Genomic DNA, 57,671 nt, shown 5'->3' with positions numbered 1-57,671 from the left:
TCGGCCATTCAAAGAAAAGAGATCCGGGTAGCAGTCATTACACCACCTGATGGGCGATTATATGCCATCCTGCCGGATGATGAGATAACAACAGGCGGAGAGAATAAAAGTCCGTTAGTGCGGTTATCTCCTGAAACTACAATTCAGGAAGCCCTTTTTAAATTTTCACGATCTTCTGCTCGGGTAGCAATACTTTCAGAACATAACGAGGGACCCGTTATCCTGCTTGAAGACCTCATCCGGTTTCTTTCGGGGGCAAAGCAGGCATGAACCTCACAGCACCTGCAATTGAGCAACTCTGGACGATTCACGATATCACTGATCAGACCATGGTTCACCTGACCCTGTTCTTTTCAGCCCTGATAATCGTACTTATTCTCGGACTTGCTCTTGGAATTGCGGCGGGTATGAATAAGCGATGGGGGGGTATTCTTATTCAGATTCTCAACGTTATTGAGATGATCCCAGACATTGCCCTCCTTCTTCTACTCATTCCGATAACCGGGATAGGGGCTGTCCCGACAATTGTTGCAGCGGTCCTGTATTCACTTCTTCCTATCGTGAGAAATACCAGTATCGGCATTATTTCAATTAGGCCGGAATTAATTGAGAACGGAATCGCACTCGGAATGACAGAGAAAGATATGCTTTTACGCATCAGACTTCCTCTTGCCCTGCCTCTTATTGCTGGTGGAATCAGGACTGCAGTGATTTATACCATGGGAATCGTCACCCTGGGAGGTATTATCGGGGCACGGGGTCTTGGGGCCGTCCTTCAGGCAGGAATCACCCGAAACAATATGACCGTAATTCTTATCGCCGGTTTATGGATAGGAATACTTGCTATCTGTATGGACCTTTTCGCTGCAGGAGGAGAGCGGATACTCATCTGGAAGTATGGGGATAAGACATGACCACCCTTTCTGTAGCCATCGGTCAGCATCTCCTCCTTGCCTACAGTGGATTTCTGATTTCAGCCGTGATTGGTATTACCGGAGGAGTGGCAGCAGTTCGGATCAGCCCATTAAAAACAATTCTTCTGGTGAGTTCCAGCCTTCTCCAGGCAATTCCCGCATTTACGCTTGTTGCACTTATCGTCCCGTTCCTGGGTATCGGGTTTATTCCGGCCCTGGTAGTTATCGTTGCAGCCACACTTCTTCCGGTAATCAGAAATACCATTATTGGTCTTTCTTCGATTGATCCGATACTCATTGAAGGAGCAACCGGTCTTGGTATGACCTGGAACCAGATACTAATCAAGGTACGATTTCCTCTTGGAACAAGGCCCATTTTTTCCGGACTCAGGTTATCATCCATTGTAGCAAATGCTGTTGCTATTATGACTGTTTTTATTGGCAGCGGCGGACTTGGAACAATTATTCTGGAGGGGCTGGTGAGGTTTCATACTCCGGGGATTCTTGCCGGAGTGCTTCCTGCAATTGGTATCGCCTTGTCCACTGACCTGGTTCTTTCATATCTTGAAAAAAAGGCATATCCCCTGTAATCGTCCTTGGGATATAGATACATAATAGGGATTCAGCACTCAAACCCGGCGATTGGAAGAGTGGGTGGATAACCGATTCCGGACAGAAAAAAGGAATAGAGAGGGAGAGAACATATAGTTTGAAAAGATGCCGGGGATACCAGATCCTGCCGGATCTTTAAATCCAACCATCCGGAATAAATACAGCAGGCCCGGAAGAAATGGTCTCACATCCTTCTCCTGGATCGAAACTCTTTTCATGTTATCTCATATGGTCCGGGCAATGTCAGAGTTAATCCGCCAAACCAATGGATTGAAGTCATACTGGTTCATATAGGTATTCATGGAGCCTGATATCCCCCGCACCACAGACCTGACAGGCGATACTCCCAGGCTCATCCCGGACCTGCCAGGTGACGATGAGGTACAGGATCTCTCTGAGGTTCCAGAAATCCCCGATGATCGGTCGAACGTCTGTGACGAGGATGAAGAACTTTCCTGCATTATCTATGAACCCGGCCCAAAAGATTCCTCCCTCGGCCCTTACCTGACGATTATCCGCCAACTTTTAAAGGATCACGAGTGGGAGAAAGCCCTGCCCTTCATCCACCAGGTACTCAGTCAGGACCCGGACAACCCATTCGGATCACTCTATCACGGGATTGTCCTGCTCTCAACCAACCAGATCTCCGCTGCCCTGTCACCTCTCAGTACCGCATCTCGCTCTGAAAAGACAGCAAAGACCGCAATCTTCTTTATTGCTCTCGGTTTGTACCGGACTGGTGATTATCCCCAGTCACGGGATCATCTGCAGAGACTGGTCACCCTCGATCCTGAAAATATCCGCACCCGGTTCCTGCTGGGTCTCTGCCTGGTCAGGCTGAATCAATACTCCCAGGCAGTTCATGAGTTTGAGGCAGTCCTCGCAAAGAGCCCGGATCATGATCGTGCCCTCCTGCTTGCCGGGTACTGTCATATCAGGATGGGAAACCCTCATACCGCGATCGGGTACCTGGATCATCTCCTCGAACTCGATGATACCAGGATCCAGTCCTGGGAATGGAAATCCCGTGCTTTGTTTGATGCTGGGCGGTATCCTGAATCCCTCTCATCCGCCCGCCGGCTTCTTCGGGTTGATCCCAGGAACCTCGAGGGTCTGATTATCGTTTGCTACTCGCTTCTGAAGATGGGGAAGGACGAGGAAGCCCTAACAGCAGCCACAAACCTGATTCGGAAGTACCCTCTCCAGAGTACCGGATGGACCCTGAAAGGGCTTTCCCTTATTCGATTGGAACGTTTTCAGGAAGCACTAACGCCTCTGGAGAAAGCCCTCAGGATATCCCCTTTCGATCCGGTGGCACGATCCTACCGGCTCTCTGCTCTCAGACGGCTGAAACGTTACGGAGATCTCCTGCAGTACTACGAGTATTTGACCGAAGAGGAACCACGGAACTCATCAGCATGGTACAATAAGGGGCTCCTGCTTCATCAGGCAGGAAAATTCAGGGAAGCGATAGAATGCTACCAGAAGGCCCTGTCATTCACCGCCGGTGATGTTCATGCCATGCTGAATAAAGGGAGGGCTCATCAGGCACTTCACGAGACAAGACAAGCGGTTGAGGCATTTAAAGAAGTCATCAGATATAACCCCGGAAATGCAGATGCCTGGTTCTCTTTGGGCCAGATATACACCAGCCTTGTAAGATTCCCTGATGCGTTGACCTGCCTGGATCAGGCATTACGGATCGCCCCTGACCATGCGAAGGCTCTCTTATGGAAAGCCCGGGTTCTTAATGAACTGGGAAAAAAACAAGAGGCGTACCGGGCAATGAACATGGCACGAAAGTTGGATCCTTCGATCCGGTCCCGGCTGCCTGGGGAACGGGTTCACGAATAACTTTCCGATTAATTGCGTTCTCCGGAGAAACAGGGAGACGGAAGATTTCTCTTGAGTATTAGCATTGATAACAGAAAGAACCGCACTTCTCAAGGGTTTTTTGATTAAGAATTTTATCAATGGGGTGCTGTCCTGAAATAAACCAATGGTTGATGAATTCCTTTCATTAACATCATTACTTTCATTATCAGTAACAATTAGGATAAAGCAATACATTGGCTCCTGAAAAAAAGGTATGTTAACCTGGCTGAATCTAACAGTAGACGAATCTACTTATTCACAGAAACCATTTGTATATACGAATAATTGTATGAAATCTGAAAATTCTGAATATCTGAAAGAGATCACCCCTGAAATTATCAGTTCGAATTCTGACCCTGCTTTGGTAAACCGGTTACTTGGTATTATCGAAGAGTTACAGGAAGAAGTGAAGAAGCTGAAAAGAACCCAGGGTTTTGATGTCGTCAAGGGCAAGAGACAAAAGCCGCTGAATTATATTGCCGGAAAAGATAAGATCTAAATATTATCGGGCACCATCTGCTCATCTGGTTCAAATCCTCCCGGATATTATCTCATCCGGGGAGAAGACTTCCTGTACCTGATCCCTTTTTTTACTTTGTATGATCTTTTCAGGATCAAAGATCCTGCATCATCAGCATTATTCCGGGGATCTTGATCCTAAAAATCGGTAATTACATCCCCATTTCACCGGTTTCTTCATACGTCGGGAGGTATTATTATTAGGATTTCTTATGTTGATTTCGATTAATAATAAGGAAAAATTAGGAATATTTTTTTACCTGCCACATACCAGTTTTCTAAAATTTTTTATAGGGTTCCATTTATTCACCTCATCAGGAATTTTGTTCCATATCAAACATGACAGATTATTCCATAACCATTTTTACCCAGCTCTGCTCAGGTTATCTTCATAGTACATACTCAGGAGATTACTGAAATCATGGTATCATGGGAATTTGTTTTTGCTATAATTCCGGGAATTATTCTTTTTTTGTACGGAATCGAGCAATTCTCCCGTGAAATTCAGATTGCATCGGGAGAGTTTCTCAGATCATTCATACAGCGCCTGACAAAGACTCCATTGCGGGGAACTGCTGCCGGTACACTCGTTACTGCATTTGTCCAGTCCAGCACTGCTACCACCGTCATCACGATTGGACTTGTTAATGCGGGAATTATTTCATTTTCTGCATCATTGGGGGTCATTTTCGGTGCGAATCTAGGGACAACCCTTACTTCCCAGCTTGTAGCATTTAACCTGACTGCTTTTGCTCCTATTTTCATCCTTCTCGGATTTGTCATGGGGATCATCCCCGGAAAATACCGTATCTTCGGCAGACCAGTATTTTATTTCGGACTCGTATTTTTCTCTCTCTCACTCATTTCAAGTGTCATGGTCCCGTACCGGACTGATCCACAATTGATTGCCTTTTTAGCCCTCATGGATACGGTCTTTCTTCAGATTGCATTTGGATTTATTATCACCAACATCTTTCAGTCCAGCTCAGTAACGACCGGCCTTGTTGTCCTGATGTCTCAAAGCGGCCTTATTACTCCATATATGGCCATCCCGATCATCCTTGGTGCAAATATTGGCACATCAACAACTGCCCTATTGGTCGCGGCACGGATGAATACCTCGGCTAAACGTGCGGCAGTTGCACACTTCATCTTCAACTTCGGTGGAGCCCTCATATTCCTTCCCATTCTTCCGCTTTTGACCGATTTCATCCTCTCACTCGGTGGTGATGCAGGACAACAGGTAGCTAACGCTCACCTGATATTCAATCTGACCTCCTGTTTTATCTTTCTCATCCTAATCAATCCCTTTGAACGAATCGTAACATGGATGGTCCCGGGAAGAAAAGATGATGTTGTATTCGTGGTTCATAACCTTGAGCACCCTCCAAATAAAAACAATCCAACGGTAATCATGCAGATTGAGGAAGAGATCATCAACATCTTCTCAATTTCGCAGTCACTTCTTACAGAACTGACGGACATTATTACTGATAGGAAAAATTATTCAACACATATTCGCCAACTCCGTGATTATGCAGTATTTCTCGACCAGCAGATTAGTGAAACAGCTCTGCAAATATCCGAGAGGAATCTGTCACCTGATGAATCAAAACGCCTGGCACGTCTTGTCAGAATCTCCAAACTAGCCGAGGTGCTTGCTGAACAGACAGGAGAACTGGTAGAGATTATATATCAGATCCAGGAACGAGGTATTCTCATTTCAGAAACTTCAAAAGCTGCTTTACAGGACCTTCTGCTTCCCTCCGGTAAGAATATGAAAACGCTATCAGAAATTTTTCCAACGATATCGGATGAAAAAAACCAGGAAATGAGAAAACAGGATGAATCATTACGGGAAATGGTGATGTTGCAGTACCAGGAATACCTTGACCGGTTCACTTCCCACTCGACGCCATCAGGAACCGAATTCTCCCGTGCCCTCTTCCAGGTTGAAGGGATGGCAGCAACCATCCGTGAGATTCGTAAGTCTGCCCGGATGCTTGGGAAGAAGTAACAGGAAATAATACGCGAGATCATATCTGAAAAATACTCATAGCAGAGAGATCAATGCTTGAATTCATATGCAACGATGAGGTTCACCACACCCAAGGTAACATGCCTGCCGGAAAAGATTAATAATTCTTGACCAATTGTAAATTGATGGCTCGGTCTAAAAATCAGGTGATATCGTGCACTCAATCCCACTCTCATATTCTGTGTTTTTTAATTCAGGCATTTACCTTTGAATAATCCAATGGGAAAGACCAGAAAAACCGAGTGATGCTGAAATGGTTTTTAATATATCACTTGAAAAACCGACAAAAACCTTATTTCCTGGATCATGTTAAGAAACTGTTCATAACTTGCTTTCATCTCCTGGAGTTTTTCACCACTAACTACAAGAAATTCCCAAGGTTTATGATTCATCGCGGATGGGGCTATGTTTGCTGCCAGTAGAATAGTTACCATATCTGAATGTGACACTGGATCCGGGCGATATTTTCAGCTAGATTTTCTTCTACAAAGAGTATCAAATAATCCCATTCTTATTAAATCGATAATGTCGGTGATAAATGATTAGTGAGAATGGCAAATTACCACTTTTTTAGTTCGTCTCATACAGATTTCCGATTGAACGATGTGTTACAACGTTTGAAATAACAGAAAAAACACAAAAAACGGCAGTTACTTGGATATTTTTCCCCATTATGAATAAATGATATCACTATTACGGTAATTTTTTTAGAACACTGTATTCGAGATAAGGTGTAAGAAATGAAGGGAAAAAATTTCACAAAGGTGTTCTCATTTACCAATAAATCGGAAACAATTGTTATCGAAATTGGACTCATGAAGACAAGGAATATCTATCCGGGTTTGATTCATAGTCCTGAACATCCACACATCTGTGCTGAGAAATCCTTTGTCTGAACCATGCAGGTCTCATTGAGAGAACCGGTAGGCCGTGCAACTCCATCAATTCCCACATAATAACATTGAGCTGAAATGATAGGAACTCCGGAACCTTCCTGAATAAATGAAACATACCAGCCACCGGGATCTTTCTCTACTCGGATCGTTTTTTCCGGGAACTGGTCTGATGGATAGTCATTCAGTTCAGGATTGAGTCTTTTCACAATTCGGATTGCGTCCTGCTCATCAGGTAGACCTGCCATCCCATAAGTATTCCACCAACTTCTCATTTCAGTCTTATTATATCCGTTATCATTTAATGAACAAAGGCTCGGTGGATATAACCCGGTTCGATACCCGTTCAGGAGGAATAATGCTTCATTACCCACGGTTGAGGTCTGATTAACCGGCCAGAATGAACTTAATAGAGATATAACCGGGGCAGCAGGTTCATCTGAGTCAATAATTTGAATCAACAAATTTGCATCTTCCAAAGAAATCCAGGAATCAGGAACATCAAGTACCATAACTGCCTGTTTCGGATGAATCCTTAGATCATTCAGAAAATCCATCGGAGAATGATTCTTGAAGTAACAGGAATCTCCAGTATTGAGATGTTCCTCTTTATTCCGGATGAGATGTTCGAATGTACAGGTATCATTTGTCTGACCTTTGGCATCTTCTGACAAAGTTCCATTCACAAACTCTTTTACAAATGTAGATGATGAGGATGCCTGTGATCCTGAAAAAAACAAACAAATCGCGAATATTAATAAAGATATTAATATTTTTGTTTGTATCCGGTACGGACATTGGTTTTTATCAGATTTCATAATTCTTCGGATAAATTTTGAGGGATATATAAAAATCATTTTTCGCATAACTCTTAACCTATTAGTAATTCCTTAAGGTGAGTATAGGATATGACAATCCGGCATTTTTTATAAAAACAACCGAATTGCAGTTTATTTGATAAAAGCCTTATTTATTTATCCAGAAAGCGGGTAACATCTTCAGAGATCAGATAGCGGACAATTCTTCCACTCCGTTGAACCTGAATGAGCTGATCCGCTTCAAGTAGTTTCATATGCCAGGTGATGGATGCACCAGTAAACCCGAGTAGTCGTGCTATTTCATCACGTCCAACTGATGGCTGGTTTTTTAGAAGACTCAGGATCTGATTACGGGTATTATTTCTGAGGTGTTTAAGAACCATTTTCTGGGTTTCTGAATACATGTCGTTGTTCTCGAAAAACCGGATTGTTGCAGTATCCTGACAGCAGGTGATTTTTCCAGTTATACTCAGCATATGGAGATGGTGTCGTAGAGTTCCAAGGTGAATTTTTGTCTCCCTGGAGAGACTCTGCATATGTATTCCGGGATTTTTTTGTATTGCTTTAAGAACTGATAGTCGGACATCATGTTCCAGAACATTGGTTCGCGTTACCCGGCGGTATCCTAACACCATCCAAATTTTTAAAAAAATGAGAATATCAATACAATATACTCCAAGAAGAAGAAGAAAGATATCAATCGGAAGTTCCCATGCAGGGATCTCATGAGGAATTACACATATGGAAGAGATTGGATGTTGAGGATCTTCATAACCAGATTGGACATAATAGTCAGCAAATACAATCTGTGGGATGATAAGGACCAGAATAATGATAAGCCAGATCTTCATGATTCCAATTCTAATGGAAGAATGCCTTCACACTCCCGATAGATTCGGAAGTATTCATTTTCACCAGTTGATGTTCCATCTGCCTGAATAGTGTAATACCAGGTACCTGGTGTAAGGTTCCTGGGAGATAGTATCTCAAGATAGATTCTCTGATCTATTCTCCCGTCATCGATATTATGAAACGGTCCGAGCGATGTATCAGGTGCATAAATAATAATTGAGTGCGGATTTTTCAGGTTGGTCCATGAAAGATCAATCCATTGACGTTCAATCCCATTTGGAAGAGAATTGCAGTACAAACGAGGGATGGAAGGCATATTCAGCAGATTTATAGAAAAAAAAGGGTTTGAATCCAGACTTACATCAAAATCGATATGACCTGTTTGTCCCTTCAGAATTGGATTTATGGCCTGGCTGTCATTCCCTATTGATCCTGGGAGAACAGACACTGTTATTACAAAGATTATTAGAGTCCATACTACCAGACGTTGCATGAAAAGCATTTTTTTAAGAGATTACATATAGTTGTTGGTTCACCTCATATCACCTTATTCTTGTTTTTTAATGGGAATAGAAAATAAAAAGGTACTATTCAGCAATGCACATTGACTCTAATGTTTCGAAAAATAAATTTTAATTCAAATCGTTATGATTCAGACTGGATAAAAAACCAAAAAAATTAAATCAAAAATTAAGATATTCCAGATTTTATCGAAAAAATTATTTATTCTGTTTTTTCCGGACCAGACGTGCCTGGAGACCATAGTACATGGAATATCCGATGGCATCGGTCTGATCAACCGTCGTTGAATCAAACGAAGCAATATCAATCGAATAGAACGAATCCTTCGAAGACCTTCCGATTACTGTCACTGAACCCTTAAACAGCCGGACATCCACATCTCCATTCACCCGGAGCTGGGTAGTATCAATAAATGCATTCAGGGCATCCCAGAGCGGTTCATAAATAAGCCCATAATATGCAAGTTGTGCCCATTTTGCATCCACACCCTGCTTGAAAGAATACTCTTCCCTTGTCAGAACTAGCCGTTCAAGGTCTGCATGGGCGGCAAGAAGAACGGTAGCTGCCGGATGCTCATAGATCTCACGTGCCTTGATTCCGAGGACACGGTTCTCCATCATATCATTCCGGCCGATTCCATGACTTCCGGCGATTTCATTCATCTTCCTGATGAGATCTGCCCCCTTCATCCGGACACCGTCAAGAGCTACCGGAATTCCCTTTTCAAACGTAATTGTCAGGATCTTTGGCTCATCAGGGGCTTTCAGCGGAGATGCAGTCCAGGCATAGATCTCTTCAGGCGGGTGAAACGCCGGATCCTCTAATTTTCCACCTTCAATTGACCTGCTCCAGAGATTTTCATCAACAGACCAGGGTTTCTCCTTATCGACCGGAACCGGAACACCGTGCTCTTTTGCATACTCAATCTCCCATTCACGGGTCATATTCCTCTCCCGGATGGGAGCGACTACCTCAAGATCTGCAGAACGGAAGACCACATCAAACCTGAGTTGATCATTACCCTTTCCGGTACACCCGTGAGCAACTGCAACAGCCCCTTCTTTTTTGGCAATCTCAACAACCGCTTCGGCAATGACCGGACGGGCAAGGGATGTTCCCATCGGATATCCTTCATACAGACCATTAGCCTTGATAGACGGCATCAGGCACCGGGAAACAAATGGCTCGATAAGATCTAGCGTGTAATGCTTATCTGCCAGTCTTTTCCCTTTCTCTTCTGCAACCGAAATTTCTTCCTTTCGCTGACCAACATCAGCAGCGACGGTCACAACCCGATCATACCCGTACTCCTCCTTGAGGAGCGGAATACAAATAGAAGTATCAAGACCGCCGGAATATGCAAGTACTACAGTTCCTTTTCCCATGGAAATTTCACCGGTTAATCCCGTACATATGAGAGTTTCCAGATGAAAAAAACCCCGGTAAGGAAAAGAAAAAAAAGTTCAGCCCAGGTAGTGCTGAAGTGACTCGATGGTAAGGTTTTCTTCCCGTACAGAGTTTATCGCTTCTGCTGCTGCAACCGCTGCCTGGAGCGTTGTGATATACGGAATGCCATAATCCACTGCAATCCGCATGATCTGCATATGATCGTGGCGGGACTGTTTATCTGCAAAGTTATTGATAATAAGACTTATCTCACCGGCCCGGAGCATATCAAGGACATTGGGTGAACCTTCAGCAATTTTTCTGACCAGATTTGCTGTAATACCATTTTCTGCAAAGAATTCAACCGTTCCCCCGGTAGCATAGATGGAAAGACCATTTTCGGTAAATGTCTTTGCTACCGGCAGAATCTGATCTTTCAGATCATCGGTAACTGATATGAATACATTTCCGGACTTTGGCAGACGGTTTTGAGCAGCTATACTTGCCTTATAGTATGCCCGTCCGAAATCCAGGTCAATACCCATAACTTCTCCGGTAGATTTCATTTCAGGTCCAAGAACGGTATCTACTCCGGGTAATTTATTAAATGGCAGCAGAACTTCCTTTACCGCCACGTGACTGATATCCTTCTCTTTGTAGGGCAGAACAGCAAGTTTTTTGCCCATCATCACGAGAGCGGCAATCTTTGCAAGGGGTATACCGGTTGCCTTTGCCACAAACGGAACCGTCCTGCTGGCCCGTGGATTTGCTTCAAGAACAAAAGTCGTTGTGCCCTGTACGGCAAACTGAATATTTACAAGACCCACAACCCCAAGACCCAGGGCGATTTTTTTGGTATACTCCCTGACATCAGCCATTACCTTTTCAGATAATGACTGGGGTGGGATGACACAGGCTGAATCTCCGGAATGCACACCCGCAGTCTCGATATGTTCCATGATCCCGCCGATGAGAACATCGGTCCCGTCACATACCGCATCAACATCAAGTTCGATGGCATTCTGCAGGAACCGGTCAATCAGTACAGGATGGTTCTTTGAGACACGAACGGCTTCACGCATGTATGTTGCAAGTTCTTCATCATCATGCACGATCTCCATTGCCCGGCCCCCAAGAACATAGGAAGGACGAACCAGAACCGGGTATCCTATCTTCTTTGCAGTAGCGTACGCTTCCTGCTCACTATATGCCGAACCGTTTGGAGGAGTTGGAATGGCCAGATAATCCAGCAGGATACTGAAACGGTCACGATCTTCAGCCATATCCATTGCATCAGGAGAGGTCCCGAGGATCTTCGTCGTAAGTGATAGGCGTTCTATCTCATTTTTTAGAGGCACTGCAAGGTTCACTGCATTCTGACCGCCGAACTGAACCATCACCCCAAAATAATTATCTTTTCGAAGGACGTGAGAGACATCCTCAAGAGTCATGGGTTCAAAAAAGAGCCGGTCAGAGGTATCAAAATCGGTTGAGACCGTCTCCGGATTATTATTTACCACATGAACCTCGAAACCTTCATCCCGAAGAGCACTGATGGCATGAACCGTGCAGTAATCAAATTCGATACCCTGCCCTATCCGGATAGGCCCGGACCCAAGAATCATAACCTTCTGTTTATCAGAACAGGTAATCTCACAGGACTCGTCCCCATAGGTTGAGTAGAAATAAGGAGTCTGTGCAGGGAATTCAGCCGCACAGGTATCCACCATCTTGTATACCGGAAGACCGGTTATCGATGCAACCGCAAATTCATCCTTTCCTGAAAACGTGGCAATTTCTGAGTCTGAGAACCCGAATTGCTTTGCTTTCCTGATGGTAATTTCATCCGGATTCTTTGCCAGTTCCTGCTCAAGATCGACAATATTTTTAATCTTTTCCAGGAAGAACGGAGTGATCCGGGTAATTTCTGCGATCTCCTCAAGACTCATGCCCTGCCTTAGTGCATCAAAAAGAGTGGAGAACCGTTCATCAGTCGGGCGGGAAAGAATCATCCGGATCTCTGACATTACCGAGTGATGATCAGCATCCGTGTCAAGTGACCGCATCGCTTTTAAAAAGGCCTCCTCAACACATCTTCCGATGGCCATGACCTCTCCGGTACTCTTCATGGCGGTTGTCAGGGTCCTGTCTGCGGTTCTGAACTTGTCAAATGGCCAGCGTGGAACCTTTACCACGACATAATCGATGGAAGGCTCAAATGAAGCGGGTGTTTTTCCGGTAACGGTATTCAGGATCTCTTCAAGCCTGAGTCCTATTGCAATCTTGGAGGCAACCCGGGCAATCGGGTATCCGGTTGCTTTTGATGCCAGGGCAGATGACCGTGATACACGAGGATTTACCTCAATAACCCGGTATTCATCATCTCCCCGGAATGCAAACTGGATATTGCACCCACCCTGGACATCAAGAGCCCGGATAATCTTTAACGCTGCGTTCCGGAGAACATGGTACTCATCATCGCGCAGGGTCAGAATAGGAGCAACGACAACACTCTCACCGGTATGAATGCCCATGGGGTCCACGTTTTCCATTCCGCATATGGTGATACAGGTATCGTTGGCGTCACGCATAACCTCAAATTCAATCTCCTTCCATCCGGCGACACTCTCTTCTATGAGAACCTGGTGAATACGGGATTTTCCAATTCCGAGCTCCACAATCCGTCGGAGTTCGTCAGGACTATGGGCGATACCTCCTCCAGCCCCGCCAAGGGTGTATGCCGGCCGGATAATTGCCGGGAACCCAACGGTTTCTGCAGCTTCAGCAAGCTGGTCAAGGGAGTTGACAATAACTGATCTCGGGACCGGCTCTCCAATCCGGACCATAAGATCCCTGAACTTCTCCCTGTCTTCTCCCTCATATATTGCTTTAAGGGGTGTTCCAAGGATTCTGACTCCCTCAAGGGCACCCATCTCCGCAAGTTCTGCGGTAAGGTTAAGGCCGGTCTGACCTCCCATTCCGGAGAGAATACCATCGGGTTTTTCTTTTCTGATAATTTTCGCGATTATTTCAGCCTGCAGGGGTTCCACATAGGTGACGTCAGCCATATCAGGATCAGTCTGAATAGTTGCCGGGTTTGAATTTACCAGGACGACTGACACCCCTTCTTCACGGAGTGCCCTGCATGCCTGCGAACCGGAGAAATCAAACTCAGCAGCCTGCCCTATCTGAATCGGGCCGGAACCGATGAGCAGAACCTTTTTAATTGTCGGATCCCGTGGCATCAGTTCATCCTCCGAAACATCCGGTCAAAATAGTGTTTTTCCGTATCATGCGGACCTGCATGCGCTTCAGGGTGGAACTGAACACAATGGACATCAAGAGAGGTATCCTGGAACCCTTCAAGAGTCCCGTCATTACAGTTCACAAAAGTAACCTCACACCCTTCCGGAAGTGTCTCTCCATCAACGACAAATCCGTGATTTTGCGAGGATATTGCAATGGTCCCGTCCATATGCCGAACCGGCTGATTTGCCCCCCGGTGACCAAACTTCATCTTTTCACATCTGGCGCCAAGTGAAAGTCCGCAAATCTGGTTCCCCATGCAAATTCCAAAAACGGGTAATTGTCCGATGAGTTCGCGAACCGTTTTCACTGTATCCACAGCCTGCTCCGGATCGCCCGGGCCGTTACTGATAAACAGACAGTCCGGCCTGCAGGCAAGAATCTCATCAGGCTTTACATTGTGAGGGAAGATATGAAGATCTCCTCCCCTGCAGGAGAGGGATTTGAGCATATTTGTCTTGATACCAAGGTCGATAACCGCAATCCGTGGACCAGTTCCGGGCATGTGCCAGTACTGTTTGCAACTGACGTCAGGAATGAGAGACCTTGCAGTAATATCCGGTGTCTTTTTCGCAAGTTCAACGGCTGCTTCATGATCGTCACTTCCGGTCAGAAGTGCTGCTCTGATTGTTCCCTGTTCACGAATGCCGATGGTTAGGTTCCGGGTATCTATACCGGAAATGCCTAAAAGACCTTGTTCTTCAAAAAAAGAGTGGAGGGGTTGATATTGCGCGGGTTTTCGGCAGAGTTCATGCACAACGCATCCCCCTGCCCAAACCCGCGGGTTTTGAAAATTCTCTTTATCAACGCCATAATTTCCGATCAAGGGGTACGTAAAAAGAAGTATCTGACCATGATAACTCGGATCAGTAAGAGCTTCCATGTATCCGGTCATCTGGGTCGTAAACACAAGTTCGCCTCCTGTCACGCCCTCTGCTCCAAAGCCCTCTCCGAAGAAATATCGTCCGTTCTCGAGTCCGAGCACTGCCTTCATGGTGAATATCCCATATAAGTAAGCATGATAAGATTATAAGGTACGACAGGGAGAAGCATCCGGTCACTCATATACCATACAGAAAATAATTCCCGGATAACGCCTCTCTTTTTTCCATACCATTGTAGAGAGGGTGAGATATCCGGGTATTTTTTAAGCAGGATAGCAACTAATAATTGGATACAATGATGGTTCCGCGGAAGGTCTTCTTCACCTGGGGAGTGGGAGTGCATAAAGACAGACTTGCTTCTTTTGAGGCTGCTCTTCGTTCAGCAGGGATAGAGATGCTCAACCTGGTAAATGTCTCAAGCATTTTCCCGCCAAATTGCATTGAAATCACCCGTGAAGAAGGATTGAAACTGGTAAAACCTGGTGAAATTATCTACACCGTTATGGCCAGGAATGATACGAATGAACCAAACAGACTGGTCAGTGCAGCCGTAGGTCTCGCAGTACCTGAAGAAAAAAACCATTATGGATATCTCTCCGAGCACCATTCATTTGGCGAGACAAGCCTTCAGGCAGGGGAGTACGCCGAAGATCTTGCGGCAACAATGCTTGCAACAACGCTTGGAATAGAATTTGATCCGGACACAGCCTGGCAGGAACGGGAACAGATATACAAAGCCAGCGGAAAGATAATCAAGACATCTCATGTCTGTACATCAGACAAGGGAGACCCGAATGGGAGATGGACAACGGTCATAGCAGCTGCAATATTCATTATGTGAATTGTAATTTTTTAAACGCATTGAGCAATGTATATAATCTATACACAGAATAGTTCTAGTATCAGCCTTATAGCCCGGTTTTCCGCCAGGTTATAATGACACCACAATGATTGACATGGATGCCGCATTACGTAAGGAAGTCAGGAATCTACTCCGGATGGGCGAGTCTGCCCTTGAACGGAAGGATTTTGATCAGGCATCGTTTCTTTTCAGAAAAGCCTTTACGCAGGATCCGGAGAATGTTGCTGCAATAATAAATCTGGGATACACATATGTCCGGATGAGGCGGTTTTCCCATGCCAGGAAATGCTTTACCACGGCCCTTGATATCGATCCGGATAACCCGGTGGCACGAAAAAATTTAAGCCTCCTTTTACGTCCGGGACAAAAATCAGACATGTATCGCCCCAAGTACCGGTCAAGGCCTGAAGAAGAGATATATATACGATATATGCAGTGGGGAAATCTCCAGATGGAGAGTAAAAATTTCTATGCAGCTATTCAGTATTTTGAATCTGCAGGCACCATCCATCCTGATTTTATTGAACCATTCATAAAAATCGGTCAGTCATACGAAGAACTTGGAGAATATTCACTGGCAGCTAAGGCATTTGAAGAAGCTCTTGGAATTTTTCCCGGAGACCCAATCGCAAAAGAGCATCTACAGCGGTGTCAGGCATATAATGGCATGGAAAAACCAGACAGGAAAGTGACAGGACCCACTCAAAAAAAGCCGGATAAAATGCCAGAAGTCGCCGATGCCGACCTCTATGAAGAAGAACCGGTTAAAGAGATCCCTGTCATAAAACCACCGGTGGCTCCGGAAAAACCCCAGTCAGATGCCGACATAGTCATGTCGATACTCGCGCAGTATTCCTCTGATAAAGAAGAGAAAGAGGAGATCGCAAAACCGGTCAGTGAAGAGATCACTACTCAGGATAAAAAGGAAGCCCCGGCAGCTTTGATTGATGATCCGGTCATGAGTATCCTGATGCAATATAAGGATGAGATCCCTGAAGATGGTCAGAATGCTGATGATCAAAAAGAACAGGAAGACACCATTCCGCAAACTGGTGCAGCGCCACTTTCAGGAACCATGACCGAAAATGATAAACAAGGAGTCCGTGTCGAACTGAATGATAATCAGAAAGACGCTCTCAGGGAACTCGGGAATATTGGTGCATCCCATGCAGCAACCACCCTCTCAACGATGCTGAACACTCCTATTATGCTGAATGTTCCGGAGATAAGCATCGTCGATATTGATGTCATTAACCAGCAGATACAGCAGAGCATGTCAGCAATGGTGATTTTCACCATGGAAGGGCAGATGGCAAAAGCCGGTTATGTCATTTTACATGTTCCACAGGAATCAGTCATCCAGATGACCAGTATCATGCTCGGTCTCCCGATTGAACCTGAAAGACCACTGAACGAAATGGATGAAAGTGCCATTAATGAGATTGGAAACATCATGGTTTCCGCCTTCCTTGACGGCACTGCAGAGCTCCTTGGAATCATCATGCTTCCCTCACCACCCCGGACTATCTTTGATATGCCGCAAAATGTCTTTGACCTGGTAATTAAAGAGAGTAATATTCTCTACGACAATGTTGTATTTTTCAAAACCGAGTTAATATGCGACGAACATGAATTAAACCTGAATATATTCATGTTACCAAATCCTCCGGTTCTGCTTGACATCGTCCGGATGCTTGAAAAAATTATTGAAGATTCCGCAGCAGGAATCTAAAACTTATATCTCCCTGGTTGTTCCATCGGCCTGTCTGATAACATACCGGCCATTTTCTTTTGGATAATAAGTAACAGTTCTTCCGATAGTCCCACCCAGGTCTTCCCGGATTATCGGAATCGAGAGATCTTTTAAAATTGCCCGTAATGCCTCAGCATTTCGTTCCCCGATATTGAGATTGCCGGAAAAGTTCTGAAACATCGAGGCACCTCCTGCTAGTTTGGCTTTCATATTCGAAATTTTGCTGCCCTTTTGTGTCAGTTCCTTAATGAGTATCTCAACAGCAGTATCCGCATATTTTCCAGCCCTTTCATTCGGTTTTCCACTGGATTTAGGGAGCATAACATGGGCAAGCCCGCCGATTTTTTTCGTATCATCGTGAATTACGAGGCCGATACATGAACCAAGACCAATTGAAGTCATCACAGAATTGCCGGTGCTCCATTCACCGATTCCGATAATGATGACCTCCCGCTGATCGTTGACAGAAATCGTCTCGTTCATTCAATTCAGCCTGCTGTCGCGATAACATTTTCCATTCTGGCAAATATCTCCTGAAGCAGAGACTTGCTCGGCAGCAGGATGATATTTGCCTTAATTTCGTACATGGAACAGGTAAGTTCGGTTCTGAATAGAACTACCTGGTCAACATTTTCCCGGATCTCCTGGGTTGCTATGATGGACTGTAATGCTGCATGAGGCATATCAATCACCATCGACGGAGGAGAGGGTATCATGATAATGCTGAGCAGGGTAGCACAGGCATCCAGAAATGAGGAGGTCATGATATTTCCAATTTCAGTGATGGCACTTCTATCCATGTCATCTATGCTGCGATTGGTTTCTGTGGTTCCAATCATGATATTGGTCAAGCGGATGATCGAATCTTCAGGAATGTGGATAATGAGGTACCCATCCCCTTTAATCTGCCCCTGAATCTGGAAAACAACCATTGCAGCTTTGACGTCATCAAGATAATTACGCAGGTTTGCCAGGTTGACCAGAATGATTTCAGGAACCCGGATCTGGATCATGGTACTTAGAATGGTAGAGAGCGTGGTTGCAGCGTGTGCTGCGCCTATGTTACCCAGTTCCCGAAGTTCATCCGCCTGTTGTTCACTTATCATCAGATCAGTATCTGTCACCACATTTTTGATCACTTTTTTCACCCTTTTTCCACTGCCAGCAGCCTTTCTACCGGCTTTTTGTCCTCCCTCTCGTAGTATTGCTTTTACATCAAGAACCGGAACTACCTCTCCGTCTCCAGGTATCGTAACACCACTGACACCCTCACAGGTCCCGACAAATTTTGAAAGGGGTTTTATCACAACTTCCTGCTGACCCTCTATTAAATCTGCGATGATAGCCCCTTTCTTTTCAACATTCTGAAGGACCACAATAACTTCTTCTTTTTTAGACCGGCCAAACATGTCATCAAGGCGATATAGAACGATGATCTCGTCACGCATCAGGAGACCTTCCCCATTACCGATATTCTGAATAGGGAATGCTGCAAGACTTGCAACCTCGGCGACGTTGGTGATAGGAATAGCACACCGTTTTCCGTTTATCCGGATCATCATTACCATGACAATTGCCATGGTTGGTGGAAGCACCAGTTCAAACCGGCTCCCTTCTCCTGGAAACGATTCAAGTTTTATTGTTCCCTGAAGTGATGCAATCGTGGTCTTTACCACATCAAGACCGACTCCGCGACCACTGATATCAGTAATTTTATCCGCGGTGGAAAATCCGGGTTGAAAGAGAAGATCATAAGCATCCTGGTCACTCATGGAAGCCAGCACGTCTTCACTCACGAGTCCTCGTTCCAGGGCCTTTTTCTTAATTTTTTCTACGTTCACTCCACATCCGTCATCTTCTATAACAATGACTACGTTGTCTTTATCCCGGGATGCAGAGAGTTTTAATCTTCCTTTCGGGTTTTTTCCATTGGCAACCCTCACTTCCGGAGATTCTATGCCATGGTCAAGCCCGTTCCTGATGAGATGAAGAAGGGGATCATTAAGTCCGTCAAGAACTGACCGGTCAAGTTCTGTATCCCCTCCTTCTACCACAAAGTCTACTTCTTTTCCTTCCTTTGCAGCAATATCCCGGACGGTTCGTGGAAACCGGTTAAAGATCTGGTTGAGTGGAATCATCCGGATATCCATCATCATGACCTGCAGGTCAGACACAGACCTGCCAACCATGTTGAGTGTCTCATCCAGTTCCTTTATCTTATATTCTTGGGCAATCTGTTCCAGTCTTCCCCGGTTGATGACCAGATCCTCAACCAGGTTCATCATGTGGTCAAGACGGTCGATGTCAACCCTGATGTTTTTTACTTCCCGCTTTTTCTCGACCTTTTCAGTAGTGGTAGATCGAAATTTCGAAAGAGAAACCTCATCCGATCCTTCCACAGAAAAAGAGGGAGTAATATCACCGACCGGAAGGTTTTCCTGAACTGCTATTGAATGGGTGCGTACGTCAGAACCTTTGAGTAGAGATTCAATTTTATCTTTTGAAGATTCTGATCGAAGAGTCAGAGAAATTGTGCCATCAAAGGTACTACTATCTTCTATGATATCCCTTTTCGGAGATATTTCTGTAATACTTCCAAGAACTTCCAGATTCTGGAGTAATAACATTGAACGCAGATTCTTTGAATCAACTGAAGGACTGATCTCTATACGTATATCATAACAGGTACCCTTTTCAGATTGAATTTCCCCAGGAATCAAAGCAGGCTCAGGGATTTCCGGAGTAGGAATGACAGGGGAGGTTTTTGGGACTCCGGTGACATCACTCGACTTGATATCAGAGATGTTGAGAATGGTCCTTATTGCTTCTTCTCCGGCATTGGTCCTGAAGACCAGACTGATAGTTCCGGAAAAATTCTCATCATCCTCGATGATATCCCGTTCAGGGCTGAATCTGGTTATTTCCCCGATTGATTCAAGGTTTTGAAGGATAAGCATTCCGCGGAGGTTTTTATTGTCCACGTTATCAGCAAGAACGATATCAAGTGTGTAATCCCTACAGCCCTCTCCGAAATCCTGTTCATAAGAGGGGCCTTCATACATATCTCCAGTGGTTTCTTCAGCGATTCCCGGTTCAGGCACTACTGGCTGGACGACAGGAGTTGGCTTTTTATCTTCTCCTTCCTGAACCAGCCATTTTTTAAGGGTTTTTACCCGCTGATCCTTATGATCAAGCTGACCATCTCCACCTGCTTCAATCTCATCGATCATCTGCTCGATGTCATCAGCCCCACCAAGCAGATCGTCCACCAGGGACTGGGTAACATCGAGTTTCTGACTCCGGATTTGAGAAAAGACATCCTCTAAGGCATGACAGATCTCTTCCATGTGCATAAAGCCCATCGACGCAGACATGCCCTTGAGCGAATGCGCAGACCGGAATATTTCATCAATTGCGTGAGAGTCAGTGCCTTTTTCAAGAATCAGAAGATTACTTACAATACCTTCAAGGTTTTCTCTCGATTCAGCAACATAGAGACTCCGGTATGCATCAAGGTCAGACATAGATCACCCGTTCATTGATCGGATTGTTTCAGAAATTTTGTCAGGGATAGCCTTCAGAGCAAGAACATGGTCAACACAGTTCCGGGACAATGCTGAGCGCGCCATCCCATATACAAGACAATCTTCCTCCTTGCAGACAATGGTCACACCTCCCGCTTTTTTCACCGCTTCTGTTCCTTCACCACCATCGTTGCCCATTCCGGAAAGGATTGCAGTAACGCAGTGAGAACCAAAGACCTGTGCTGCAGAGACGAAGGTCTTGTCAACAGCAGGTTTTACGTTATGAACCGGGGGTGAATCTGTCAGAATGATCTTTCCGTTCTGGCTGCCACCCTTGTCAAGCACCGATGAAATAACCGTGTGAAACCCGGCGCGGGAAACCAGTACTGTCCCGTTCTTTAAAATGTCACCATTTTCTGTTTCACGTATCTGAAGCTGTGAAATCCGGTTCAGACGCGCCGCAAGTGCCGCAGTAAATCCGCCTTTTGGCATATGCTGGGTAATTATCACCGCAGCATTCAGATTGGCCGGCAGTTTTGACACGATTGTATCAAGCATTGGCGGCCCTCCTGCAGATGAACCAATCAGAACAATATTCCGGGCATTAACGTCCTTTTGAATTGGTTTGGATTCAATATATGCAATTGTACAGATGTTTTTGATTTTTTGCCGCAATTCCCCGCCAATTTCCCGGATATTCTTTATTCCACGGGGTTTTAGCATGAAATCATCTGCACCAAGAGATATTGCCCTCTTGGTCATCTCTGCCCCTTCAGAAGTAAGCGAACTTAACACGAGGGTTTTTGGAAATTTGTCAATCTCCTTCTTCCTTCCAAGCATTGAAAGACCATCAAGACGTGGCATTTCAATATCCAGGGTGATAAGGTCAGGCTTTAAATCCCGTATCTTATCCAACGCTTCAAGTCCGTCTGATGCCACTCCGACAATCTGGATATCCGGATCATCAGAGAGCATGTCCTGCACTACAGTTCTGATAAAGAGTGAATCGTCGATGACGAGAACCCTGATCATGTATTAAGCACCAAGGACATTTCCAATTTCTTCCAGGACTTTAGGGGCCTGGAACGGCTTTACGATGTATCCCCTCGCTCCACTTTTTATTGCAAGTTTGACCATCTGTTCCTGACCGACAGCTGTGCACATGATCACTTTTGCATTTGCATCAAGTGATTTAATTGCCTTTAATGCCTCAATGCCATTCATTTTTGGCATGACAACATCCATCGTAACAAGGTCAGGCTTCAGTTCACGATACTTATTGACACCGATGTCACCATCTTCAGCTTCACCGACAATTTCGTGTCCTCCAGAGCTGAGGATGTTCTTGAGCAAGGTTCGCATAAACAATGTATCATCGACAATCAGGATTCGTCCCATGGGTGAACGGTTCCTCCTATGAATTAAACGCTACAAAATGGTAAAAGGATTGTGGAATGTCAGGGTCTATGAAGGTGGTTTGAGTGCATCAGTAATGTACCTGACACCCTTCGGAGTCAATTGCACTTCTTTCCTGACCATGACAACATCAACCAGTTTTAATTTTAAAAGAGTCTCATATACAGCGTTGAGTTCCTCTGGTGGGAGATTCAACATATTTTCAATAGATTTTGTATCCATCCCGCTGTAAATGAGCATAGCAACCTGGGCGGTCTGGGCATCAAGCTGGTCAAGCTCAGAGCCCTTCATATCCATATCCTTGGTTGCATCACGAAGGAAGTTATAGAGAACCTGAAGTGTGGAAAGAGGACAGAGAATAAAACTGGTTACTACTTCACCACCTTCAAGATGATCAATCTTAATCACATCAAGTTTCTTCTTCTGGAGTTCCCGCTTGGTAAGCTCAAGACTTGCAACTTCTTTTAGTGGAACACTTATCTGTTTTTCCTGGCTGACAAACCAGATACCCGTCTTAAGAACTGCAATAGCTCCCTTCTCCCATTTTGCATCAGTTACCAGCACACCCCCTCTGATTGCCGGCGACATAAAATGGGCCATGATCCTGTAGGCATTACAGGCCATGATGATTTTACGGGTAAGAATGGTGAGTACTTTGTCAACCGAGGCAATTTTATACGTGCGCTCGGTTTTGTCAGGCATGGTTACGATCATCGTAACCATCTGCCCCCGCTTTTGATAGTCTACAATACTCCGGTAGCTAACTGAGGTATTCCAAGGGTCTTTCAGGGTGATACCATCATTTCCGATATCGATGCGTGAGGTCACCCATGACCCGCCCTTTTCCAGTTTTGCCGGAACCTCTGCCATACTCCCCTTTAAAATATCTTTTTATGTTATTTATCTTCTCTTTATTTTTCGGTTGATAATGGTCATAACCTCTTGGAGTTCTTCTGCAAGTTCTTCTGCAGATACATGAATATCCTTAAGATCTCTCAGGAGCACATCATCATCCCGTTTTTTCAGGTCTTCAATATCAGCCTTGAGTGAAGCGATAAGGTCATCATCACTTCCACCTTTCATCTGGCTCAGTTCAAATTGTTCTTCCCCGCCGGAGTCCTCTTCCTCCTGCCCGTACATATAGGGACTGTCGTCTGAAGAACTGTAGGTGGAGAGATCAGATGAACTGATCGTATCCCCGCCCTCCATGCTTGAGATGACATCCCCTCCACTATCAGAACCAATATCGATGGTACTGGAGTAAATTGCATCTATCTCATCCGGACCCTGGTCATCATCAAGAATGATATCTTCCTCTTCCTCACGGGTGGAGATATCCATCTTTTTCACATCTGAATCAGAGGGGATGTCAAGCGAATCATCACCATATGGAGTCCTGATGTTATCAAATTCAGGGTTTACCGAATCGAGTTCTGCATCAAGGTCCAGACCGTCATCAAGGTCAAGGCCATCGAGAAGGTCTGAATCAAGTGAGACATCACTATCTTTTCCGGAATCTGATGAAGAAGATTCATCATCAGCAGAAGTACCTCTTCCTTTATCCGGCTTTTCATCCGCCTTCTTCTCTTTTCCTTTCTTCTCCTCTTTTACCTTTTTCTTGTCGTCTTTGCTCTTTGCAGGACGCTCCGGAAGTTTAAGGGAAGGCAGGGTAAGAGCGGGCATCTTGATTTTTCCGGACAAGGAGGAGAAAAGCCCCTCTCCTTTCTTCTTCTCTTTTCCTTTATCTTTTGCAGGTTTTTCTCTTCTAGGTTTTTTCGGCCTTGATTTCAGCCATGAACGAAGATCGCGGATTAATTCTGACAGAATGATAGTTCCGGTAATCACCAGCAATACGATGGCAATCCCGATGACTCCCATCATGAGGTATAAAACAGGAATATCAAAGATCAGAAGGATTGAACCCCCAAGAACTATCGCTACAAATATTACCAGCCGCCGGGTAGAGTCAGAGAGTTCAACCATTACTTATACACCTTCAAAGACGGGAATCATAAATAACATTCCGGTTATTATTGGAGCTACAATATAAAGAATTCCAGATACTGAACATATCAGACTGGTAAAAAAATATGACAGTGCATTGTCACCACCTGACATCACTTTCCCTGCAACAACATTTGCAATGGTAAGCATTGTTACAATGATAATCACGTACAATCCAATTGCATCTTTGTCAAAATTTGCAAAAACAAACATACTTCCCCCCATTGCACCTGCAATTGATGCACCCTCACCGGATGAAAGAGCAGCACTTGCTTCTCCTAATGATGCCATCCGTTCTGTTATTGCATCAGACATTGTTACAAGAATATGAAACAGAAAAAGGAAAATTGCCACCATCATAGCATGCATTGGAACCAAAAGGGTCAGAAAACCCATTGAAATGGTATGCCGGTGATCCCGGAGCAGAATCTGATCAAGCATTGAAGAACTGACAACCTGACCAACAATATCCGCTTTCCCCCCAAGGCGGAGCGCATCCCTGTAGATATTAAGATACTTGTAAATCAGGTAACTTCCGCCATCATTGATAAACCGTTGCCAGGTCCGGTCCTCATCAAGCCCCAGATTCAGTTTGGAGAATACTGAATCAATTAGAGGTTCCAGATTTGGCAATGATTTTTTATCAACACCCTGAATTGCCGGTGTCATGGTACTTCCTTTTCCTCCCTGGATTGAACCGACACCCCTGATGAATGTGGGAAATTCTGTATCTCTTAACACAACATTACCATCATCAATAAAGGCAATAATGCCAAGTGGAAAGAGTAGCATACCGACAAGCATTAACACCAGACCATAGTTCATTCCAAGGAGGATCAGAAGAAATACAATTACAATAAGGATGGGGACAATTTTCTTTTCCATCCGGTGAATCATATTCTGTTCAGGTGATCCCTGAGGCAGTCGGTGAGTTCTTGGATCCGCCGGAACTGCCTTATACATTGTACCAATTCCAAGTATGGAGATAAAAGCGATGATGATGTATGAAGTCATCAATGTGCCCTGAATGTCCTCCGGTGCATAAATTGCAATAGAGATCATGATAATAATGCCAACCAGAGCACCTGAAAAGAGCATGGAGATGTATGCATCACCCCATTTTTTAAGCATTTCAATTCCCTGCTCAAAAGTGGATTTATACACATTTCTGGTTGTTTCAAGTTCACCAATCAGATAATCATTATCAGGAACTCCGGATTCAATGGCATTTGCATACCGGTTTATCATGGAAAAGAGCATTTCATTCTCTATTTTTTTTGCTACATTGACAAGTGCCTCAACATAACTGTATCCCCACCTTTTAACCAATATGTCAGCACGACGGATATATTTCGTCGAAACGTATTCCATCCGTGCACCGGTGTTTGAAAAGATCTCCGGACGGGACGCATCAGCAGTAATAATTGCTGCCATGTAGGTTAGCATAAAAAGAAGGTCTGAACCCATGTACTTGTCTTCAATAAAAAATTTGTACAATCGGGCTTTTAATGTAGCAAATGAATCCTCAAATGGAATTTTCCCTGCATTTGCGGCACGAATTTTGTCAAAAACACCATCAAGAACCATGCTATCAATAATCTATCGTGAGAAGACCCTGTTTTTTGAGCTTGGTAAGCATCAGAAAGAGTTCAATAAAATCAGTATAACCAGCCTTGTGAAGCCGTTCAAGGATTTTTGCTCTTTTATCTACTTCCATATAAATCATGGATTTTTTATGTTCAGGTATACCAAGCATGGTTGCAATCTTATTTTCAAGCAGGAAACTGGATCCTTTTCCGGTAAATTCATGAGTGTCCGTAACCGGATCCCAGGAGAAAACCTCAACAAAAGAAAAACCCCCACTCTGCGGATCATAGCCGACCAGTTCAGAAACGTTGAGTTGTCTCCGGACCATTGCTCCATCCGGTCGCCGGACAGCGCTCTGAATGACGACAAGGTTTAAGTTATCAATGAAGGTTTTTGGAATAAGAATGGGATCTCCGGTAAGACGCTGAATAAGTTTTTCAACCGTCGCAGCGTGAAACGTACTCATGACCGGGTGACCAGTCTGCATCGCACCAAAAGCGACGGAACCCTCAACTCCTCGGATCTCTCCGACCATGATCATGTTCGGCCGCTGACGAAGTGCAGCACGCAGCAGATCGAACATTGTTACATCCCCACCTTCTCCTTCTCCTTTCCCCTTACCCTTTGATACTTCTCTTGTCCAGTTCCGGTGCGGAATGATGAGTTCCGGAGTATCTTCAATGCTTACTATCTTTGACTCCGGAGAGATGAAGGTGGTAAGAGCGTTCATCGAGGTTGTTTTTCCGGATGCCGTCTCACCTGACATGAAAAGGGACATTCCGTTCTCGATGCATATCCAGAGGTATGCAGCAAGGGCATAACTACAGGTTCCGAATTCAACCAGTTTGGTTATGGAGATGACATCATCCATCGCTTTACGGATGGTGAAGTTACTTCCCTGACGGCTGATTTCAGTAGAGTAAACAATATTAATACGTGACCCGTCCGGAAGGGTGGCATCCACAATCGGATTACGGTATGTAATTGGACGACGGGACTTTTCAGCCAGTTTTATACAGAAATCATCCAGTAATTCTTCCTTATCAAACCCGACGACTGATTTCAGACCTTTGAAGATCTTGTGTTCAATGAAAATCGGCCCGAGTCCGTCACAGGTAATATCTTCAATAAAGTTGTCGGAGATAAAAGGGAACAAGATTCCCACATCAATCTTATCCCTGATCATCTGGTATTCAATTGCCTCAAATTCCTGGGGATTTACAATAATTCTCCCATCTGCGAGGTGAGGAACATCAGCAAATAATCTCTCTGCTCCTGGTTCTTCTTTTGCGGTAAGATCAGTTGCCAAAAACCCTTTTATTTTGTCACCAAAACCCTGAGGCCCTTCGATTTTTAGAAGAGACGGGTCGATTGCCTCTCCGGGTTTTTTCACAAACATAACCTGACGTAACAACCTTTTCAGGACTGCTGTCCGTTCTTCAGGAGTTACCGGATCTTCATCAAGGGCGTCCAGAAGGTCTACCAACCGGTATTCTATGGCCGGGAGCAATCTCCCGATGTTATGCATGAAGGAAGGTTCAATTGGGATGTAGAAGTTCCGGACATCATTTGGATCAAAAAAAATATGGATAAATATTGGTGGTTTAGCCGGATAAATCAGGTTTGGATCTTTTATCCCTTTCAGATCACGTTTAAGTTCGGAAAAAAAGAGTGGAATTCCAAACTCATCAACCGGAAAGATGTGCAGGTATTCTAGGAGGTGGGGGTAATTTTTTGCATATTCTTTTGCATTGGCCGGGAGCATTCGGAATAATGCACAGGATTCAGGATTTAATACACACTCCTCAGTATCATGACTCTCTGCCTCCTGAAAAGGTATCTTTCCCTGGATCTGCAGACGGGACATATTCAGACTTTTGCAACCGAGACAGGAATAATCTTCATTCCATAACCGGGATGTACTTCGAAACTTACAAGGTTACCGGTGGTTTTCCTGGCCCCTCTGACCTTAACCACTTCAAGGACCATGACGTACTTGTCACCCATCAGTTTTCTCATGAGGAGCAGGTGTGCATCACAAATAGATCTAACCCGGGTCAGCACCTCATCAGTAAATGCATAACTATGCATGGTGATGAGAATGGTTTTTCCCTGGTCACAGATGTTCTTTGCCTGGGTCAGGAACGAAAGGACCGATTCATTTGTGGTATATTCGGTAAAAATAGTCAGTGAATCGATGATTGCCACATCTGTATTACTGAATTTTACATGGGTGATAATCCTATCCAGGATATCGTTCATTGCATCCGGTGTCCACTTGAATTCCACCAGGTGACAGTGAAAAAGCCGGATATAACCCCAGGCAAAAAAATCAGAGATGTCAAGTGACATCGATTCCATCTGGGTCAGGAAACTTTTTGTCGTAAGTTCTGTAGAAAAGAGGTCTACCCGGAGGTTGTTATGCATACTTCCCCACATAAACTGCTGGGTCAGTACAGATTTTCCGGTATCATTTTCCCCTTCAATGAGAGTTAATGACCCTAATGGTAAACCATCTGCAATTTTTTTATCGATTTCAGCGTTTCCGGTCGTGAGGATCTTACGTTCTTCCTTGCCCAGGAGATCGGCAATATCGCCCCGTGTATCCTCGCCCCCCGATAAGTCTAATTCTGCCATGTGATGAATGCCCCTAAATAAATTGGTATTACTATGCTAATACGTGTTCTCTATTAAATTCAATCTTGTGTATATTTTTTAATCTATGTAACTGCACCTGATGCAGAAACCCCGTTCGGGGTTACAATTTTAACAAAGTTCGGAGTGTACGCAAGAGAAATTTCTGCCTGTACTATTTCAGAAGGGTCCCAAAAACCCTTATTAATAATATCCTCAGTAATGTCAAAAGTCGACAAATCAGTCAATGAATAACGTGATGTCGCTTTTGTTGCATCATTGGTTATAAAAAAATCAAAGCCGACATCGGTTTTCTTAAATGAGGTTGTACCATTATTTGAAATATAAAAGGTCAGAGTGCCTCCACTGTAAACAGGACTGGGATTAGCCATTGAGAGATCTGTCTGCTGAATAGAATCATGGATTAACGACATTTCACTTTGAGTATAAATCGTGGTCTCAGCGATAGTTAATATCCCTGTCGCAATTACATATCCGGCTAACAATATCAGAATAAGGCTCACTGCACCTGAAATGAGTGAAGATGCCATGATTAGTTATTCGTAGAGAATGCAATGGTTCTTCTCACACTGTTAGGTAAGGCAAATGAGAACGATATCTGATCTCCGGAATCGATGGTAGGACTTACAATGGTTATCTCTAATGTCTCACCAATATCCCAGTATCCATCATCTGTTGCTCCCATCAGATCATAAGTGAATCCACTACTATAAGTTCTCATAGATACCTGATTATCTACTCCAAAAAAGACATCTGAATTCTGAATCTCGCTTATTGATATACGATTTGCACCGACATTTTTTAGCCAGACCTTTACAGTATCTGGTGTATTATAGGCATACGTATTAATAATCCGAAAATCCGTCTTTAGTTTCTGCTCAGCCGACGACGAGACAGTCCCGAAGGTATCTCCGGCAGAAAATATCGCCGGAAGAATCGCGGTAATAAGGACTGCCGCCCCAAGGACAGCCCCTATTATCATTATTGATGATGATATCGCTTCGCTCGCCATACTGGCAGTTACTCACGGGAAGGAATATACTCAAACTCAGAGTCATCCTCTACCAGGTTATCTGTTTCCTCTATCCGTCCGGATGGCATGGTCATCTTCCGCTTTTCAATCAGCACATCAAGCATATCACGGTCAAGACCTGGATCTTCGGGCTGAAGAATGCGGTTGAGTTCATAGAGTGCAAGCACGAATTCATCGGCTTTCATCTCATGGACCTCTCCGATAGAGGGTGCCATGAGCCGGGCAATATCCTTAACCTGTTTGCAGTGCTCTTCAGAGATGTGACCCATCTCCTTATAGGACTCAAGCATAAGATCAACCCGGTCATGCCCATACCGTTTCACGTTGTTTGTCGTCCATTCAAACAGGCTGTAAACTTTTTGAATTTTCACCTTCTCACGCGGTTTTTTCTGTTTTACTGGCTCTGCAGCCGTGGCAGGCTGGGCAAACAACTGATTTCTGAGCGCTTCAAGCATTCCTTTCTCTGCTGCAAGAGAGGACAATGCTGATGAGACACTTGCTGCTCCCCCACCGATTCCGGCAGTAGTTCCCATATCCGGCTGACCTGACGGCTCAATTGCTTCTGGCTCCTCTGACATAGACATCGCCCCCTCATCTCCTGAAAAACCTCCGACTGTAGGTTCTTCATCATAATCATCAATATACCCCTCCATGGGAGTGGGTGTTGCGGTCTGTTGACCAACAAACTCCACCGGGTTCCCCTTTAACGCCTGAACGAGCGGATTTTCCGCATCATTCATACGTTCCCGTATATCGATGAGCAGGCGTTTAATCGAGGTTTTCAGCAGTTCAACTTCATCTCTTAGTTTGAGAAGTTGAATCTCCGGATCTTCGGCAGATGCCGAAGAAATGATGCTGTCTACCTGCGCCTGGTTGACTGGCATAATGATGTAATCATTACCATCAGAAGTATAAATACATTGTTTTGATTGGATAAATGATGATTTTTCAGATTTTTAAGACCATGCCGGGCGTTTTTTAATAGACAGCCTAATTTTTAACTTTTTTTGTTTCCAGCCGGAAATGATGAAAGAACCGGTGATGATCATATGGATATACTACAACCGTCGAAGAAAAGACCCTGGACATTCCAAATATATAAATGTGAAAAAACATCTCATCTCCACAACCCTTATTTCATATCATTCCAACCGGGTAATGAATGAAAATATTACTACCCGTCATCACTTTTCTGACACTATTACTTTTTGTCCAGATAACGTTTGCAGAAACAGGTGAAATGACCGCAGATGAACATTACCTCATGGGAAATGCATATTCATCCTTTGGTCAGTTTGATAATGCAACCATTGAATATCGTCGGGCGGTAGAGTTAAAACCTGATTTTACCGATGCATGGAGTAATCTTGGTTTTGCGTTAAACAGACTGGGAAGACATAATGAAGCGCTTTTAGCTTCAGATAATGCAACCAGGATTAATCCAAATGATGCAGATGCCTGGTATAACCGGGGGTACACCTTTGGAATGCTCAAACGATATAACGAAGAGATTGACTCATACAGGCAGGCTTTAAGCATTAAACCAAACTTTTCAAGTGCATGGGAAAATATGGGGGTTGCATATTTTGATCAGGGCAAGTATGAAGAGGCCATTAGTGCATTCAGAAACGAGACGGCATATGAACCTGACAATGCAATTGCTTGGTATTACCTGGGGACGGTCTATGAAAAAACCGAACAATTACCTGATGCGATTGGTGCATTTGAGAAAGCAATCGAGATTTCACCAAATCTTACCATGGTAAATAACCGCCTTAAATCGATTCGGAATAATCTTACCAGTAATTCATCAGAAAATACCACTCATGCAGGATCAGAAACCGGCGATTCAAAGAATATCTTATCCGGAATCCTGGATTTTCTCAAATAACTTTTATCCCACTGTTTTTCCAGTGAAAAACATTAGGAGAATTATCAGAACCGGCTGATGAATCAGATAAATTACGAGAGAATTTTTTCCTGCTGCAATGATGGGTAAAACCCATTTTGGCACTTCCGGATTCCAGGTTCTCAATTGATTTCCTTTAGGATACATGAGTTTTCCAATACATAATCCGAGAAGGAAAGGTGCAAACCAGGGAATAACCGGGGTATAATCAATCGACGTAAAACCTTCCGGGTTCATTCCTGTCCATGCCATCCATAATGGTCCGGAGGGTATGTCAAAATACAGCGGCACAATAAGCAGAATGCATGCAAGAACCAGATTTGTATAGAAGAACCGATGAAAAAGAGGGGACAAGATAAGCGCTAGTCCTATCAGATGCAATATACCAAATACCACATACCCTTCTCCGTGTAAAAACCACCAGGTAACAATGGTGATTCCAAAACCAATCAGGATTAGTTTTCCGCCACGGAGCAGAAACACCTCTACTTGTTTGTGAAAACCTGGAGTCTTTTCTGCTTTTAAATGTGCAGAAATGCCGGCGATAAGTATAAATAACGTTGCAGTGCTGATACCGAAAATTTTTAGAAAGCCATGATAAGGCGAAGGGCCAGGTAATCCAAAAAAATTCAGATCTACAAAGAAGTGAAATACGATCATCATGGCAATAGCAAGACCACGGCATCCGTCAAGTTCCGGATACCGGACCGGCTTTTCTGCCATGAATAATTCAGACCTGTGTCTTCCCACAGACCGGACAAAAACGTGCCAAACCCGGAATACGAACCCCGCAGTGAATGCAGAACCTGCTTTTTCCAGTACTGCTTCCCTCCGGAACCAGAGTTTTTCTTTCTAGAAATATGGGTGTAATCCCAGGTTTTTCGATGCAAATTTGCACTGAATCGTCTCCGGGAGCAGAAACGGATAAACGCTGATTCTGGACTGGTTGAGATACCGGTTCATTTTTTACCGGGATTTGAGGAGCCGGAACAGGCTTTGTTATGGCATCCGGAGGTAATGATGCCGGTTCAGGACTAAAAGCCGGCACAGACTCTGGAACTGGAACAGGTGCAGGCGCCTGGATAACTGGTTCTGGAACGGGCGCGGCCTGAATTGGTGCAGGAGGGGCCGGGACCTCAGGAGGCGCTTCTTTTGCGACATTGATGGGAGCAGGTTCCTGGACTACCTGGGAAACCGGCGGTACCGGAGTAACCGGAGGGACTTCCACCGGAGGAGAAGACAGTACCGGTTCAGACACCGGTAATGGTTCAGGCTCTGGTACTGGTTTTTCTTCAGGTTCAGGAGGATATCCATTGATTGCAGTAAACCATTCACGACATTCTGTTTCAGGTTCATCAATCAGTCCGGAAAAAACCAGTTTCATAAGACGGGTCTGACCACCGACTTCCATGGAAACGGCAAGTGACGGACGGTCTTTTTCATCCCGTTCAAACACTGCCCCCTGTATCATTGAAACGGGGATTTCTTTCGCGATAGTGCCGGCACTCTGCTTTGCACTGTCCATCAGAACCAGCCGGTCACTGGTCAGTATTGCAAGAAAACTATAGTTTTTTATCCGGATACCATCACAGTACCGGGTCATGCTTTCACCGATTTCAAGGATACGAAACGGATTAAACTTACCCCCTCCGGATTCTTCTCCGTCTCGACCACCCCTGATATTGTCCATGAATGACATTTACAAGAGCTCCCTGATAAGAGATGGTATCTGTGAAAGCCGGTCTGCGACCGGAACACCGGTTTTTTTAAGCCGCTCAATTTTTGCTACCGCGTCACCTTCACCACCAGTGACAATTGCCCCGGCATGACCCATTCTTTTTTCAGGAGGAGCAGTAGTTCCGGCGATAAATGCAACAACCGGAAGTTCAGCTGCACGTGCGCCCTCTTCTTCAAGGTTGCCACCAAGTTCTCCTAAAATTACCACCGCTTTTGTCTCCGGATCCTTTGCAAACTGTCCGAGTGCATCAGCAAAGGTCTGACCGATGATTGGATCACCCCCAATACCAACAATTGAACTCTGGCCGATTCCTGCTCTGGTAAGTTCATGCACAACTTCATACGTCAGGGTACCACTCCGGGAAATAACCCCGACCGGACCTCTGCTGGCAAGGTGGGCAGGCATGATACCCATGCTGATCTCTCCGGGTGAGAAGAGACCCGGACAGTTCGGGCCGATGACATTACAACCCCGGAACTCTGCATAGGTCACTGCTTTCATGACATCGTGGACCGGAATGTGTTCGGTGATGGCAACAACAAGGTCAAGTCCTGCATCCGCCGCTTCCATGATGGAATCCCCGGCAGCAGAGCCTGGAACGAAAAGGACGGCTGCTGATGCATCCTGATTTTTGGCAGCTTGTAGAATTGAATCATAAACCGGAACACCATGAACCTCCTGCCCGCCTTTTCCCGGAGTAACTCCTGCAACAACGCCTCTGCCACCAACGGACCTTGCATACTGGTTCATCCGGTCAATATGAAAAGAACCCTGGTTTCCGGTCGCACCACACACGATGACACCGGTTTTTTTATCGGCGTAGATCATGATGCTGCCTCCACTGCTGCTTTTACTGCTTCTTCCATAGTGTCCAGCATCAGATATCCTTTCGAAGAGAGGAGGGCCTTCCCTTCTGTTTCATTAGTCCCGGCAAGCCTGACAATAATCTTCTGACCAACTCCGGCCTCAATAATCCCTGCAGCAACCTCATCACACCGGGTGATACCACCAAGGAGATTGACAATAATGACCTTCACATCAGGCATTTTCCCAAGCAGCCTGACTGCATGGGCAACCCTGACCCGGTCAGCCCCACCTCCGACATCAAGGAAATTTGCAGGTTTTCCTCCCAGGTTATTGATGAGGTCAACGGTTGCCATGGTAAGTCCGGCCCCGTTTCCGATGACCCCGATATTTCCCGAGAGTTCAACAAAGGAAAAACCATAGGCATCTGCCTGGCGTTCACGTTCGGAAAGGTCACGGTTTTCTGTAATACCATGCCGGGCAAGGGCATTGTCATCAAGGATAATTTTCCCGTCCGCTGCATACAGCCCGTCAGGGGTCATGACCAGGGGATTAATCTCGGCAAGGATGGCATCCTGTGTCATGAAAACAGTATATAGTTTCTGGATTACCTGACCTATCTCTTTAGGAGCCCCGTTCAGGAGGTACCGGAGAGTGTACCCGGGAATCGTAGAGAGGAGAGGATGAACCATTGCCTTCCGGATTGCGTCGGGGTTTTTTTGTGCTACCTCCTCGATGTCCACCCCACCCTCTGTAGTGAAAAGAATCACCGGCGCTTTTTTAGACCGGTCAATGGTTATGGAAAGATAATACTCATGCTGAATGTTGAGTTTCTCTTCGATCAGGATCTCTTCAACCGGAACTCCTTTTATCTCTGCATTAAAGAGCTGTTCAACGGTTTTAGGAATCTGGTCATATTCTGCCATGAGAATCCCACCGGCCTTTCCCCTGCCGGCCACTTCTACCTGGGCTTTTACGACAGCTTCCCTGATAGCAGGGGTAACCATGAATTCAACACCTTTTTTTATGTGGAGTCCCCGGGGGATCCGTATTCCTGCTTTACTTAGTATCTCCTTTGCTTCGTACTCTTTCATTTTCATGACGAACCACCCGCACTTCCAAGTTCCTGGCCTCGTTTCATCGCTTTCAGATTGAGTTCTTCTGTTCCTTTCGGTACACTGTCAAGAATTGCTTTTTCAAGAGCCTTACCGGATATTACCGGAGTGGCACTGCTTAATGCTCCGAGCATGATGATATTTGCTACAATTTCGCGTCCAAGTTCCTTTTTGGCAACACCAGTTGCCGCAATTCCTACCCACGGGCAGGAAGGCCGGTCATGGACAAGGTCAGAGTCCAGGAGCATTACCGCGTCTTTTCTGGGATTTGACCCATACTTTTCAAATCCCTGCTGACTCATAATGACATACGTATCAGGGTCACGAACCTTCGGATATAAAATCGGTTCATCATCAATGATGACCGCACTCATTGACGCACCGCCTCTCGCTTCCGGACCATACACCTGGGTCTGCACGACATGTTTGTCATCGTAAAGAGCAGCAGCACGGCCAAGAATCACCGCAGACAGGATGATCCCCTGACCACCAAATCCGGAGAACCTGACTTCATGCCTCATCAGGCACCCCCATGACCGGACGTGCTCTCCGGACAAATTCACCTACCGGAAACGAATCTGCAGGCATATCCTGCCCGGATTTTTCCATGCTTTCCCATTTATCCTTCAGAATTGCATGAGCTTTCAGGTGGGTTATGTAATCAACCGGTTCACGGTATTTATTGCGTCTTCCATAAGATGTCGGGCACTGGCACCTGACTTCAATAAGGGAGAAACCAGGAGTATTTAAACCATTAAGCACCGCTTCGGTCAGTTGTTTTACATGAAATGATGTCCACCGTGCAACATAATTTGCACCGGCGGCAACAGCCAGATCAACCAGGTCAAACGGTGTCTCTGAAGCACCATAGGGGGTAGTAGTTGATGTTTTTCCGAGTGGTGTTGTGGGACTTCCCTGTCCGCCGGTCATCCCGTAAATATGGTTATTCATGCAGACAACCGTGAGATCGATATTTCTCCGGCATGCATGGATGAAATGGTTACCTCCGATTGCCGCAAGATCTCCATCTCCGGTAAAAACTACTACATGCAGGGAGGGATCTGCCATCTTTACCCCGGTCGCAAAGGCTATCGCACGACCATGGGTGGTGTGGAGTGAATCGGTCAAGATATATCCGGGAGCACGGGAAGAGCACCCGATACCAGAGAGAAATACGGTATTTTTCCGATCCCATCCCGTCATTGAGACCGCTTCCAGGACACAGTTAACTATTGTGCCGTTTCCACAACCAGCACAATAGATATGGGGAAGACGGTCAGCCCGGAACCACTCATCTCTCATGTGGTACTCTCCGCAATTTTGACTGCCTCGATAAGGTCTTCAGGAGTATGGAGTTCTCCACCAATCCGGCTTACTGGTATCACCGGGATTTTTACATGACGACCGACTTCACGAACTATCATACCAAGATTCATCTCAGGAACGATAAATGCCCGACATTTAGGGAACCGTTTCAGGAGTTCTTCAGGAAATGGCCATACGATCCGGAGTTGCAGGTATCCGGTTTTTGGAACCTTCCTTTTATCGACTACTTCTTTTACCGTCCGGACAGGTGCCCCGTAGCAGACAAAAACATACTCTGCATCTTCATTGACTATGGTATAATCGGCGATTTCATGCCGGGCATCTTCAATCTTTGAGACAAGTCTGCGAACAAGGGCATCATGACGGGCCGGGTTTGTAGTATCCGGGTATCCACGCTCGTCATGGGTAAGACCGGTCACATGAGTATATCTGCCGGTTCCAAAGGGTGCAAATCCCGGAACCCCGTCCGGGCCGGGAGTAAAGGGGAGCATTCCTTCCGGAAGAGTTTTCGGGCGTACTATCTCCACAGAATCAGGGATTTCTAACTTCTCCCGCATATGCCCGATTACTTCGTCTGCCATGAGAAAGACCGGAGTCCTGAACCGGTCAGCTAGGTTGAACGCTTTTGCAGTCAGGTCAAAACATTCCTGAACAGAAGACGGACACAAGGCAATGATACTGTAATCTCCGTGTGAACCGAACCTGACCTGCATCATATCCCCTTGTGCTCCCATGGTCGGCTGTCCGGTTGACGGACCTCCACGCTGAATATTTACCAGAACACATGGAGTTTCAGTCATAACCGCATACCCGATGTTCTCCATCATCAGAGAAAACCCGGGTCCTGAAGTCGCCGTCATGGAACGTGCTCCAGTCCATGCGGCCCCGATTATGGCAGCCATGGAGGCAATCTCATCCTCCATCTGGATGAAACATGAACCTTTTATCTTTGGCATTCGTGCAGCCATATGTTCTGCAACTTCGGTTGACGGAGTTATCGGATACCCACCAAAAAAAGTGCAGCCGGCCGCAAGTGCTCCCTCAGCACTTGCAATGTTCCCCTGCATGAATGTAATACGGCTAATACTCAATCACCACTTTCATCGGTTCATAGGGTTTTTCAGGTACCCATCGGATTGCCTGGTCCGGACAGATTAACGCACACACTCCGCATAATCTTCGTCCGTATAATTCCTGGAGCCGGCAGTTCGGGCACCTTTCAGGCCGGTCCAGTTCAGGAATATAAATCCCCTTGCGGTTTGGACGACTCCCCGGCCTGTAAATTTTGTATGGACAGACCATGGTACAGAGGTTACATCCTTTGCACCGGGACTCGTCAATCTCGAGTTTCATATTTCGGTCGTACTGGTTGGATACATACCCTGAAATACTTCATGTGCATGCTCATCAACCACGGCAAAGAGATCCCCGCCATGTGCATCCATTGCAACAGTTAGCGGAAGTTTATCAAGCTTGATTTCCCAGACCGCTTCGGCCATACCCAGGTCTTTATAATGAACCCCGGTAAGGGTCATACATGCAGCGGCAAGGTTGGCACATCCTCCGGTGAACGCAAAGTAAACAGCCCTCCCTTTAAGTTCATTCCTTACTTGTGCCGACATTCCGCCTTTCCCGATTAACCCGCGAACTCCGGCATCAAGCATGAACCCGGTCAGTTTGTTCATCCGGGCAGAGGTAGTAGGCCCGGCAACAACGATCCGGTTATCACTGATTACCGGACCGCAGTGATAAATAACCGCACCATCCGGATTAAAGGGAAATCCTTCCTCCTGTATTCGCATATGGGCCTCATCCCTGGCGGTGTAGACGGTCCCGGAAAGGGTGACCACATCTCCTGCTTTCAGATCAAGGATCTCATCACCGAGCGGTGTTTTCAGGTGTTTCATATGATAACCTCCTCACTGGCTCTCCGGGCTGCCCAGCACTGGATATTCACCGCCACCGGAAGAGAAGCGGTGTGACAACCGGCAGTTTTTACTTTTACTGCAAGACAGGTGGTATCTCCGCCAAGACCCATGGGCCCAATACCAAGCAGGTTTACCTTGTCACAGATATCCTGTTCATATGAGGACATGCAGGATACCGGTTCTAACAATGCTTCTTTTGCAAGAGATGCAGCAACATCAAATGTACCCCCAATACCGACACCAAGGATAACCGGAGGACATGGACGCCCACCTGCTTTTAGCATGGTCTCGACCACAAACTTTACGATACGATCCTTTTCAGAAGGATTCATCATCCTAATACGGGAGACATTTTCTGATCCTGCTCCTTTCGGAAGAGCAGTGATGGTAAACCGCTCTCCAGTGGTCACATGAACCGGAGGCATCATAAGTCCGGTATTTGTTCCGGTGTTCTCCCGGCTTAAGGGATCTACAAGGTTAGGCCGGAGTGGAACTTTGGTTGTAGCAGCACGGATACCCGCATGAACTGCCTCTTCCATCTCCCTGGTCCATGAAAGACCAGGAGGAATGGTCACATAGATTACCGGAATGCCGGTATCCTGGCAGAGCGGCGCCAGCCTCTCTTCTGCAAGACGAATATTTTCCAGAATATTTTCAAGTTCCTGTTTTGCTACAGGACTTGACTCAGTATTTCTGGCACAAAGGAGCCGGTCCTTTACATCATCGGGAAGATAGATTTCAGAATTCCGGACTGCATTATATGTAGCATCAGAGATTTTTTGTAATAATGCCGGATCACCTGAACCAGACATGAATTACATATCTGTATGATAGCGGTAAAGAACTGATGTGATGAACCAAAAAAAGAACAGGAAAAGAAGTTATGATTCCTGTTTCATCTGTATTTCAAGATGGGTAGAAGATGGGAGTTTATGACCACCATGACGGAGGGCATCCTTGATCTTTTCAACACCTGCCGGGGATGAAAACACAGAAAAGATCTTCTGGTTCTGCTGGACACGTGCTGCAGTGCCGACTGCCTTACCAAATGCAAGGCGCATACCCTGTGACACACGGTCTGCACCTGCGCCGGTTGCCTGCTTGTTTTCACGCAGAACATGATGAGGATAGGTCCGCAGTTTGAGGTGGTAGTTCATACGCCCCAGTTCCTTGTTCAACTTTCTGTTAATGCTCATACGGGCTGCTTCGAGAGCAGAGTGCCGAATCTGGCAGCTCTCGTTGACAACCAGGGAAACTTCCATTGGAAATTCGCTTGTCAGGTTCCCCATGTCAAAGTGGACAACCTTAACACCAGGGATACCTCCCATATATTCCTTGCGAGTATAGGCCTTTTTTGCAAGGTTTCTGTACATGCTGTTTGGTTTTCTGACCATGAACCCGAACTCCTGTATTGATTTGTGCTTTTATAAATTGCCGGATTTGCACTTAATCCTTTCTTCCTTACGTTCATCTTCATCTATCATCTCAAGCAAAGAACGTCTGAGATCGATGAATTCCTTGTTGGTCCGATCCCTCGGACGCGGAATGGAGATGTTGATGATCTCCCGTATCCTTCCAGGACGAGGGGAGAGAACCACAACCCGGTCTGATAAAAAGACCGCTTCATCACAACTATGCGTGACAAACAGAATAGTCTTCTTTTTTGTCCCCCAGATGTCAAGCAATTCACACTGCATGTGATTTCTTGTCTGGGCATCAAGTGCCCCGAACGGTTCATCCATTAAGAGGAGGTCAGGGTCGGTTGCGAGAGCACGGGCTATTGCAACTCTTTGCCGCATTCCTCCGGACAACTCGTACGGGTAACTCTCTTCAAACTGAGTGAGTCCGACAAGTGCGATGAATTTTTTTGCAATCGAATACCGCTCCTCTTTTCCGATACCCCTCATACGGAGACCGAATGCCACATTGGTCAGTACATTCTGCCAGGGGAATAGAGAGTACTCCTGAAATACCATCCCGACTTTCTGACCCGGACCGGTGATGAGCTCCCCATCTACCCTGACTTCGCCGGAGTTGGCAGTGTCAAGCCCGGCAATAATTCTGAGCAGAGTTGTCTTTCCACATCCGGACGGCCCGACAAATGAGACAAATTCATCGTCCGCAATGGTAAGGTTCACATCAGAGAGAGCAACAACGCGACCTCCATCATCCCGGGTAAACTCCCTGAAAAGGTTTGTTATCTCAACCCGGCCCATCAGTTCACCTCCCCTTCACGCCACTTCAGAAGTGTCCTGTTCATCGCATACCTGAAGAGATAATCAATAATAAGGCCGACAAATCCCAGGATCAACATATACACCATGACATTGTCCATCTGGTGGAGGTTGTAATACCACCATATTTTCTGTCCAAGACCAAATTTTGAAACTCCAAACATCTCGGCTGCCACAAGACACATCCATGCTACCCCGCTTGCAACCCGAAAACCGGCTGCAAGATGTGGAAGAGCAGCAGGAAGGGCAATATGCCGAATCAATGCAGCATTACTCGTGCACCCAAGCATTTTTCCTGCCTCGACAAATATCCGGGGAATATTTCGAAACCCCTCGTAGGTATTTATCAGTACCGGAAAAACCGAGCCAATAAAGATGACAAAACCCGCTGCCAGATCAGTCAGCCCGAACCAGACAATTGCAAAGGGAATCCATGCAAGTGGCGGGATAGGACGAATAATTTCAATGATGGGGTCCAGGAACCGGTTCGCCCGCGGAAACCATCCGATAAGGATGCCCAAAGGAACCCCGACAAGTATGGATAAACCAAGGCCGATGAAGAAATGAACCATACTCACCAGAAAATCCATTGAGAGGGTCCCAACCGAGAGCAGTCCAAAAAACGCAAAGACCACATCGGTAAAAGACGGCAGAATAAACCGGTTCTGGACTATCACATCTGCTAATATCTGCCAGATTATCAGCACTACTGATATTGAAAAGACAATATAGCCAGGGGATCGGGATCCCGAAAGATTTCCTTTCATTCCTTATCTCACAACGTGCCGTGAACAGGCACAGGTAATCAGTATACTGAGGTTAGAGAAAAAGAAAAGGTATGGGTTCAGCGTTACAGCTTACCCCAGAAGGTAGTATCAAAGAGATCATCTGCAGAAACAGGTGTTTTGATATACCCGAGAGCGACCTGATCGGTTGCGTAATTAGAGACAGATTCCAGGATAATGTTTGGATCAGATACCCATTTTCCATCCCATTCTTCAAGAGACTTGAGAATGATTGGCGTTTCCATGGAGGTCATCTCATTCATGTATCCGGCTGCTTCTTCCCAGTGCTCATTATTATAATCGGTCGCCTGCTGGTTAATTCTCAAGACTTCTTCCACTATCTCCGGGTGTTCCTTGATCATTTTTCCGCTTGCAACAAGAACACAGCATGCATGGTTCGGACTCATCTCACCAGACTGAACGATGATTTTTCCTGCTCCAGCTTCTTCGATGGTTGTTGGTGAAGGAGCGGGGAGGAAGACTGCATCAACTTTTCCGGCCATGATTGCAGTGGTTGCGTCACCAGGACCCATTCCAACAATCTTAAGGTCTTTTTCTGTATCAATTCCCTGCTCTTTCAGCCAGGTGCGCAGAATTGTATCCTGGATTGTTCCTGCCGGGAATGTTGCAATGGTCAGACCTTTCAGATCTGCCGGAGCAGTATAATTCAGACCGGTCTTCAGAACGAGTGATGACCCCTGGGTCTGGACAGCGCCGATGATCTTCCCGTCAAGTCCGGTGGCAACGGCGGTTACAAACGGTGCAGAACCAACATAGGCAAAGTCAAGATCTCCTGCGAGCATTGCCTGCATTTCAGGAGCTCCTGTCGGGAAACTGAAGGCTTTTACTTCTTTTATTCCCATTGGAGCCAGGGTTTCATTATACATGCCCTTGCTGTACGCGGTCATGAATGCCATCTGATGCGTACTTGGCTGATACCCGACATTAAGAACTGTTTTTTCTCCGGTTGTGGTTTTTTGATCTGCAACCGGGGCTGTTTCCTGAGTGCCGGTACATCCGCACAGAAGTACCAGACCAGTGATGAGAAAGAGAGAAACAATGAACCATATGTTCTTCAACACAATCACCTGGACTAAGGTAGGAAATACTTCTTTTTAAAGTACCTCAAATGAGGTCGATATAAATCCTTTAAGGGCATTTTTTCTGATTTTTGTGCCCTTTTTGTATAATCGTAATCGGACGAAATCATATCAATGAGTTCTTCGGATGCCGGCATTACTCCGGTGGGCATTAATGATCCTCAGAAGAAAGAAGTACGGGATTATGACCAGAGATGTCGTCAGAAAGGCACGGCTCTCCGGGAAGAGAACTGAAGATATCGAATCACTCCTCTCTTCCATGGAGGCGGACAGGAATATTGCTTCTTCAGATGTTCTGGTCGATATGGCGCATCTTTTGATGCTGACCAGACAGAAGGTCGTAAGTGAGGTACATGCTAAAACCCTGATGCGGGAACTTCTTATGATGTACGAATCCGGAGTCCCTGCCGATGCATATGATCCTTCTTTTGAGGATATTCATGCAGGAATTGAAACCATCCTGACACGAAAGACCGGAGGGGATGCAGGAGGCAGACTGCACATCGGCCGGTCACGCAATGACGAGGTTGCCACCTGTCTTCGTATCCGGACAAGGGATACTGTTCTTGACCAGCTTGAGGCACTTGCACGACTTCGGGAAGTGCTGCTTAACGTTGCATCAGAGAATGTAACATCTGTGATGCCCGGATTTACTCATCTGCAGCATGCACAGCCGGTTACCCTGGCCCACCATCTGCTTGCGTATGAGCAGATCTTTGCACGGGACTTTGACCGGCTCATAGAGGCCCTTTTCCGGGTGAATTATTCTCCTCTTGGATCTGCAGCACTTGCATCAACCGGCTATCCGCTGGACAGGGAATTTACTGCTGCACTCTTAGGCTTTAACGGATACATGGGCAACTCCATGGATGCAGTTGCGTCGCGGGATTTTGCCGAGGAAGTACTTGCCTGCGACACGATGCTCATAACACATGTTTCCCGGTTTTGCGAAGAATTGATCATCTGGAGTTCGTCATTTGTCAGGTTTGTCACCCTTGATGACCGGTACTGCTCCACGAGTTCCATTATGCCACAGAAGAAAAACCCGGACGTTGCAGAGATTTTAAGATCACGATCCGGGACACTTCTTGGGAGTTTTGTATCAGCAGTCACTATCATGAAAGGACTGCCCATGGCATACAACCGGGATATGCAGGACCTTAACCCCCACCTCTGGCGGGGAATCATTGACGTGAGAAGAGACCTGGATCTCCTGGCCGGGATGATTGCAACGGCAGAATTTAACCTCAGCCGTATGGAAGAGGAAGCGGGAAAGGGTGGAAGCACCACAACTGAACTGGCTGACACCCTGGTAAGGGAGTATAATATTCCTTTCAGAACTGCTCACCATATCGTGGGAAGAGCGGTAAAAGAAGGGGCACTGGACCTTGCAACTCTTGACAGGGCAGCAGAAGAATTCCATGGAGAAAGACTCTCTTCACTCGGCCTTACCCAGGAAAAAATAACATCCGCTCTTTCGGTGACAAGATCCCTTTCAGTCCGGAATCTTCCCGGAGGACCTGCTCCGGAGATGGTCAGTTCTTCACTTCAGGACAGAAGAGAAGTACTTGCACAGGACAGGGAACTGGTTTTGGATAAGAGAACAAAGATTACAGAATCAATTCAGGAATTAATCACACAGGCACGGAGAATCGCACAATTATGAATGAAAAACTGGAAACAGGAGATATCGTCAGATGCACCCTGAAGGGATGTACCTGCGAAGGCACCTACATTGCTACCCGTGAAGGGATGGCAACCGTAAAACTGACATCAGGATACAATATCGGAGTACCGCAGGATGCACTGACAAAGACCGGATCATCAGAGATGGCCGAACCACAGATCACCGAAATACGTCAGAAGAGTGACCTTCCCCTGATATCAATCGTTTCAACCGGTGGGACCATCGCAAGTAAGATAGATTACCGGACCGGGGCAGTAACCAGCCAGTTTCGGGCATCTGATATCCTGAATGCTATTCCCGGCCTTGCAACCATTGCTCAGTTCAGGGCAGTCCAGCTCTGTAATATCCTTTCAGAAAATATGACTCCTGCCATCTGGCAGCAGCTTGCACGGGCAATTCATGATGAAATAAAAGCAGGAGCACAGGGAATTATTGTGACACACGGAACTGATACGATGGCATATAGTGCGGCTGCGGTCAGTTTTATGCTCAAGACCCCGGTGCCTGTGGTCTTTGTCGGATCCCAGCGATCTGCTGACCGGCCAAGCAGTGATAATGTCATGAACGGGATGTGTGCAGCCGGAGCAGCCCTTTCCACTCTTGGCGAGGTTGTTGTTGTCATGCACGGATCAACAAGCGATGATTTCTGTGCCATTCACCGGGGAACCAGGGTCAGGAAGATGCATACATCACGGCGTGATGCATTTCAGACCATTGGAACTGAAACTCTCGGAACTGTTTCGTACCCCGCTCTTGAAGTTACTCTCAATTCAGGGGCTGTCAGGAGAGGTGCTACGGAACTTTTCCTGAAGGAGAAGCTCGAAGAAAAGTGTGGTATTGTCTGGTATTATCCGGGCATGTCCCCGGACACTCTTTCGGCATGGAACGGCTACAAGGGAATTATCCTTGCCGGAACCGGTCTTGGGCACTCGGGTACTGACTTCATTGCCCGGATCAAGGAGATGCATGCAGCAGGAACCGTGTTTGTAATGACATCCCAGTGCCTGAACGGAAGGGTCTGTGACCGGGTGTATGATACCGGAAGAGATCTCCTTGGTGCAGGAGTCATTGAGGGAGAAGACATGCTTCCGGAGGTTGCTCTTGTGAAACTTATGTGGGTACTTGGAAACAGCAAAAATCCGGATGAAGCGAGGGAACTGATGAAACAGGATCTCGCTGGCGAGATGACACGGAGGTCACGGGTATGAGTGACGATTATCAGGCTCTCGGGCTTATCGCCGGTATTGAGATCCACCAGCAGCTGAATACAAAAGAGAAACTGTTCTGCCGGTGTCCGACCACGATCCGGGAGACTGAAGATTCAACCGGGGAGTTTTTCCGGTACCTCCGGGCAACAAAAAGTGAGATGGGTGAACTTGACCGGGCTGCTGAAGAAGAGATGATGCAGGTCAGACAATTTCGGTACCTGACTTATGATACCACCTGTCTTGTGGAGAATGATGAGGAACCTCCGGCCCCGCTCAATAATGAGGCCCTTGACATCGTCCTGACAATAGCAAAGGTCTGCGGTATGACACCGGTCCCTGAGATCCATACGATGAGAAAACTTGTTATCGACGGGTCTAACACCAGCGGTTTTCAGCGTACTGCTCTTGTCGCAATGAACGGAACACTTCCCGGAGGAGCGGAGATAGAGACCGTCTGTCTGGAAGAAGAAGCAGCACAACGGATTGAAGATACCTTCTTCTCACTGGACCGTCTTGGAATCCCGCTCATTGAGATCACCACCAGTCCCTGTATGCATACTCCGGAAGCAGTCCAGGAGACCGCAGCACAGATAGGGATGATCCTCCGGTCAACCGGAAGGGTCAAACGCGGGCTTGGAACTATCAGGCAGGACATCAATATCTCCATCCGTGAAGGAGCACGGGTTGAGATAAAGGGAGTGCAGGAACTTGACCTCATCGCTGAAGTCGTCAGGAGAGAGGTGCAGCGTCAGGTCGCTCTCCTCGAAATCAGGGAAGAACTTAAAAGACGGGGAGCCTCAATAGAGAAGACTCCGGTTGATGTGACAGCTCTCTTTGCCGAATGTGGCAGCAGAGTCCTTAAAAAAGCCCCGATGATCCTGGGCATCAAACTGAACGGATTTGCCGGACTTGTCGGCCGTGAAATTCAGCCCGGACGCAGACTTGGGAGTGAGATGTCTGATTATGCCAAGAAGTGCGGAGTTGGCGGGCTTTTCCATACCGATGAACTTCCGGCTTACGGAGTCACCGAAGAAGAAGTTGCAAAACTAAAGGCTGCACTCTCTGCTGAGGAACAGGATTGTGTCATCATTGTTGCAGACAAACCGCAGCGGTGTCAGTGTGCAATGAAACAGATCATCAGAAGGGCAGAGATGGCTTTTGAAGGAGTGGCAAAAGAGACCAGAAAGATGCTCGAAGGTGGGTCAACTGCTTATATGCGACCGCTTCCGGGAGCTGCCAGGATGTATCCGGAGACCGATGTCTTCCAGGTCAGAGTTACCAGAGAACGGTTCGAAGCCCTCGAAGTTCCGGAGATGATTGATGACACCATCTCCCGGTATCTGAAAGACTATGGTCTTACAAAGGAAGTTGCCAGGCAGATGGCGTATTCAGAACGGAGAAGTGCCTTTGAAGAGGCAATTGCTGCAGGGATAAAACCGGCCCTTGCAGAACGTGCCTTTAACTCTACACTTCGTGAACTCAGCCGTGAAGGTGCACAGGTAAGCCGGATTGATGATGAGGATATCGGGAAAATTCTTCAGTCCATTCAATCCGGAGATGTTGCAAAGGAAGCACTCTCCCCAATCCTCAAAGCGCTCTCCGAAGGGAAGTCTCCGGATGAAGCCTGTGCAATTGCAGCTCCAAAAGTTTCTGAAGATGAACTTGCAGCCATCATCAGGCGTATTGTTACTGAACGATCTGACTTCATCAAAGAGCGCGGAAATGCAGCAACAGGCCCGGTAATGGGCATTGTGATGAAAGAAGTGCGGGGATCTGTAGATGGAAAGATTGTAAACCAGATACTCCGCGAGGCCATATCCCAGGTTCTCAATACACCCTGAAAGTTTGATGAATATTAGGCAATCTTTAATTGATGATAACAGGCAATAGTACAGGCATTCGCGAGGTGCAATTATGGGCAAGACAGGAACCACGGAATGGATGCAGGTAAAGGGAAGCAAGGGACAGATTCGCCTTGTTCCAAAGAAGGAGTCCACGGCAAAGAAGCCGGGTCCTAACCAGCGATTCAAAGCACAGACAACTATAAAGAGAATGGAACGAGCAGCAGGACGTGGCGGCAGAGGCGGTCGTGGCGATATGCGTGGCGGAAGCAGAGGCGGCCGCGGTGGCCGCGGCGGAAAGGGAGCAGGACAGGCTCAGCCACTTCGGGTCATGGCTGCCCGGAGAAGAATGGGACGTCCGAAAGTTTCCATGCTTGGCCCGAAACAGCGCTCGAAATAACCTAATACCCGTCTCTCTTTTTTCCCCGGTTATTATCCCGCACGATGATAGGTATAGGATAATTTCAGGGGTAACCGGAGAGAACAGGGCATTGCCATGAAATGCGGCATGAGGATACTTTTCTGGAATAATACCTCTTACAGACAAAAAGACCAGTAACTTTTACTCTTATGGTCAGTATGTATTATGGACAAAAAAGGTGCCGTTTCTGCATACCAGTATGGTGAACGGGCTAAATCTGAATTAATCATCGCTTCACAACTGGTAACGGTGCTTTCAGGTCTCAAAGATGCTGAACGCACCGGCGGAAAAAAGATCGTCCTTCAGTGCCTTGAATCAGTCCGGATAGAACTTCAGTTTGCTCTCCGGGCAACTAATAATCAGGAATTTCAAAAGTCAATCGACAACCTGAACCAGGCTATCAGTCTTGTTGAGAGTAATGATTATGATCAGGCAATGAAGAGTATCGGAGCTGCTGTCAGTAATAGTACAACGGTTGCCATGATCGCCTGGCAGGAACTTGAAAAACATGAATTTATTTAGAATGAAAAGGCTAAATAAAACTTCTTTTCACAGGTAAATTGCCCATTGTATAAGGCATTCAAGATTACAATGAGTTCATTTTTTCACAGAAGAGCCATTCATCAAAGACAAAGTACTTTTGTGATACTATTATCGTATTTCATTTTCAATATGTCTTAAGTATATATGGCTAAACCAATTGAACTCGGACTTATTCTTGATGGTGAAGATGCACTCACCTTCCATAGGTACATACGTAATCCCACAGATACCCCTGAAGGTAAGAAATTACTGTTGGAAGCCTATGAAGAGGCGAAAAACTCCTATCTTAAATGAAGATATCAAAAGAAGAACTCACCTTTTCGATTCTTTCATCTGATGATGATCTTTCCGGTTTTAGTTGTTGTGAGAAAGATCTTGAAGGTTTTTTAAAATATGATGCACTCGACAGTCAAAAAAACCGGATATCAGTGACTCATCTGGTGTATTGGGATAAAATATTGGTGGGTTTTTATACCCTCATCTCGGATAGCATTGAAGTTCGTGGAATTCAGGAAGATGATGGAATTCGCGGATATCCATATTCACGATACCCTGCTCTAAAAATTGCGCGACTTGCAACTGATGATCGGTTTAAGAAAAGGAATATTGGTAAAAACATGCTACTTAAAATTCTGGTAACCGCGATTAATTTATCTCACCATGTTGGATGCAGGATTTTAACCGTTGATGTGAAACCGGGTTCTTTTGGTTTCTATGAAAAATACGGGTTTACCCGGACCATTAGAAAACAATCAGATTCAATTCCGATGTATCGGGATTTTCATCGTGCCTTAATAGAACAATCATAGTATTAGTACATCTGATCTCAAGAACCGGACCAGTTTTGTTCAGATCTTCCGGGAAAGATATTCCAGAATAATTAATTCAACACAGAATGGAGAATTATTTTTTGGAAGTGAATTTAGTTTCTTGTAAAGATGGCATTATCTATCTCTACAGCCCTTTTTTCATCCCTGAATTTATCCATCCGCTCTCTAATGCAATAAAGATCTGATCCATATTTTTAGAAGGCCATTGCTGAAATTTTTAGATAAGCCTTCTTTTCCGATTATTAAAAATAAGGAAGAGTTCACCAGATAAACTTCCGTTTTTAAGTTTTATCTAGAAAAATTTGTTACGTTTTTACTGAATAATTTTAGGAAAATGTTAGAAAAAAGGAAAACGATTAATGAAATAATTCACTATTTCAGTTTTCACCGAATCGAATTTCTCCTTTAACGGAGCCAAAATCAATGATAACTCCATCTTGAAGAAGTGCATTTTTTTGTGGTGGAACATCCCCTGTTTTTCCATCTTTAGATAATACAATCCAATTTTGCTCAGTAAGGTTTTGAAGACCATATAATTCTAAATTCGGATGCTTAGAAACCTTGGCAATTGGTGTTGTAACATCAAAACTGGTTGGATTCAGATGATGTAAATAGAGATAAGTATCTGAATTTAGAAGGGTAACTCCATTCATTCCAATTTTGATTCTTGGAGGAATGTTAAGAGGAGTATTACACTGCCAGCAATTTTTCATAGAGGCTGAAGAATTTTTAATCATACCTGGATCAAAAAAAACCTGACTACCACAATGTGAACAATAAAAAATTGAGTCACGCAATTCAATCAAAGCGCTTTTCCATTCATTCTCCCTAACACGTCCATTTTCAGGATTGAAAAGCCCTTCAGTGAATGACTTGATAAAATACTTTTTTATTGAATTTGGATAGAGGTTCCAGAACATTATTGCATTTTGATGGATTGCGGGGTCCGGTCGATTTGCATCATTATCAGGATCAAAAATGAATAATGCTTCAGAGCCATGGATTTTCTTTTCAACTTCAGGATCCCAGCATTCAGTTTGAGATTCTCTGATTCCATTTAATGGATGAGAGATAAATAGCAAATGAAAAAGAAGGACAGATAGTGAATAGAGATCAGTATTACGGTTTGGGAATGTTTTTCCCATTACAATCTCAGGTGCAATAAAACCTGCAGTTCCTCCAATGCCTGAACCGTTTTGAGAATTATTATAGCAAATATTGTCATTATCACAAATAAGAATGTTTCCTGAAATTGAATCAAAAAATACATTTCCCAAAGATATATCTCGATAACATAATCCCTGAGCATGTAACTTAGAGAAACTATCTGCAAGATTGAAAGATGCTGTAATGATAGAATAGAATGTGGGATTTATTCTCCTTTTTACATAATCAATAAGGTTTGAAAAATTTTGAGGTCGTAATGGCATAATGTAACCAAAAGAAGAATCTCCGGGTTTTTGAACCAGATCAATTGGCCATAAAAAAGTTTGATTCGGTGAACCAATCTCAATGAGATTCTTCAAATTTTCCATATGTCCGGGAGTGGCAAAGTTACCTTTAGTATAATACTTAAGAGCCCATTTTTTCCTGCCTGATTCAACTTCATAAACCTGACCTTGTCCTCCCTCTCCTATATATTCTTTAATAACAAGGGCAATTCCGGATTGCGAAGTGATTATATCGCCAATGTTAAAACATTGATTATATGTCATGATATTACTCTTTTACAACAACTAATGAGTATAACAGTATTAGTAATTTAATCATTTTTTTGTAAGTTAATGAAGGGGACATAAGAAAACTTTGACTCAATTTCAACGACTCCATACATTAAGATAATCGTGTTGAATACCTAAAAAACTGAGTAAAAAAAATCTAAAAAATCTATAACTATATATCAAGAAAATTTAAAAAAAATTAAAACTACCTCCGACGAAAATTTTTCAGGCTGGCTTTTTTACCAAATGAATTTCTCAAATATTAAATTCAAAAATTACTCGAATATAAGAATTATGCAAAATAGTAACAGAATTCTTTTCAATTACATATTTACTTCATGGAAAAAAATGCCTCATTAGGGCAACAAAAAAGTGCATAAGAGTAAAGACAATTATAATAAAATCTGACATTTTAGCATTATTTTTAAATTTAAAGTATAATATACCCAATATGCCTAAAGACGATATAAATCACAACTTATTTCTAATAAATTACTAAATCTGATTATATGTCTAATCAGCTCAATATGCCAGGCGGTCAACTAGCAACGCGACCACTTCATTTTTATTGGGTATGTGATGTTTCATCGTCTATGAAAGGTAGGGGGAAAATTGAACAATTGAATTATGCTATTCGTGAAGCTCTTCCCCTCATGAAAAATGTTGCAACCCAGAATCCTAATGCCCAGGTATTTGCGAGAACTCTCGCCTTTGGTAGTGGAGCAAAGTGGATGAATTCCTCATTGATTCCGATTGAACAATATTCATGGACAGATCTATCTGCAGATGGAGTGACAGACATGGGTGCGGCATTAAAAACGATTGCAGAAGAACTGAAGGTACCTCCAATGCCAAAGCGCGCTTTACCACCAGTTATTGTCCTCATATCTGATGGTCATCCAACTGATGATTTTGATAAAGGATTACGAGCATTAATGGGGGAGTCTTGGGGAAATAAGGCTGTGAGGATAGCCATTGCAATTGGAGCAGATGCAGATACAGACGTACTCCGAAGATTTATTGGATTTGACGAAATTGCATTGCTGAATGCAAGTAATCCTCAACAGCTTATTAACTACATCAAATGGGCTTCAACAGAAGTGCTTCAATATGCCTCACGGGAATATTTTTCACCAGATCAAACCTCCGACTCAACTCCTGCACTATCATCTCAAAAGCCCACTCTTGATGTACCAACCTTTAAACCACCACAAATTGGTCCTCCCAACCAGATTAATACCTCGAATACTTCCTATAATGACCTGGTCTGGTAGGATTTCTAAAATATGCATAATATGTGGAGAATAATCGCTGATTCGGTAACAGGACATTCACATATCCGGAAGAATCGGCCTAACCAGGATAACGGGGGATTAAAACAAGATAATAATGGATATCCTCTGATTGGTGCAGTTGCAGATGGTCATGGAGGAAAAGACTATTTCCGAAGTGACCGGGGATCTGCATTTGCTGTCGAAGTCGCAATCAGAGTTCTATCCCGGTTTGTTGCACAGGAGCCAACACTAGCACGCTCACATTTCAGCGAGATGATCTGCAAGGAGATCGTTTTAGAATGGAGACGAGAGGTATTATTGGATATTCAAAAGTATCCGTATAATGATAATGAATGGGTAATAATTGAAGAGGGAAAAAAAGGTCTTAAGTTTAATACTCCGGTTGATCCTGACTACTCACAAATCCGCCCATATGGATCAACACTCCTTGCAACGTTAATTACCAATGAGCAGAGTATTTTTTTCCAACTTGGTGATGGCGATATTATCATCCATTCACCAGATGGATCATTTTTTCAGCCCATTTCTCCGGATAAAAGTATCACAGGTAATGAGACGCATTCCCTTTGTATGCATGAATCCTGGAGGGACTTTAAGGTCAAACGGTTAGATTTTATCCCTGACTTTATCATGCTATCTACTGATGGATACACAAATTCATTTATCGATGAGGAAGGTTTCTTCACCGCTGCACGTGATTTTTATTCCTACATTTTTAAGGCTGATGACTTTGATGCAGGAGTGCACTCAATCGAATCAAATATCCATCAATGGTTAACTACAACCACCCAGAAAGGAAGTGGGGATGACATTACTCTTATCATTATGGCCCAGGATCCGGAAAGAGAGTCGAATATCAACAGAAAAGAGTTGAACGAGGAAATTTTTATTATAAATCCGGTTACTCCGGAGCCTCATAGTTATTCGTTTTTGGTACCAAAGGAGACAATTCAATCTCCAGAACCTCATGATGAAGTACCTTTGGAGATTCCAGTTAATCCTGTTGAACAAAAACCGGATGTTATTGAAGATAATCCCATAAGAGAGCAGGTTCAAAAAAAAGAAACATTAAAAAAGAAGAAACGTATTTCAAAAGGAAAAATGTTCATTTCCACCATTAGTATTTTGATTCTTTGTGTTTGTGGAATAGGTTTGATCCAATCCGGGTTTTTTGCTCCTCAAATTACCTCCATGATATCACCAAACTCCTCTGAAGTTACAAATAATTCATCATTCGTGGATTATAATTTTACAAATTTTCCAATTCCGGTTATGAACGAATCAAATTTCTCGAATTTGAGTTCCATACATCAAATACAAGAATTTCATAACAACTCTTCCAGTGTGATATTCGAGAGAGTAAATAATTCAACTCAATTTAATAGTAGTTTTCAGGATTTGAATAGGTCATCTAATGAATCTTATGGTTTTTTACCAATGAATAAAAAGGCTGATTCAACGAATATTATTCCAACAATTAACCATACGATTGAACAAAATTTTCGAAATAACTCTTCAAAATCCACCTAAATATTTGCTGTGAAGTGATAATATGGATCCATTAAACCAGAGTATTCAGATTCTTAAGGACATTATTGTAAAATACGGTCCTCCTACTGAGTCAAATATTAGTATGTACAAAGGACTCATGCAGGATCTTTTGGTCGATTATCCCCGTGAGTTAAACCTGTTAAAATTACCCTTGGAACAGGGTTTGGTTTTCAGACTGATGAAAGAGGGTCAACAGACTCCGTTTGATATTCTGTGTAATCAGCTGGTGACCTACCTTCACACGAATTTTGGTATTGATATTAATGCAGCCACATGGGCAATTGAAGGTTGGGGCCAGGCACTTGGATTATATCAAAAACAACCATGCGTTGCGGATTTTTCTATAACACCAGTTAACGGGACTGCTCCACTTCAGGTTCATTTTACTAATAGAAGTGAAGGGACAGTTACAGAATATAAATGGATTTTTGGAGACGGTGAAACCTCTGCAGAGGTAAATCCAGTTCATACATATAAAAATCCTGGAACCTATTCAGTGACTCTTCAAATCTCTGGGGATGGTGATGTCACGGAAAAAAAACTATCGAATATTATTGATGTCAACCCAGAAAATTTGCCTTCGCATCCGAGACCAGAAATAAGGACTCCGGAAAAAATTTATCGCAATAAACCACAGAAACCGAATTCAACCGCATATAATAGTGAAAAGAAAAAAATCCAACAAAAAAACGTGTCGAACCCAATCTCACAGACTAGCGATCATACAACTCAATTTATCATAGGTGCAGTGCTTTCCGGCCTGTTTATTTTAGGGTTATTAATTGCTGTGTCTATGGCAGGTAATTCTGTAGAGAAATTGCAAAATGGAGTGATAAAGACAACACCCATACCTACTTCTTCACATCCTTTAACTTCAGTACAAAACTCAAACTTTTTTTATGAAAAAAACTTTTTTAATAGTAATGACGTAGTAAGTGATACATTTACCTGGAAAATGGATAAACCCTCTAAGAATATCATTATAACATGTTATCCAAAATTCATAAATGAAGAATTTTGTTCAGAAAAAGAGTCCCAAATAGAATGTGTAAAATCACGGCATTTTTCTCCAGGTTCATGGATTGATTTTCAAGTATTAAATGGAAACAACAAAGAAATAATTCATGATGGATTTGGGAAAAAAAATGGATTCGGGGTTTTTGCAGGTAGTGATTCTCAGGGAAATCCGGGTTATGAAAAAATCTATAAATTATCAAAAACTGAAGACCTTATAATTACTTATCAAGGAGAATATGTCAAAATTACAATGGAATTATTGAATCGTTAAACATGATGGTATCCTAACTAATAAAGAAATATCATACCCAATTACCATAAAAAATACTTAATTATATATATATCATATTTATTTAGCGGCACAGTTTTTAAAATCAATTAAATAACCATATATACTTAATTATTTATTACTATTTATGGAAAGAAAGCCTTTTTTAATCCTTTTTATCTGTGTAATTGCATCGCTTGTCTCAATTGTTCAGGCAGAAACTGCTTTTGAATTGTGTGATGAAGGTTACAATGCCCTTAATGCTTCTGAAAATCTTAATGCAATTAATTACTTTAACCAGGCTATTGAATTGGATCCGACTATTCCAGATGTCTGGGCTGGAAAAGGGTATGCTCTTATGATTTTAGGAGATTTAGAAAAATCCTTGACAGCCTTTGATATGGCAATTAAATTAAACCCAAATTTACCTGGTTTATGGGATTTTAAATCAAATATCCTTCGCATGCTTGGACGTATTGAGGAAGCTGATGAATCAAACACCAAAGCAAAGGAGATAGCAGCCCAATTAAAAACACAAGTGGACAATCCTTCTGATACATCAGTTACAATTAGTGAGGCCACTCAAGAAACAAGCCCTGATAATTATCAACAATCGAATTCTTTTTCCAATATATATCCCGATAGATCAGTATCAACTGGACCAATAGGATATGGATCTGGTATAAACAGTCTAGCTAACCAGCCCTCAAATACTTATTATAATAAATATATCGATTGGTCAATAATTATTAGTTCGTCAAATTCTGAATCAGGGCCTTCAAATATTTTTAGTAATTTTCAAAATCAACCATTAGCTTCTAACACTTTTCCATCTTCAAATATAAAATCTGAAATCAATGCCCCTGTTTTTCCACAGGAAAATGATATAGATCCAATGACTGAGAAAACTTATGGTGAGTTACTCGAAGATCAAAATAAATTTATCCCGAACAATCCTGAAAATTGTGCTGTTTATCTAGAAAAAAGTAGAGTTCTAGAAGCACTAGGTAGATATGAAGAGGCTATTGATGCATTAAAAATTGCAATTGGAATGGATTCATTTCCTGATTCCTTCAAAGGTTCAGTGGAATCCAAAATTAATAATATTCAATCAAAAATTGATACAAATTCCACCCCATCAGCTACCTCAAATCTTACTCCAACAGTTACTCCAACTCCAACTCCAACTCCTACTCCAACTATGAAACCTATTGAACAAACCGTATCATGTGAAACGTGTTGCCAGTGGTTATACGCACTTAATGAGGAGGCTTTAGATGCTCATCCGGAATGTAACCATGCTGATCAATGTTGTTAAGACAAAAATTACTAATATTTTTTTATTCAGCCGTTCAATGCACTATAATTAATTAATTGAAATTTAGAATTCAGACATTTTTCTCATTTATCCCACATTCGCCAGAACTTTGATTAGGTGTAGAATTTTTCGCACTCAGGCCCCAGCATTTTTAGTAGCTGGAAAATCTCAGTTTGAACAGTGGCGCCGCATCCTGAACAAACTTTTGGTGCATGATTAATTTTAATGTCGATTGTCTCAATAGATTTTAATGTGGTTCCTTTATGTCCAGTCTGTCCCCCTGACTTCTTTCCACTCGGGACACGACTATTGGGAATTTTTTTGTGATTTAATGGATTCTTCGAAGATGGAATACTGCTATTTGTGCTATTGAGATTTAATCGGGTTTCTAATTCTTTATTCCTACTTTCCAATTCGAAAACCCGTTCTTTTAACATTAAAATATGAGATAGTAACGAGCGATGAGAACGATAATAATTGGATGGGATTTTCGGATTAGTACCTGTTCCTCATTACTAATTTCCATATCACAATCTGAATAATAAGTTTAGACTCATAATACTAAGAATTTTCGGTCAAATGAAGGTGAATTGATAGATAGGAATCAAATAAGTATATTTCATCTTAAGTATGGCTAAATAGTAACGAATTATCATTGAGGATAGCAAAAAACCCCTTTTGGCAATCTCAAGTTTATAAAGAATATATAAACCCCCATTTGTTGGAAGGGGGTTTTTTCGATATACTCCATTCTCTGGATATCGTAGACACAGGATATCCTTGAACAAAATGATCGGTATCAAAGATCAAATCAGCAGGAACAGATCCAAAATTCCAGAACACATAGATATGACAAACCGAGATCCAGAATTCATTATTTTTTAATTTTGGGTGTTATTTTAGTATTCGGAGTAGGTATCTGGATGATACTTGGATTTTTTGGGACCGATCAAGTAAGTTCAGATTATAAAAACACCCATGAGGCTCCGCCTCATGGGTGTTTTTTTACACGTTTTATTTTGTTGCTATTCAAATGGTATAAATAAATCAAAAAACACAATAAATTAATGCTGTATTATGGATTCATCATTCCAAAGTATTCAGATTCTTCAAAATATTATTAGACAATATGGCCCTCCAACCAGTATCTCCGAAAGAAACTGATACCTCCATTGGAAACTGAACTATTTCTTCTATAGTGGTTTTTTTGTCAACGACATTCAACGAAACTTTAAATATTTTAAAGTATATACTTTGTATATACTATGCGAACCATTGACATTGAACCATCTACCAGATTGACAATTGAGGGCATCCAGGGGTACTTGGTCAGAAAAGTCACAAAATTTGGGAATGGGGCAAAAGTAGATTGTCCTAAAGAATATCTCGATAAAACAGTCTATTTGGTCATAAAATGACTCTGAATCAGAGTAGGTTATTTAGAACTCTAAAAACATTGGATATTTTTGTTGATCGTGCACTAAATATTGAGTACCCTGCAAAAGGATTGTCCGGTTTTCAGTACAATCGTGATTTGCTTAAAGCAGCGGTAGCAAATTCATATCTTGAAACTGTTGGC

General features: G+C 44.2%; 56 protein-coding genes and 1 pseudogene (1 of these 57 running past the window's edge). 21 read left to right on the top strand and 36 right to left on the bottom strand.

Annotation, left to right across the window (positions count from 1 at the left end; translation table 11 throughout):
- From DLD82_RS02995 to DLD82_RS02965, 6 genes are all read left to right on the top strand, one after another.
- Window positions 1-270: the final stretch of an ABC transporter ATP-binding protein gene (locus tag DLD82_RS02995; RefSeq protein WP_109939631.1), read on the top strand. 867 nt of this gene lie to the left of the window's left edge; 270 of the gene's 1,137 nt are visible here — the last part of the coding sequence; the start codon falls outside the window, past its left edge; it ends in the stop codon at window positions 268-270.
- A complete protein-coding gene (locus tag DLD82_RS02990) occupies window positions 267-914 on the top strand; it encodes an ABC transporter permease (protein WP_109939630.1) in 648 nt (215 codons plus the stop codon). Before DLD82_RS02995 ends, DLD82_RS02990 begins: the two co-directional genes overlap by 4 nt.
- Window positions 911-1,504 (top strand): ABC transporter permease, encoded by a 594-nt coding sequence (locus tag DLD82_RS02985; protein WP_109939629.1) that lies wholly within the window; start codon window positions 911-913, stop codon window positions 1,502-1,504. The genes DLD82_RS02990 and DLD82_RS02985 overlap by 4 nt, the downstream gene beginning before the upstream one ends.
- A 322-nt stretch (window positions 1,505-1,826) precedes the next feature.
- Window positions 1,827-3,380 carry a tetratricopeptide repeat protein gene (locus DLD82_RS02975; protein ID WP_109939627.1) on the top strand — a complete coding sequence of 518 codons (1,554 nt, stop codon included), beginning with the start codon at window positions 1,827-1,829 and terminating at the stop codon, window positions 3,378-3,380.
- Window positions 3,381-3,690: 310 nt separating this feature from the next.
- Window positions 3,691-3,900, top strand: coding sequence for a hypothetical protein (locus tag DLD82_RS02970; RefSeq protein ID WP_146199674.1), 210 nt, complete (start codon window positions 3,691-3,693; stop codon window positions 3,898-3,900).
- Window positions 3,901-4,341: 441 nt separating this feature from the next.
- Window positions 4,342-5,937, top strand: a complete 1,596-nt coding sequence (locus DLD82_RS02965; RefSeq protein ID WP_109939625.1) for a Na/Pi cotransporter family protein — start codon at window positions 4,342-4,344, stop codon at window positions 5,935-5,937.
- A 281-nt stretch (window positions 5,938-6,218) separates the two neighbouring features.
- Here DLD82_RS02965 and DLD82_RS19500 read toward each other — a convergent pair.
- The 8 genes and pseudogenes from DLD82_RS19500 to DLD82_RS18385 all read right to left on the bottom strand — a co-directional run.
- Window positions 6,219-6,413, bottom strand: a pseudogene (locus DLD82_RS19500) (nitroreductase family protein); the annotation flags it as partial.
- 392 nt (window positions 6,414-6,805) lie between these two features.
- Window positions 6,806-7,591 carry a hypothetical protein gene (locus DLD82_RS02955; RefSeq protein ID WP_181391217.1) on the bottom strand — a complete coding sequence of 262 codons (786 nt, stop codon included), beginning with the start codon at window positions 7,589-7,591 and terminating at the stop codon, window positions 6,806-6,808.
- A gap of 230 nt (window positions 7,592-7,821) precedes the next feature.
- Complete coding sequence (locus DLD82_RS02950) at window positions 7,822-8,520, bottom strand: winged helix-turn-helix transcriptional regulator (protein ID WP_109939622.1); 699 nt, start codon at window positions 8,518-8,520, stop codon at window positions 7,822-7,824.
- On the bottom strand, window positions 8,517-9,014 hold the full coding sequence (locus tag DLD82_RS02945; RefSeq protein ID WP_146199671.1) for a hypothetical protein: 498 nt from the start codon (window positions 9,012-9,014) through the stop codon (window positions 8,517-8,519). The genes DLD82_RS02950 and DLD82_RS02945 overlap by 4 nt, the downstream gene beginning before the upstream one ends.
- A gap of 226 nt (window positions 9,015-9,240) precedes the next feature.
- Window positions 9,241-10,428: an argininosuccinate synthase gene (locus DLD82_RS02940; protein WP_109939620.1), complete on the bottom strand. Its 1,188-nt coding sequence runs from the start codon at window positions 10,426-10,428 to the stop codon at window positions 9,241-9,243.
- 78 nt (window positions 10,429-10,506) lie between these two features.
- Complete coding sequence (gene carB / locus DLD82_RS02935; RefSeq protein WP_109939619.1) at window positions 10,507-13,674, bottom strand: carbamoyl-phosphate synthase large subunit; 3,168 nt, start codon at window positions 13,672-13,674, stop codon at window positions 10,507-10,509.
- Complete coding sequence (gene carA, locus DLD82_RS02930) at window positions 13,674-14,729, bottom strand: glutamine-hydrolyzing carbamoyl-phosphate synthase small subunit (RefSeq protein ID WP_109939618.1); 1,056 nt, start codon at window positions 14,727-14,729, stop codon at window positions 13,674-13,676. Before carA ends, carB begins: the two co-directional genes overlap by 1 nt.
- The gene (locus DLD82_RS18385) at window positions 14,726-14,962 is read right to left on the bottom strand and encodes a hypothetical protein (protein WP_181391221.1); all 237 of its coding nucleotides are present in this window, start codon (window positions 14,960-14,962) and stop codon (window positions 14,726-14,728) included. Before DLD82_RS18385 ends, carA begins: the two co-directional genes overlap by 4 nt.
- Here DLD82_RS18385 and DLD82_RS02925 point away from each other — a divergent pair.
- Window positions 14,915-15,460, top strand: a complete 546-nt coding sequence (locus tag DLD82_RS02925) for a pyruvoyl-dependent arginine decarboxylase (protein WP_109939617.1) — start codon at window positions 14,915-14,917, stop codon at window positions 15,458-15,460. The genes DLD82_RS18385 and DLD82_RS02925 overlap by 48 nt on opposite strands.
- Window positions 15,461-15,566: 106 nt before the next feature.
- On the top strand, window positions 15,567-17,213 hold the full coding sequence (locus DLD82_RS02920; RefSeq protein ID WP_109939616.1) for a tetratricopeptide repeat protein: 1,647 nt from the start codon (window positions 15,567-15,569) through the stop codon (window positions 17,211-17,213).
- 3 nt (window positions 17,214-17,216) lie between these two features.
- Here DLD82_RS02920 and DLD82_RS02915 read toward each other — a convergent pair whose 3' ends face one another.
- The 12 genes from DLD82_RS02915 to DLD82_RS02860 all read right to left on the bottom strand — a co-directional run bounded on the left by DLD82_RS02915 (window position 17,217) and on the right by DLD82_RS02860 (window position 30,337).
- Window positions 17,217-17,717, bottom strand: a complete 501-nt coding sequence (locus DLD82_RS02915; protein ID WP_109939615.1) for a chemotaxis protein CheD — start codon at window positions 17,715-17,717, stop codon at window positions 17,217-17,219.
- 5 nt (window positions 17,718-17,722) lie between these two features.
- Window positions 17,723-20,758 (bottom strand): Hpt domain-containing protein, encoded by a 3,036-nt coding sequence (locus DLD82_RS19115; RefSeq protein WP_109939614.1) that lies wholly within the window; start codon window positions 20,756-20,758, stop codon window positions 17,723-17,725.
- A gap of 3 nt (window positions 20,759-20,761) precedes the next feature.
- Window positions 20,762-21,790 (bottom strand): chemotaxis-specific protein-glutamate methyltransferase CheB, encoded by a 1,029-nt coding sequence (gene cheB, locus DLD82_RS02905; protein ID WP_109939613.1) that lies wholly within the window; start codon window positions 21,788-21,790, stop codon window positions 20,762-20,764.
- Window positions 21,791-21,793: 3 nt separating this feature from the next.
- On the bottom strand, window positions 21,794-22,156 hold the full coding sequence (locus DLD82_RS02900; RefSeq protein WP_109939612.1) for a response regulator: 363 nt from the start codon (window positions 22,154-22,156) through the stop codon (window positions 21,794-21,796).
- A 66-nt stretch (window positions 22,157-22,222) separates the two neighbouring features.
- Window positions 22,223-23,044 carry a CheF family chemotaxis protein gene (locus tag DLD82_RS02895; protein ID WP_109939611.1) on the bottom strand — a complete coding sequence of 274 codons (822 nt, stop codon included), beginning with the start codon at window positions 23,042-23,044 and terminating at the stop codon, window positions 22,223-22,225.
- 30 nt (window positions 23,045-23,074) lie between these two features.
- Window positions 23,075-24,157 (bottom strand): hypothetical protein, encoded by a 1,083-nt coding sequence (locus DLD82_RS02890; protein WP_109939610.1) that lies wholly within the window; start codon window positions 24,155-24,157, stop codon window positions 23,075-23,077.
- A gap of 3 nt (window positions 24,158-24,160) precedes the next feature.
- Window positions 24,161-25,765, bottom strand: coding sequence for an archaellar assembly protein FlaJ (gene flaJ / locus DLD82_RS02885; RefSeq protein WP_109939609.1), 1,605 nt, complete (start codon window positions 25,763-25,765; stop codon window positions 24,161-24,163).
- Between the two features lie 4 nt (window positions 25,766-25,769).
- Window positions 25,770-27,632, bottom strand: coding sequence for a type II/IV secretion system ATPase subunit (locus DLD82_RS02880; RefSeq protein ID WP_109939608.1), 1,863 nt, complete (start codon window positions 27,630-27,632; stop codon window positions 25,770-25,772).
- Between the two features lie 2 nt (window positions 27,633-27,634).
- A complete protein-coding gene (locus DLD82_RS02875; RefSeq protein ID WP_181391216.1) occupies window positions 27,635-28,402 on the bottom strand; it encodes an ATPase domain-containing protein in 768 nt (255 codons plus the stop codon).
- An 83-nt stretch (window positions 28,403-28,485) separates the two neighbouring features.
- On the bottom strand, window positions 28,486-28,950 hold the full coding sequence (locus tag DLD82_RS02870) for a hypothetical protein (RefSeq protein ID WP_109939607.1): 465 nt from the start codon (window positions 28,948-28,950) through the stop codon (window positions 28,486-28,488).
- A 2-nt stretch (window positions 28,951-28,952) separates the two neighbouring features.
- Window positions 28,953-29,432, bottom strand: a complete 480-nt coding sequence (locus tag DLD82_RS02865) for a hypothetical protein (protein WP_109939606.1) — start codon at window positions 29,430-29,432, stop codon at window positions 28,953-28,955.
- Window positions 29,433-29,440: 8 nt separating this feature from the next.
- Window positions 29,441-30,337 carry a hypothetical protein gene (locus DLD82_RS02860; protein ID WP_109939605.1) on the bottom strand — a complete coding sequence of 299 codons (897 nt, stop codon included), beginning with the start codon at window positions 30,335-30,337 and terminating at the stop codon, window positions 29,441-29,443.
- A gap of 278 nt (window positions 30,338-30,615) precedes the next feature.
- Here DLD82_RS02860 and DLD82_RS02855 point away from each other — a divergent pair, with 278 nt between their 5' ends.
- Window positions 30,616-31,344, top strand: a complete 729-nt coding sequence (locus tag DLD82_RS02855) for a tetratricopeptide repeat protein (protein ID WP_109939604.1) — start codon at window positions 30,616-30,618, stop codon at window positions 31,342-31,344.
- A 3-nt stretch (window positions 31,345-31,347) separates the two neighbouring features.
- Here the strand turns inward: DLD82_RS02855 and DLD82_RS02850 are convergent, their stop codons facing one another.
- From DLD82_RS02850 to DLD82_RS02785, 14 genes are all read right to left on the bottom strand, one after another.
- Window positions 31,348-32,085 (bottom strand): heparan-alpha-glucosaminide N-acetyltransferase, encoded by a 738-nt coding sequence (locus DLD82_RS02850; RefSeq protein ID WP_109939603.1) that lies wholly within the window; start codon window positions 32,083-32,085, stop codon window positions 31,348-31,350.
- 7 nt (window positions 32,086-32,092) lie between these two features.
- Window positions 32,093-33,061, bottom strand: a complete 969-nt coding sequence (locus DLD82_RS18380) for a zinc ribbon domain-containing protein (protein ID WP_181391215.1) — start codon at window positions 33,059-33,061, stop codon at window positions 32,093-32,095.
- Window positions 33,062-33,928, bottom strand: coding sequence for a succinate--CoA ligase subunit alpha (gene sucD / locus DLD82_RS02840; RefSeq protein ID WP_109939602.1), 867 nt, complete (start codon window positions 33,926-33,928; stop codon window positions 33,062-33,064).
- Complete coding sequence (locus DLD82_RS02835; RefSeq protein WP_109939601.1) at window positions 33,925-35,004, bottom strand: succinate--CoA ligase subunit beta; 1,080 nt, start codon at window positions 35,002-35,004, stop codon at window positions 33,925-33,927. Before DLD82_RS02835 ends, sucD begins: the two co-directional genes overlap by 4 nt.
- Window positions 35,001-35,540: a 2-oxoacid:acceptor oxidoreductase family protein gene (locus DLD82_RS02830; RefSeq protein WP_109939600.1), complete on the bottom strand. Its 540-nt coding sequence runs from the start codon at window positions 35,538-35,540 to the stop codon at window positions 35,001-35,003. Before DLD82_RS02830 ends, DLD82_RS02835 begins: the two co-directional genes overlap by 4 nt.
- Window positions 35,530-36,321: a thiamine pyrophosphate-dependent enzyme gene (locus tag DLD82_RS02825; RefSeq protein ID WP_109939599.1), complete on the bottom strand. Its 792-nt coding sequence runs from the start codon at window positions 36,319-36,321 to the stop codon at window positions 35,530-35,532. Before DLD82_RS02825 ends, DLD82_RS02830 begins: the two co-directional genes overlap by 11 nt.
- Window positions 36,318-37,412 carry a 2-oxoacid:acceptor oxidoreductase subunit alpha gene (locus DLD82_RS02820; RefSeq protein WP_109939598.1) on the bottom strand — a complete coding sequence of 365 codons (1,095 nt, stop codon included), beginning with the start codon at window positions 37,410-37,412 and terminating at the stop codon, window positions 36,318-36,320. Before DLD82_RS02820 ends, DLD82_RS02825 begins: the two co-directional genes overlap by 4 nt.
- A 13-nt stretch (window positions 37,413-37,425) precedes the next feature.
- Entirely contained in the window at window positions 37,426-37,698 is a 273-nt protein-coding gene (locus DLD82_RS02815; RefSeq protein WP_109939597.1) for a 4Fe-4S dicluster domain-containing protein, read from the bottom strand.
- A complete protein-coding gene (locus DLD82_RS02810) occupies window positions 37,695-38,252 on the bottom strand; it encodes a FumA C-terminus/TtdB family hydratase beta subunit (RefSeq protein ID WP_109939596.1) in 558 nt (185 codons plus the stop codon). Before DLD82_RS02810 ends, DLD82_RS02815 begins: the two co-directional genes overlap by 4 nt.
- Complete coding sequence (locus DLD82_RS02805) at window positions 38,249-39,085, bottom strand: fumarate hydratase (RefSeq protein WP_109939595.1); 837 nt, start codon at window positions 39,083-39,085, stop codon at window positions 38,249-38,251. Before DLD82_RS02805 ends, DLD82_RS02810 begins: the two co-directional genes overlap by 4 nt.
- Before the next feature lie 69 nt (window positions 39,086-39,154).
- Window positions 39,155-39,667 (bottom strand): 50S ribosomal protein L16, encoded by a 513-nt coding sequence (locus DLD82_RS02800; protein WP_109939594.1) that lies wholly within the window; start codon window positions 39,665-39,667, stop codon window positions 39,155-39,157.
- Window positions 39,668-39,697: 30 nt separating this feature from the next.
- The gene (locus tag DLD82_RS02795) at window positions 39,698-40,489 is read right to left on the bottom strand and encodes an ABC transporter ATP-binding protein (RefSeq protein ID WP_109939593.1); all 792 of its coding nucleotides are present in this window, start codon (window positions 40,487-40,489) and stop codon (window positions 39,698-39,700) included.
- Window positions 40,489-41,274 (bottom strand): ABC transporter permease, encoded by a 786-nt coding sequence (locus DLD82_RS02790; RefSeq protein ID WP_109939592.1) that lies wholly within the window; start codon window positions 41,272-41,274, stop codon window positions 40,489-40,491. The genes DLD82_RS02795 and DLD82_RS02790 overlap by 1 nt, the downstream gene beginning before the upstream one ends.
- An 83-nt stretch (window positions 41,275-41,357) precedes the next feature.
- Window positions 41,358-42,374, bottom strand: a complete 1,017-nt coding sequence (locus DLD82_RS02785; RefSeq protein ID WP_245920348.1) for an ABC transporter substrate-binding protein — start codon at window positions 42,372-42,374, stop codon at window positions 41,358-41,360.
- Window positions 42,375-42,576: 202 nt separating this feature from the next.
- Here DLD82_RS02785 and argH point away from each other — a divergent pair, with 202 nt between their 5' ends.
- The 7 genes from argH to DLD82_RS02755 all read left to right on the top strand — a co-directional run bounded on the left by argH (window position 42,577) and on the right by DLD82_RS02755 (window position 48,901).
- Window positions 42,577-44,058, top strand: a complete 1,482-nt coding sequence (argH, locus tag DLD82_RS02780) for an argininosuccinate lyase (protein ID WP_109939639.1) — start codon at window positions 42,577-42,579, stop codon at window positions 44,056-44,058.
- Window positions 44,055-45,287 (top strand): Glu-tRNA(Gln) amidotransferase subunit GatD, encoded by a 1,233-nt coding sequence (gene gatD / locus DLD82_RS02775; protein WP_109939590.1) that lies wholly within the window; start codon window positions 44,055-44,057, stop codon window positions 45,285-45,287. The genes argH and gatD overlap by 4 nt, the downstream gene beginning before the upstream one ends.
- Window positions 45,284-47,128: a Glu-tRNA(Gln) amidotransferase subunit GatE gene (gene gatE / locus DLD82_RS02770; RefSeq protein WP_109939589.1), complete on the top strand. Its 1,845-nt coding sequence runs from the start codon at window positions 45,284-45,286 to the stop codon at window positions 47,126-47,128. Before gatD ends, gatE begins: the two co-directional genes overlap by 4 nt.
- A gap of 73 nt (window positions 47,129-47,201) precedes the next feature.
- Window positions 47,202-47,528, top strand: a complete 327-nt coding sequence (locus tag DLD82_RS02765) for a DUF5350 domain-containing protein (protein WP_109939588.1) — start codon at window positions 47,202-47,204, stop codon at window positions 47,526-47,528.
- Window positions 47,529-47,714: 186 nt separating this feature from the next.
- On the top strand, window positions 47,715-48,071 hold the full coding sequence (locus tag DLD82_RS02760; RefSeq protein WP_109939587.1) for a hypothetical protein: 357 nt from the start codon (window positions 47,715-47,717) through the stop codon (window positions 48,069-48,071).
- A 165-nt stretch (window positions 48,072-48,236) separates the two neighbouring features.
- Window positions 48,237-48,386 (top strand): hypothetical protein, encoded by a 150-nt coding sequence (locus DLD82_RS18855; protein ID WP_219968294.1) that lies wholly within the window; start codon window positions 48,237-48,239, stop codon window positions 48,384-48,386.
- Window positions 48,383-48,901, top strand: a complete 519-nt coding sequence (locus DLD82_RS02755) for a GNAT family N-acetyltransferase (protein ID WP_109939586.1) — start codon at window positions 48,383-48,385, stop codon at window positions 48,899-48,901. The genes DLD82_RS18855 and DLD82_RS02755 overlap by 4 nt, the downstream gene beginning before the upstream one ends.
- Before the next feature lie 398 nt (window positions 48,902-49,299).
- Here the strand turns inward: DLD82_RS02755 and DLD82_RS02750 are convergent, their stop codons facing one another.
- A complete protein-coding gene (locus DLD82_RS02750) occupies window positions 49,300-50,637 on the bottom strand; it encodes a protein kinase domain-containing protein (RefSeq protein WP_109939585.1) in 1,338 nt (445 codons plus the stop codon).
- A 515-nt stretch (window positions 50,638-51,152) separates the two neighbouring features.
- Between DLD82_RS02750 and DLD82_RS02745 the strand changes: the two genes are divergently transcribed.
- From DLD82_RS02745 to DLD82_RS02730, 4 genes are all read left to right on the top strand, one after another.
- Window positions 51,153-51,917, top strand: a complete 765-nt coding sequence (locus DLD82_RS02745) for a vWA domain-containing protein (protein ID WP_146199670.1) — start codon at window positions 51,153-51,155, stop codon at window positions 51,915-51,917.
- A gap of 12 nt (window positions 51,918-51,929) precedes the next feature.
- Window positions 51,930-53,468: a PP2C family serine/threonine-protein phosphatase gene (locus tag DLD82_RS02740; protein WP_109939583.1), complete on the top strand. Its 1,539-nt coding sequence runs from the start codon at window positions 51,930-51,932 to the stop codon at window positions 53,466-53,468.
- A 22-nt stretch (window positions 53,469-53,490) separates the two neighbouring features.
- On the top strand, window positions 53,491-54,777 hold the full coding sequence (locus DLD82_RS02735) for a PKD domain-containing protein (RefSeq protein ID WP_109939582.1): 1,287 nt from the start codon (window positions 53,491-53,493) through the stop codon (window positions 54,775-54,777).
- Between the two features lie 145 nt (window positions 54,778-54,922).
- Entirely contained in the window at window positions 54,923-56,092 is a 1,170-nt protein-coding gene (locus DLD82_RS02730) for a tetratricopeptide repeat protein (RefSeq protein ID WP_109939581.1), read from the top strand.
- A 113-nt stretch (window positions 56,093-56,205) separates the two neighbouring features.
- Here DLD82_RS02730 and DLD82_RS19495 read toward each other — a convergent pair whose 3' ends face one another.
- Window positions 56,206-56,529, bottom strand: coding sequence for a DUF6444 domain-containing protein (locus DLD82_RS19495; RefSeq protein WP_109939580.1), 324 nt, complete (start codon window positions 56,527-56,529; stop codon window positions 56,206-56,208).
- An 828-nt stretch (window positions 56,530-57,357) separates the two neighbouring features.
- On the opposite strand from DLD82_RS19495, the gene DLD82_RS19490 reads away from it, so the two are divergent.
- Window positions 57,358-57,510, top strand: a complete 153-nt coding sequence (locus tag DLD82_RS19490) for a DUF2080 family transposase-associated protein (protein WP_011449332.1) — start codon at window positions 57,358-57,360, stop codon at window positions 57,508-57,510.
- Window positions 57,511-57,671: the final 161 nt, after the last annotated feature.

Source organism: Methanospirillum stamsii, assembly GCF_003173335.1.
Lineage (GTDB): Archaea > Halobacteriota > Methanomicrobia > Methanomicrobiales > Methanospirillaceae > Methanospirillum > Methanospirillum stamsii.
The sequence above is the reverse complement of the archived record's forward strand: the minus strand, read 5'-3'. Positions and strand labels throughout refer to the sequence as shown.

Coding starts and splice junctions, on each gene's coding strand:
- DLD82_RS02990 (WP_109939630.1), top strand. CDS start 267: ATGAACCTCACAGCACCTGCAATTGAGCAACTCTGGACGATTCACGAT.
- DLD82_RS02985 (WP_109939629.1), top strand. CDS start 911: ATGACCACCCTTTCTGTAGCCATCGGTCAGCATCTCCTCCTTGCCTAC.
- DLD82_RS02975 (WP_109939627.1), top strand. CDS start 1,827: ATGGAGCCTGATATCCCCCGCACCACAGACCTGACAGGCGATACTCCC.
- DLD82_RS02970 (WP_146199674.1), top strand. CDS start 3,691: ATGAAATCTGAAAATTCTGAATATCTGAAAGAGATCACCCCTGAAATT.
- DLD82_RS02965 (WP_109939625.1), top strand. CDS start 4,342: ATGGTATCATGGGAATTTGTTTTTGCTATAATTCCGGGAATTATTCTT.
- DLD82_RS02950 (WP_109939622.1), bottom strand. CDS start 8,520: ATGAAGATCTGGCTTATCATTATTCTGGTCCTTATCATCCCACAGATT.
- DLD82_RS02945 (WP_146199671.1), bottom strand. CDS start 9,014: ATGCAACGTCTGGTAGTATGGACTCTAATAATCTTTGTAATAACAGTG.
- DLD82_RS02940 (WP_109939620.1), bottom strand. CDS start 10,428: ATGGGAAAAGGAACTGTAGTACTTGCATATTCCGGCGGTCTTGATACT.
- carB (WP_109939619.1), bottom strand. CDS start 13,674: ATGCCACGGGATCCGACAATTAAAAAGGTTCTGCTCATCGGTTCCGGC.
- carA (WP_109939618.1), bottom strand. CDS start 14,729: ATGAAGGCAGTGCTCGGACTCGAGAACGGACGATATTTCTTCGGAGAG.
- DLD82_RS02925 (WP_109939617.1), top strand. CDS start 14,915: ATGATGGTTCCGCGGAAGGTCTTCTTCACCTGGGGAGTGGGAGTGCAT.
- DLD82_RS18385 (WP_181391221.1), bottom strand. CDS start 14,962: ATGCACTCCCACTCCCCAGGTGAAGAAGACCTTCCGCGGAACCATCAT.
- DLD82_RS02920 (WP_109939616.1), top strand. CDS start 15,567: ATGATTGACATGGATGCCGCATTACGTAAGGAAGTCAGGAATCTACTC.
- DLD82_RS02915 (WP_109939615.1), bottom strand. CDS start 17,717: ATGAACGAGACGATTTCTGTCAACGATCAGCGGGAGGTCATCATTATC.
- DLD82_RS19115 (WP_109939614.1), bottom strand. CDS start 20,758: ATGTCTGACCTTGATGCATACCGGAGTCTCTATGTTGCTGAATCGAGA.
- cheB (WP_109939613.1), bottom strand. CDS start 21,790: ATGATCAGGGTTCTCGTCATCGACGATTCACTCTTTATCAGAACTGTA.
- DLD82_RS02900 (WP_109939612.1), bottom strand. CDS start 22,156: ATGGGACGAATCCTGATTGTCGATGATACATTGTTTATGCGAACCTTG.
- DLD82_RS02895 (WP_109939611.1), bottom strand. CDS start 23,044: ATGGCAGAGGTTCCGGCAAAACTGGAAAAGGGCGGGTCATGGGTGACC.
- DLD82_RS02890 (WP_109939610.1), bottom strand. CDS start 24,157: ATGGTTGAACTCTCTGACTCTACCCGGCGGCTGGTAATATTTGTAGCG.
- flaJ (WP_109939609.1), bottom strand. CDS start 25,765: ATGGTTCTTGATGGTGTTTTTGACAAAATTCGTGCCGCAAATGCAGGG.
- DLD82_RS02880 (WP_109939608.1), bottom strand. CDS start 27,632: ATGTCCCGTCTGCAGATCCAGGGAAAGATACCTTTTCAGGAGGCAGAG.
- DLD82_RS02875 (WP_181391216.1), bottom strand. CDS start 28,402: ATGGCAGAATTAGACTTATCGGGGGGCGAGGATACACGGGGCGATATT.
- DLD82_RS02870 (WP_109939607.1), bottom strand. CDS start 28,950: ATGGCATCTTCACTCATTTCAGGTGCAGTGAGCCTTATTCTGATATTG.
- DLD82_RS02865 (WP_109939606.1), bottom strand. CDS start 29,432: ATGGCGAGCGAAGCGATATCATCATCAATAATGATAATAGGGGCTGTC.
- DLD82_RS02860 (WP_109939605.1), bottom strand. CDS start 30,337: ATGCCAGTCAACCAGGCGCAGGTAGACAGCATCATTTCTTCGGCATCT.
- DLD82_RS02855 (WP_109939604.1), top strand. CDS start 30,616: ATGAAAATATTACTACCCGTCATCACTTTTCTGACACTATTACTTTTT.
- DLD82_RS02850 (WP_109939603.1), bottom strand. CDS start 32,085: ATGGCAGAAAAGCCGGTCCGGTATCCGGAACTTGACGGATGCCGTGGT.
- DLD82_RS18380 (WP_181391215.1), bottom strand. CDS start 33,061: ATGTCATTCATGGACAATATCAGGGGTGGTCGAGACGGAGAAGAATCC.
- sucD (WP_109939602.1), bottom strand. CDS start 33,928: ATGATCTACGCCGATAAAAAAACCGGTGTCATCGTGTGTGGTGCGACC.
- DLD82_RS02835 (WP_109939601.1), bottom strand. CDS start 35,004: ATGAAAATGAAAGAGTACGAAGCAAAGGAGATACTAAGTAAAGCAGGA.
- DLD82_RS02830 (WP_109939600.1), bottom strand. CDS start 35,540: ATGAGGCATGAAGTCAGGTTCTCCGGATTTGGTGGTCAGGGGATCATC.
- DLD82_RS02825 (WP_109939599.1), bottom strand. CDS start 36,321: ATGAGAGATGAGTGGTTCCGGGCTGACCGTCTTCCCCATATCTATTGT.
- DLD82_RS02820 (WP_109939598.1), bottom strand. CDS start 37,412: ATGCAGGGGAACATTGCAAGTGCTGAGGGAGCACTTGCGGCCGGCTGC.
- DLD82_RS02815 (WP_109939597.1), bottom strand. CDS start 37,698: ATGAAACTCGAGATTGACGAGTCCCGGTGCAAAGGATGTAACCTCTGT.
- DLD82_RS02810 (WP_109939596.1), bottom strand. CDS start 38,252: ATGAAACACCTGAAAACACCGCTCGGTGATGAGATCCTTGATCTGAAA.
- DLD82_RS02805 (WP_109939595.1), bottom strand. CDS start 39,085: ATGTCTGGTTCAGGTGATCCGGCATTATTACAAAAAATCTCTGATGCT.
- DLD82_RS02800 (WP_109939594.1), bottom strand. CDS start 39,667: ATGGTCAGAAAACCAAACAGCATGTACAGAAACCTTGCAAAAAAGGCC.
- DLD82_RS02795 (WP_109939593.1), bottom strand. CDS start 40,489: ATGGGCCGGGTTGAGATAACAAACCTTTTCAGGGAGTTTACCCGGGAT.
- DLD82_RS02790 (WP_109939592.1), bottom strand. CDS start 41,274: ATGAAAGGAAATCTTTCGGGATCCCGATCCCCTGGCTATATTGTCTTT.
- argH (WP_109939639.1), top strand. CDS start 42,577: ATGACCAGAGATGTCGTCAGAAAGGCACGGCTCTCCGGGAAGAGAACT.
- gatD (WP_109939590.1), top strand. CDS start 44,055: ATGAATGAAAAACTGGAAACAGGAGATATCGTCAGATGCACCCTGAAG.
- gatE (WP_109939589.1), top strand. CDS start 45,284: ATGAGTGACGATTATCAGGCTCTCGGGCTTATCGCCGGTATTGAGATC.
- DLD82_RS02765 (WP_109939588.1), top strand. CDS start 47,202: ATGGGCAAGACAGGAACCACGGAATGGATGCAGGTAAAGGGAAGCAAG.
- DLD82_RS02760 (WP_109939587.1), top strand. CDS start 47,715: ATGGACAAAAAAGGTGCCGTTTCTGCATACCAGTATGGTGAACGGGCT.
- DLD82_RS18855 (WP_219968294.1), top strand. CDS start 48,237: ATGGCTAAACCAATTGAACTCGGACTTATTCTTGATGGTGAAGATGCA.
- DLD82_RS02755 (WP_109939586.1), top strand. CDS start 48,383: ATGAAGATATCAAAAGAAGAACTCACCTTTTCGATTCTTTCATCTGAT.
- DLD82_RS02750 (WP_109939585.1), bottom strand. CDS start 50,637: ATGACATATAATCAATGTTTTAACATTGGCGATATAATCACTTCGCAA.
- DLD82_RS02745 (WP_146199670.1), top strand. CDS start 51,153: ATGTCTAATCAGCTCAATATGCCAGGCGGTCAACTAGCAACGCGACCA.
- DLD82_RS02740 (WP_109939583.1), top strand. CDS start 51,930: ATGCATAATATGTGGAGAATAATCGCTGATTCGGTAACAGGACATTCA.
- DLD82_RS02735 (WP_109939582.1), top strand. CDS start 53,491: ATGGATCCATTAAACCAGAGTATTCAGATTCTTAAGGACATTATTGTA.
- DLD82_RS02730 (WP_109939581.1), top strand. CDS start 54,923: ATGGAAAGAAAGCCTTTTTTAATCCTTTTTATCTGTGTAATTGCATCG.
- DLD82_RS19495 (WP_109939580.1), bottom strand. CDS start 56,529: ATGTTAAAAGAACGGGTTTTCGAATTGGAAAGTAGGAATAAAGAATTA.
- DLD82_RS19490 (WP_011449332.1), top strand. CDS start 57,358: ATGCGAACCATTGACATTGAACCATCTACCAGATTGACAATTGAGGGC.